45 protein-coding genes (1 of these 45 running past the window's edge) are annotated in these 57,671 nt (G+C 35.9%); 27 read left to right on the top strand and 18 right to left on the bottom strand.

The window, feature by feature from the left end; all coding sequences use genetic code 11:
* Both ACFE0M_RS09525 and ACFE0M_RS09520 read right to left on the bottom strand, forming a co-directional pair.
* On the bottom strand, nt 1-1,335 hold the 5' portion of the coding sequence (locus tag ACFE0M_RS09525; RefSeq protein WP_434545525.1) for a TonB family protein. 36 nt of this gene lie to the left of the window's left edge; 1,335 of the gene's 1,371 nt are visible here — the first part of the coding sequence; it begins with the start codon at nt 1,333-1,335; its stop codon lies off the left edge, out of view.
* Nucleotides 1,322-1,897 carry an RNA polymerase sigma factor gene (locus ACFE0M_RS09520; protein ID WP_434545524.1) on the bottom strand — a complete coding sequence of 192 codons (576 nt, stop codon included), beginning with the start codon at nt 1,895-1,897 and terminating at the stop codon, nt 1,322-1,324. The genes ACFE0M_RS09525 and ACFE0M_RS09520 overlap by 14 nt, the downstream gene beginning before the upstream one ends.
* Before the next feature lie 262 nt (nt 1,898-2,159).
* Here ACFE0M_RS09520 and ACFE0M_RS09515 point away from each other — a divergent pair, with 262 nt between their 5' ends.
* Entirely contained in the window at nt 2,160-4,016 is a 1,857-nt protein-coding gene (locus ACFE0M_RS09515; RefSeq protein ID WP_434545523.1) for a YfbK domain-containing protein, read from the top strand.
* A 94-nt stretch (nt 4,017-4,110) separates the two neighbouring features.
* Here the strand turns inward: ACFE0M_RS09515 and ACFE0M_RS09510 are convergent, their stop codons facing one another.
* Nucleotides 4,111-5,295 (bottom strand): thiolase C-terminal domain-containing protein, encoded by a 1,185-nt coding sequence (locus tag ACFE0M_RS09510; protein WP_434545522.1) that lies wholly within the window; start codon nt 5,293-5,295, stop codon nt 4,111-4,113.
* Between the two features lie 192 nt (nt 5,296-5,487).
* Between ACFE0M_RS09510 and ACFE0M_RS09505 the strand changes: the two genes are divergently transcribed.
* From ACFE0M_RS09505 to ACFE0M_RS09480, 6 genes are all read left to right on the top strand, one after another.
* A complete protein-coding gene (locus ACFE0M_RS09505; RefSeq protein ID WP_434545521.1) occupies nt 5,488-5,733 on the top strand; it encodes a DUF6364 family protein in 246 nt (81 codons plus the stop codon).
* Nucleotides 5,730-6,149 (top strand): type II toxin-antitoxin system VapC family toxin, encoded by a 420-nt coding sequence (locus ACFE0M_RS09500; RefSeq protein WP_434545520.1) that lies wholly within the window; start codon nt 5,730-5,732, stop codon nt 6,147-6,149. Before ACFE0M_RS09505 ends, ACFE0M_RS09500 begins: the two co-directional genes overlap by 4 nt.
* Nucleotides 6,150-6,171: 22 nt before the next feature.
* The gene (locus tag ACFE0M_RS09495; RefSeq protein WP_434545519.1) at nt 6,172-6,780 is read left to right on the top strand and encodes a hypothetical protein; all 609 of its coding nucleotides are present in this window, start codon (nt 6,172-6,174) and stop codon (nt 6,778-6,780) included.
* Between the two features lie 169 nt (nt 6,781-6,949).
* The gene (locus ACFE0M_RS09490; RefSeq protein WP_434545518.1) at nt 6,950-11,890 is read left to right on the top strand and encodes a translocation/assembly module TamB domain-containing protein; all 4,941 of its coding nucleotides are present in this window, start codon (nt 6,950-6,952) and stop codon (nt 11,888-11,890) included.
* Nucleotides 11,860-14,196 carry a BamA/TamA family outer membrane protein gene (locus ACFE0M_RS09485; protein ID WP_434545517.1) on the top strand — a complete coding sequence of 779 codons (2,337 nt, stop codon included), beginning with the start codon at nt 11,860-11,862 and terminating at the stop codon, nt 14,194-14,196. Before ACFE0M_RS09490 ends, ACFE0M_RS09485 begins: the two co-directional genes overlap by 31 nt.
* Nucleotides 14,197-14,504: 308 nt before the next feature.
* Complete coding sequence (locus ACFE0M_RS09480; protein WP_434545516.1) at nt 14,505-15,482, top strand: NAD(P)H-quinone oxidoreductase; 978 nt, start codon at nt 14,505-14,507, stop codon at nt 15,480-15,482.
* Here ACFE0M_RS09480 and ACFE0M_RS09475 read toward each other — a convergent pair.
* Complete coding sequence (locus tag ACFE0M_RS09475; protein WP_434545515.1) at nt 15,479-18,250, bottom strand: alpha-amylase family glycosyl hydrolase; 2,772 nt, start codon at nt 18,248-18,250, stop codon at nt 15,479-15,481. The two genes, ACFE0M_RS09480 and ACFE0M_RS09475, sit on opposite strands and share 4 nt — an antisense overlap.
* A gap of 45 nt (nt 18,251-18,295) precedes the next feature.
* Nucleotides 18,296-19,354, bottom strand: coding sequence for a PA0069 family radical SAM protein (locus tag ACFE0M_RS09470; protein ID WP_434545514.1), 1,059 nt, complete (start codon nt 19,352-19,354; stop codon nt 18,296-18,298).
* A gap of 183 nt (nt 19,355-19,537) precedes the next feature.
* On the opposite strand from ACFE0M_RS09470, the gene ACFE0M_RS09465 reads away from it, so the two are divergent.
* The 3 genes from ACFE0M_RS09465 (at nt 19,538) to ACFE0M_RS09455 (ending at nt 28,447) form a co-directional block, all read left to right on the top strand.
* Entirely contained in the window at nt 19,538-25,486 is a 5,949-nt protein-coding gene (locus ACFE0M_RS09465; protein ID WP_434545513.1) for a carboxypeptidase-like regulatory domain-containing protein, read from the top strand.
* 83 nt (nt 25,487-25,569) lie between these two features.
* A complete protein-coding gene (locus ACFE0M_RS09460; RefSeq protein WP_434545512.1) occupies nt 25,570-26,349 on the top strand; it encodes a TPM domain-containing protein in 780 nt (259 codons plus the stop codon).
* A gap of 70 nt (nt 26,350-26,419) precedes the next feature.
* Entirely contained in the window at nt 26,420-28,447 is a 2,028-nt protein-coding gene (locus ACFE0M_RS09455) for a TonB-dependent receptor (protein ID WP_434545511.1), read from the top strand.
* Nucleotides 28,448-28,455: 8 nt separating this feature from the next.
* Here the strand turns inward: ACFE0M_RS09455 and ACFE0M_RS09450 are convergent, their stop codons facing one another.
* Nucleotides 28,456-28,998, bottom strand: a complete 543-nt coding sequence (locus ACFE0M_RS09450) for a DUF1697 domain-containing protein (protein WP_434545510.1) — start codon at nt 28,996-28,998, stop codon at nt 28,456-28,458.
* Nucleotides 28,999-29,218: 220 nt separating this feature from the next.
* On the opposite strand from ACFE0M_RS09450, the gene truA reads away from it, so the two are divergent.
* Together truA and ACFE0M_RS09440 are read left to right on the top strand one after the other, a co-directional pair.
* Nucleotides 29,219-29,962, top strand: coding sequence for a tRNA pseudouridine(38-40) synthase TruA (truA, locus tag ACFE0M_RS09445; RefSeq protein WP_434545509.1), 744 nt, complete (start codon nt 29,219-29,221; stop codon nt 29,960-29,962).
* A gap of 9 nt (nt 29,963-29,971) precedes the next feature.
* Complete coding sequence (locus ACFE0M_RS09440) at nt 29,972-31,747, top strand: ABC transporter ATP-binding protein (protein ID WP_434545508.1); 1,776 nt, start codon at nt 29,972-29,974, stop codon at nt 31,745-31,747.
* 4 nt (nt 31,748-31,751) lie between these two features.
* Here the strand turns inward: ACFE0M_RS09440 and ACFE0M_RS09435 are convergent, their stop codons facing one another.
* Nucleotides 31,752-32,201 (bottom strand): hypothetical protein, encoded by a 450-nt coding sequence (locus tag ACFE0M_RS09435; protein ID WP_434545507.1) that lies wholly within the window; start codon nt 32,199-32,201, stop codon nt 31,752-31,754.
* A gap of 215 nt (nt 32,202-32,416) precedes the next feature.
* Here ACFE0M_RS09435 and ACFE0M_RS09430 point away from each other — a divergent pair, with 215 nt between their 5' ends.
* From ACFE0M_RS09430 to ACFE0M_RS09420, 3 genes are all read left to right on the top strand, one after another.
* Nucleotides 32,417-32,584, top strand: coding sequence for a hypothetical protein (locus tag ACFE0M_RS09430; protein ID WP_434545506.1), 168 nt, complete (start codon nt 32,417-32,419; stop codon nt 32,582-32,584).
* A gap of 72 nt (nt 32,585-32,656) precedes the next feature.
* On the top strand, nt 32,657-33,163 hold the full coding sequence (locus ACFE0M_RS09425) for an FKBP-type peptidyl-prolyl cis-trans isomerase (RefSeq protein WP_434545505.1): 507 nt from the start codon (nt 32,657-32,659) through the stop codon (nt 33,161-33,163).
* 66 nt (nt 33,164-33,229) lie between these two features.
* A complete protein-coding gene (locus ACFE0M_RS09420; protein WP_434545504.1) occupies nt 33,230-33,667 on the top strand; it encodes a TPM domain-containing protein in 438 nt (145 codons plus the stop codon).
* Between the two features lie 332 nt (nt 33,668-33,999).
* Here the strand turns inward: ACFE0M_RS09420 and ACFE0M_RS09415 are convergent, their stop codons facing one another.
* From ACFE0M_RS09415 to ACFE0M_RS09405, 3 genes are read right to left on the bottom strand one after another with little or no spacing between them, the layout of a single operon-like run.
* Nucleotides 34,000-34,350: a DUF4260 domain-containing protein gene (locus ACFE0M_RS09415; RefSeq protein ID WP_434545503.1), complete on the bottom strand. Its 351-nt coding sequence runs from the start codon at nt 34,348-34,350 to the stop codon at nt 34,000-34,002.
* Between the two features lie 18 nt (nt 34,351-34,368).
* The gene (locus ACFE0M_RS09410; RefSeq protein WP_434545502.1) at nt 34,369-34,854 is read right to left on the bottom strand and encodes a hypothetical protein; all 486 of its coding nucleotides are present in this window, start codon (nt 34,852-34,854) and stop codon (nt 34,369-34,371) included.
* On the bottom strand, nt 34,854-35,234 hold the full coding sequence (locus ACFE0M_RS09405; RefSeq protein ID WP_434545501.1) for a RidA family protein: 381 nt from the start codon (nt 35,232-35,234) through the stop codon (nt 34,854-34,856). Before ACFE0M_RS09405 ends, ACFE0M_RS09410 begins: the two co-directional genes overlap by 1 nt.
* A 49-nt stretch (nt 35,235-35,283) precedes the next feature.
* Between ACFE0M_RS09405 and ACFE0M_RS09400 the strand changes: the two genes are divergently transcribed.
* Together ACFE0M_RS09400 and ACFE0M_RS09395 are read left to right on the top strand one after the other, a co-directional pair.
* The gene (locus ACFE0M_RS09400; RefSeq protein ID WP_434545500.1) at nt 35,284-35,952 is read left to right on the top strand and encodes a 3-hydroxyacyl-CoA dehydrogenase family protein; all 669 of its coding nucleotides are present in this window, start codon (nt 35,284-35,286) and stop codon (nt 35,950-35,952) included.
* 34 nt (nt 35,953-35,986) lie between these two features.
* Nucleotides 35,987-37,405, top strand: a complete 1,419-nt coding sequence (locus ACFE0M_RS09395; protein WP_434545499.1) for a Glu/Leu/Phe/Val family dehydrogenase — start codon at nt 35,987-35,989, stop codon at nt 37,403-37,405.
* 181 nt (nt 37,406-37,586) lie between these two features.
* On the opposite strand, the gene ACFE0M_RS09390 is transcribed toward ACFE0M_RS09395, so the two are convergent.
* Nucleotides 37,587-38,870, bottom strand: a complete 1,284-nt coding sequence (locus ACFE0M_RS09390) for an acetyl-CoA hydrolase/transferase family protein (protein ID WP_434545498.1) — start codon at nt 38,868-38,870, stop codon at nt 37,587-37,589.
* Nucleotides 38,871-39,372: 502 nt separating this feature from the next.
* Between ACFE0M_RS09390 and ACFE0M_RS09385 the strand changes: the two genes are divergently transcribed.
* On the top strand, nt 39,373-39,843 hold the full coding sequence (locus ACFE0M_RS09385; protein ID WP_434545497.1) for a hypothetical protein: 471 nt from the start codon (nt 39,373-39,375) through the stop codon (nt 39,841-39,843).
* Nucleotides 39,844-39,989: 146 nt separating this feature from the next.
* Here the strand turns inward: ACFE0M_RS09385 and ACFE0M_RS09380 are convergent, their stop codons facing one another.
* The 5 genes from ACFE0M_RS09380 to ACFE0M_RS09360 all read right to left on the bottom strand — a co-directional run bounded on the left by ACFE0M_RS09380 (nt 39,990) and on the right by ACFE0M_RS09360 (nt 50,176).
* A complete protein-coding gene (locus tag ACFE0M_RS09380) occupies nt 39,990-40,391 on the bottom strand; it encodes an STAS/SEC14 domain-containing protein (RefSeq protein WP_434545496.1) in 402 nt (133 codons plus the stop codon).
* A 222-nt stretch (nt 40,392-40,613) separates the two neighbouring features.
* Nucleotides 40,614-42,077 carry a glutamate synthase subunit beta gene (locus tag ACFE0M_RS09375; protein ID WP_434545495.1) on the bottom strand — a complete coding sequence of 488 codons (1,464 nt, stop codon included), beginning with the start codon at nt 42,075-42,077 and terminating at the stop codon, nt 40,614-40,616.
* Nucleotides 42,078-46,601 carry a glutamate synthase large subunit gene (gene gltB / locus ACFE0M_RS09370; protein WP_434545494.1) on the bottom strand — a complete coding sequence of 1,508 codons (4,524 nt, stop codon included), beginning with the start codon at nt 46,599-46,601 and terminating at the stop codon, nt 42,078-42,080.
* 221 nt (nt 46,602-46,822) lie between these two features.
* Nucleotides 46,823-47,932 carry a PQQ-dependent sugar dehydrogenase gene (locus ACFE0M_RS09365; RefSeq protein WP_434545493.1) on the bottom strand — a complete coding sequence of 370 codons (1,110 nt, stop codon included), beginning with the start codon at nt 47,930-47,932 and terminating at the stop codon, nt 46,823-46,825.
* Nucleotides 47,933-48,415: 483 nt separating this feature from the next.
* On the bottom strand, nt 48,416-50,176 hold the full coding sequence (locus ACFE0M_RS09360) for an AMP-dependent synthetase/ligase (RefSeq protein ID WP_434545492.1): 1,761 nt from the start codon (nt 50,174-50,176) through the stop codon (nt 48,416-48,418).
* 186 nt (nt 50,177-50,362) lie between these two features.
* Here ACFE0M_RS09360 and ACFE0M_RS09355 point away from each other — a divergent pair, with 186 nt between their 5' ends.
* Nucleotides 50,363-50,680 carry a hypothetical protein gene (locus tag ACFE0M_RS09355; RefSeq protein ID WP_434545491.1) on the top strand — a complete coding sequence of 106 codons (318 nt, stop codon included), beginning with the start codon at nt 50,363-50,365 and terminating at the stop codon, nt 50,678-50,680.
* Between the two features lie 65 nt (nt 50,681-50,745).
* Here the strand turns inward: ACFE0M_RS09355 and ACFE0M_RS09350 are convergent, their stop codons facing one another.
* Complete coding sequence (locus tag ACFE0M_RS09350) at nt 50,746-51,165, bottom strand: nucleoside-diphosphate kinase (RefSeq protein WP_434545490.1); 420 nt, start codon at nt 51,163-51,165, stop codon at nt 50,746-50,748.
* Nucleotides 51,166-51,359: 194 nt separating this feature from the next.
* On the opposite strand from ACFE0M_RS09350, the gene ACFE0M_RS09345 reads away from it, so the two are divergent.
* The 8 genes from ACFE0M_RS09345 to ACFE0M_RS09310 all read left to right on the top strand — a co-directional run bounded on the left by ACFE0M_RS09345 (nt 51,360) and on the right by ACFE0M_RS09310 (nt 56,722).
* The gene (locus tag ACFE0M_RS09345; RefSeq protein ID WP_434545489.1) at nt 51,360-52,403 is read left to right on the top strand and encodes a DHH family phosphoesterase; all 1,044 of its coding nucleotides are present in this window, start codon (nt 51,360-51,362) and stop codon (nt 52,401-52,403) included.
* Nucleotides 52,390-53,322, top strand: coding sequence for an FKBP-type peptidyl-prolyl cis-trans isomerase (locus ACFE0M_RS09340; RefSeq protein ID WP_434545488.1), 933 nt, complete (start codon nt 52,390-52,392; stop codon nt 53,320-53,322). Before ACFE0M_RS09345 ends, ACFE0M_RS09340 begins: the two co-directional genes overlap by 14 nt.
* Before the next feature lies 1 nt (nt 53,323).
* Nucleotides 53,324-53,863, top strand: coding sequence for an FKBP-type peptidyl-prolyl cis-trans isomerase (locus ACFE0M_RS09335; RefSeq protein ID WP_434545487.1), 540 nt, complete (start codon nt 53,324-53,326; stop codon nt 53,861-53,863).
* A gap of 13 nt (nt 53,864-53,876) precedes the next feature.
* Nucleotides 53,877-54,383 carry an FKBP-type peptidyl-prolyl cis-trans isomerase gene (locus ACFE0M_RS09330; RefSeq protein ID WP_434545486.1) on the top strand — a complete coding sequence of 169 codons (507 nt, stop codon included), beginning with the start codon at nt 53,877-53,879 and terminating at the stop codon, nt 54,381-54,383.
* Between the two features lie 20 nt (nt 54,384-54,403).
* Nucleotides 54,404-54,982 (top strand): non-canonical purine NTP diphosphatase, encoded by a 579-nt coding sequence (locus tag ACFE0M_RS09325; protein ID WP_434545485.1) that lies wholly within the window; start codon nt 54,404-54,406, stop codon nt 54,980-54,982.
* A gap of 281 nt (nt 54,983-55,263) precedes the next feature.
* Complete coding sequence (locus tag ACFE0M_RS09320) at nt 55,264-55,386, top strand: non-canonical purine NTP pyrophosphatase (protein WP_434545575.1); 123 nt, start codon at nt 55,264-55,266, stop codon at nt 55,384-55,386.
* 29 nt (nt 55,387-55,415) lie between these two features.
* Nucleotides 55,416-56,033, top strand: coding sequence for a uridine kinase (gene udk, locus ACFE0M_RS09315; RefSeq protein WP_434545484.1), 618 nt, complete (start codon nt 55,416-55,418; stop codon nt 56,031-56,033).
* Nucleotides 56,030-56,722, top strand: coding sequence for a potassium channel family protein (locus ACFE0M_RS09310; RefSeq protein ID WP_434545483.1), 693 nt, complete (start codon nt 56,030-56,032; stop codon nt 56,720-56,722). The genes udk and ACFE0M_RS09310 overlap by 4 nt, the downstream gene beginning before the upstream one ends.
* Before the next feature lie 451 nt (nt 56,723-57,173).
* Here ACFE0M_RS09310 and ACFE0M_RS09305 read toward each other — a convergent pair whose 3' ends face one another.
* Nucleotides 57,174-57,590: a helix-turn-helix domain-containing protein gene (locus ACFE0M_RS09305; protein ID WP_434545482.1), complete on the bottom strand. Its 417-nt coding sequence runs from the start codon at nt 57,588-57,590 to the stop codon at nt 57,174-57,176.
* Between the last annotated feature and the right edge of the window lie 81 nt (nt 57,591-57,671).

Raw genomic sequence — 57,671 nt, 5'->3', positions numbered from 1 at the left:
TGAAGCCACGGGTGTATCTCCCTTTTTAGCAGGTTCCCATCTTGGTCCTTCCTTGATTAAGCGTATAGCTTCTTCATCACAGCCATCTCCTAGTCCTTTTAGTACCTCTATCTCCGTAATATTACCAGAGGCATTGATACTTAATTTTAATCTTACCCTTCCTTCTGTTCCAGCCTCCAAAGCTTTAGGAGGATATCTTAAATTATCTTTGAGATAATCACGATAATCTGAAAATCCGATGCTAGGTCTTGCTCCACTATAGGTATTGTCTTCTTCTTTCTCTTGGCCGACACTTGTAACAACGACTTCGCTTAATTGAGCAACATCAGCATTTAGAAATATTTTATTATCCGTCTCTTCACTCACTACAAACTCTTGCTGCTCCATGCCTATAAAATTCACGATGAGGACATCGTTTAATTTTGCTTCAATTTCAAAATTGCCATTTAAATCAGTGCTTGTGGCTATGGAAGTACCTTTGACTATTACATTAGCTCCTGGAATAGCCTCTCCCGTTTCAGCATCTAGCACTTCTCCTGAAATCCTTTTGGAGACGGCAACTTTTCTCTTATCTGCTTGATCCGTTTGCTCATTAGTGGGAGCAATAGAAGATGCCAATTCATTTGCCTTTTTACTTCTTGCTACGGAAGACTTGTTTTGATCGGCCTCAATTCCTGCCACTTTTTTCGCCATGGAGTCGGCATTCAAATCTTGAAAGCTGTCTTCATAAGGGAAAGCCGTTTCCGATACAATTAAATCCTCCTCAATACTAATCGTTTCATTTTGAGAAATGCGTTCAGCATCTTCGACTATTTTGATAGGCACTTCTATTTCTTGTTTACTTTCAGATTCATTACTTTCAACTGTTGCCTTTGGTAGATTCTCTGCTTCCTTTTCTATTTTCTCAGCTTGTAAAGTGCTGGGCGGGTTTGTAGGGCTTTTATTCTTTTCAAATTTTATGGCCTCTTCCGATTTAATAGCCAAAGGAGTAAATGATTCATCTTGCTGAAAAAAAATGATAATGAGTACGCTAGAAATAATAAGCAATAAAAAGACGGCAGCATAAGGCAATGCTTTTCTCCATAAAGGTATTGTTCGTTGTTCTTGCTCTGGAGTAGTTCTAGTCTGCAACTTGGCCTTAAGGCTTGGCAAATCATGTAGCGCATCTGGATTTTCCAAATACCCTTCCATGGCCTCTGCCTCAAAAGGATGATTCAGCAAATATTTTTCAACCTGATGCTGCTCTTCAGGGCTTAAAGTGCCTTTCACATAAGCTTGCATTTTTTCTATGCTAAATTCCCAATTAGGGTCAATATGGTTTTTATCTTTCTTCACCTTGTTCCATGCACTGTTTTAAATTTCGTTTCGCATTTTGTATATAGCTTTTCACTTTCTTTAATTCGTATGAAGTGCTATCTGTAATTTCCTGATAACTCTTTTTGTCCAAGTAGAACAACTCCACGCATTGCCTTTGTTCTTTCTTTAATTGCGCAATACATGCAGTTAATTTTTCAAGATTGTCTTCTTGAATAGTATAGTCTTCTTCATGATGCTTCCATTGTCCATTTTCCATAAGCTCAAGGTCTGAAAAATCAAAACTATCCGTTTTTTGACGTTTTTGCTTTCTCAATTCCATTAAACAATGGTTTTTGGATAGGACGTAAAGCCAACTTTTAAAGTTCTCTACTTCATGCTTGGGAAGTTTTATCACTAATTCTTCAAAAATAGCCATTACAGCATCCTGGGCTAAATCCTTGTCTTTCAAATATTTAAGGCATACTCCATAGACCAGATGCATATAAGGTTGATATAACTTGCCCAACAGCTCAAGATCCTGAGATTCTCGGAATTGTTCAAGCAATTGTTTTTCTTCTTGTATGTCGTTTTTATCAGTCACTCAATGCTGCTGTGGAAGTTGCTAAGTTAATTTTTTATATGTCAATAAAATACAGAAAACTGAAATTCTGAGTTTAATTCAATAGCAAATTGCAAAGTTTAATTGATTGATATCCGATTGATCTATAGTGTTTTATATGACTATTTGCTTGATTATTACCTTTAGTTTCTTTTCAATAAATAAAAAACTGAAAATAATTTTATGGAATTTATGGGGAGGCTGCATCCTGTCAATAAAAATGTTTCACATAAAATTATCGATTATGAAGAAGTTAATGGATGCAATAAGAATAAGTAGTCTGATTTTGATCAGCTCTGCTATGTTAGCCGCACAATCAATCACTATCAGCGGGAAAGTCACCGATTTCGATAGTGGCGAGGATTTACCAGGTGTGAATGTAATACTGAAAGGTACTTCCACAGGGGTGACTACTGATTTATATGGAGAATATTTAATCGAAGTGCCTTCTCTAAAGGGGGTTTTAGTTTTTACCTACATTGGAATGGAGAAAAAAGAAGTGGCAATAAAAGGGCGAAGTGTTATTGATGTGCAATTGAAAGCTGATGTTGCCCAATTATCAGAAGTGGTAGTCACTGGTAGTCCTGTTCGGAATTTTTTCTCACAAAGAAAAGCGGCAAGCTATGAGGGTGATCAAGTTTATTTCATGGAAGATACTGAATCATCCTATCATCAGCCTAACACCGAGGATTACGAAGGTCTTGACGAAAATACTTTTCAGGAAGCTACCCAAAATCCACTGTCCACTTTTTCCATAGATGTCGATGCTGCTTCTTACTCCAATATGAGAAGATTTATCAACAGTGGTCAAAATCCACCTAAAGATGCAGTGAGGATAGAGGAAATGATTAACTACTTCAATTATGACTACAAGCAACCAACTGGTCAAGATTCTTTTTCGATCAACACCGAAGTAGCGCCAGCCCCTTGGAATGAAAAACATCAACTTGTTCACATTGGCTTACAGGGCAAGGTAATTCCAACAGAAAATTTGCCTGCTTCCAATCTAGTTTTTCTCTTAGATGTGTCAGGTTCTATGTTTGCACAAAATAAACTGCCCTTACTGAAATCAGGCCTGAAAATGTTGGTTGAACAGCTTCGAGAAGAGGATAAGGTGTCTATTGTAGTGTATGCTGGTGCCGCAGGATGTGTGCTTCCCCCTACTTCAGGCAAAGAAAAAGACAAAATCAATGAAGCGCTACAAAATTTACAGGCAGGTGGTTCTACTGCCGGTGGAGCAGGCATTGAATTAGCCTATAAAATCGCCAAAGAAAATTTCATGAAAGAAGGCAACAACCGCATCATTTTAGCCACTGATGGTGACTTTAATGTGGGAGCAAGTTCAAATGAAGCCATGGAAGATTTGATTGAGAAGAAAAGAAAAGAAGGGGTCTTTCTTACTGTTTTAGGCTTTGGGATGGGTAACTACAAGGATTCAAAAATGGAAATATTGGCTGATAAAGGAAACGGTAACTATGCCTATATAGACAATATTTTAGAAGCGAAAAAAGTGTTGGTAAACGAATTTGGAGGGACACTTTTTACCATAGCGAAAGATGTTAAAATTCAGGTAGAGTTCAATCCTGCAAACGTTACAGCCTATCGATTAATTGGCTATGAGAATAGAAAGCTCAATAATGAGGATTTTAATAATGATAAAAAAGATGCAGGAGAGCTAGGCTCCGGTCATACGGTTACCGCTTTATATGAAATTATCCCTAAAGGTGTGGATAGTTATTTCAAACCTATTGATGATCTAAAGTATCAGAAAAATGAGCCAAAGACAGAAAAAGTGACGTATGGTGATGAGCTACTTACCATAAAATTCAGATACAAAGCGCCAGATGAGGAGGTGAGTCAGTTAATTGTAAAAACGGTAGAAAACACTATTACAGCACTTGATAAAACTTCTGATAACTTTCGATGGTCGGCCGCTGTGGCCACTTACGGGATGCTTTTGAAGGATTCTGATTACATTGAAAATGGGGATTATAAGCTAGTGACAGATTTAGCCAAAGGTGCAAAAGGAAAAGATGAAAATGGTTATAGAATAGAATTCATCAAGCTGGTAGAATCGAGCAGTATGATGGCTAAGAATTAGTTCTTAATTGTGAAAATTTTAAAATTTGTATTGGTTGTTATATTTTGGGGGTAGAGAGACGTCATGCATTGTGGATACGCCATGCATGGCGTATTTACCGACCTAATACCGAAACCGCATTGCTGGTTCCCGAACCGCCAATATTGACCACCAAACCCGTTTCTGCATTTTTGGCTTGGTGCCCCCATGCATTCTGCATTAATTGTTTATAGATATAGGCGTGCATGGAAACTCCGGTAGCACCAATAGGATGGCCTTTAGCCTTTAATCCTCCGGATAGATTGATGGGTAATTTTCCATCAGGAAATACTGAGCCGTTTTCCAAGGCTTCAAATTCTTTTCCGGCTGGTGTAATCCCCATGGCGCTATACAATAATAATTCGGTGATTGTAAAGCAGTCATGTACTTCTGCTATGTTAATATGATTTATGTTAAGTCCTGCATCTTTTAAGGCTTTTTTGACTGCAAATGAAGCCCCTTCCAAAAAGTGGCCCGATTTATTTTTTCCGAAACTATCCAAATAATCACTGGCACTGTAGAAACTTTTGATGGCTATTCCTTTTCCATTACCTAAACTAGCATTTTCCAAGACCAAAGCGGAAGAACCATCGGAAACTAGGGAACAATCATGCAATCTTAGTGGGGCATGAATAATAGGGTTCTTCTCATCAGGAAGTGCCAAAATATCTTCCGCTGATTTAGGCTTTTGTAATTGGGCTAATGGATTTTGGGCGCCATTTGTATAGGCTTTTGAAGAAATTTGGGCTAGCCATGGTCTTAATTGTGCTTCTGAATAATTGTATTTTTTCATCCAACCTTTTGCCAAATCTGCAAACATACAAGGGGCCGTTACCGATTTGCTTCCTTCTTCGGGCCAGTAAGTGGCTAAGGCTAAAGCTTCAGTAACTCCAGTAATATCTAAATCCGTCATTTTCTCTAATCCGACTACTAAAACGCGCTTCATCATGCCTGATTTTATGGCCATAATAGCCATGTGAATGGCAGAAGAACCAGATGAACAAGCTGTTTCGGTTCTGTACATTGGCTTGTGACGCAATTCAGGAATAGCATTTACGCCATAGGAAGCTATATTTTCCTGCCGATTGAAAGCTCCTCCACTGTAATTTCCCACGAAAACACCATCAATGCCTTTTGCTTCTATTTCCGCATCTTGTAAAGCCCCTTTAGCTGCTTTTTCATAAAGCGTATATAAAGTCTCGCTTTCTAATTTGCCAAAGGAAGAATGATAAGCCCCGATTATATTTACCCCTAAATCCATTTTCTTTTGTTTTACGTCAAGTTAGTAAAAGTGTGGAAGAAATATTGACTGATTGAGTCAATATTAAATGGATTAATATTGCAATCAGTCAGCAGGTTCTTGCAAAATCAATCAGTGAAAAATGATCATTTAAAACCAATTCGCTTAAGTTCACGTAAATTAATATTATATTTGTACGTAAAGATTTATGTTATGGACAAAAAACTCACCTTAAGTTTGAATGATAAAATTATTGAGACCGCAAAAATATATGCGAAGTCAAATAATACCAGTTTATCCAAATTAATAGAATCTTATTTAAGTACTTTGACAAAATCCACAGCAAATGAAAAGGAGATTACGCCTTTGGTAAAAAGCCTAAGTGGGGTTATTTCTTTAGAGGATGATTTTGACGTTAAGGATTCTTATGCTCATTATTTAATAGAGAAGTATAAATGAAAAGCTTACTGATTGATACGAATATTGTAATTGATTTATTGGCTAAAAGAAAAGAGTTTTACAATGATGCAGCAGAACTATTTTCTTTGTCAGATAGGAAAGAATTGAACCTAGCGATATCATCTTTAACATTCGCCAATACGAATTATATCCTCAGTAAATTAAAATCAGCAAAGGAGGCAAGAGCGATTCTTAGGAAGTTTAAGGTTTTGGTAGAGGTTGTTAGTTTAGATGATAAAATAACCGAGCTTGCTTTAAGTGATGAAAGCTTCCCTGATTTTGAAGATGGATTGCAGTATTATTCCGCAATTGAAAATCAAGTAGATATAATTATAAGTAGAAATAAAAAAGATTTTAAGAATTCAAAATTGCCAGTTTTAACAGCACAGGAATTTTTGGCAAGAGTTGATTATTAAAACATTCTCAATTAGAATATAAATGAAAAAGATAATTTCATTAAATATGAAAATAATTATAGTCATTATATTTTTAAGCTGTCCAACTATTGGCTGGACTTGTGAATGTATGTCTTTAACCAAAAAAGATGTTGAAGAAATTTCCAAAACTGCTGAATACATTTTGATTGGTACTGCTATTGAGAACATTCACTATCAAGACAGTATTCAAAAAAATTTAAATGAAGAAGAAGCTGGTATTGAAGTCAAATTTAAAGTTGAAGAAATAATAAAAGGAAACTTAAACTCTAAATTTGTTTACTTAAATCAATTTGAAACAGGTAATTGTATTCAAGTTTTTAAGTTTGGTGTAAAATATCTAATAGTAGGGACAAAAATTAATCAATTTGAAAATATGAGACCTTTTTCCAAAGACTCTCTCACAAAAGGTGAAATATTTGAGACTCAACAACCTCCGCCAAATCCTCCTCTTGGTGGGAAAACAATAAATAAAAGAAAGTGCTTCAATATAGAAAAAGAGCTTGTAAAGTACTGGAATAAAATTGCTGAACAAGAAACTGTTCTTTACACTAATAAATGCTCTTCATTTTATGTAAAGAGCAATTATGTAGAATATTTTTTTAATAAATAAAATGTACATATAAATATAACCGGTATTAACTGCAAAGAATTTTTGGCTAGAGCAGATTATTAATAATTACTTAAATTCATCATTAAAATCCCCCAATAAAATCCAATCCCACACTCTTTCGTTAGGATATAGCTGAGGTTGTCACTAAAATTGTGCTTTAGAATTTAATTTGAAGAAAACAGGAAAAATCATATTATATATTTTAGGGAGCATTTTATTGCTCTTGGTCATCTTTATACTTTCCTTAAGATTGCCTGTAGTTCAACAAAAAATTACCAATTATGCTACCAATTTTGTAAGCGAAAAAACACAGACAAAATTTGAAATCGACCGACTTTACATCACTTTCCTTGGAGCAGCACAGATTGAAGGACTTTATGCTGAAGATAGCAATCAGGATACCTTAGTTTACGCTAATTCCATTTTAGTAGATGTTGCATGGAGACCACTTTTAGATGGAAATGTGGATGTGAAAAACCTAGAGCTAAAAGGAATTAAAGGAGCAGTCCATAATAATTCCGCTGATAGCAGTTACAATTTTCAGTTTTTAATTGATGCTTTTGCAAATGCTGATTCTACCAGCACGGAAAAAGAAACCGATACGACTTCCTCCACTACTATCAATGTCCGTCATATCCTGTTGGAAAATATTGATATAAGTTTTCAGGATATTAGTGTGGAAATGAAAACCAGGCTGAAGCTTGGTGAACTTGGACTTTCATTCGGTGCTTTTGATCTGGATAGCCTGCACTTTGATATTGAAAATTTTGTACTCCAAAATGTAAAAGCAAATTATTCGCAAGGTTTAGCTTTCCCTCCTTCTCATGAAGACACTTCTGAAAGTACTTTACCCAAAATTCAAGTCCAAAAGCTAAACTTAAATGACATTGAATTAAAATACGAAACGCTTTTTGACAGTCTGCAAATGTCTTCGATCATCAATCTATTGGATATCCGAAATGCAAAAGTGGATTTAGCTAAAAATAAAATTGAACTAGGAAAATTCTATAATAAAATCAGCCATTTTAGAATGCGATTACCAATATCTTCGGATTCCGCACAAGAACAAAATGATGATGCTCCTACTCCCTTTGAATTTCCTGATTACAAAATAAAGCTCAACACTTTCAATTTTGATTTAACAGATTTGGATATAAAGTCTGCAGGAAAAATTAAAGAAGCGGAAGGGGTTAACCCTGAAAATTTGCAGTTTCAGGACATCAAACTGAATTTGAAGAATGCTAAATATATAACTGAAGATTTGGGCATTGAAAATTTAAGTTTCTCTGCTAGAGACAGTAAGAATTTTGAATTAAAAGAACTAAGTGGAGCTATAAGTTTTAATTCAACTTTCGCTGGTTTACAAAACCTAAAAGTAGAAACCGCTAACTCTATATTGCAAACTGATGCTCAGATTGATTTTGCTTCTATCGATTCATTATTTGCCGGAAGCTTTTATAAATCACAATTCAAGTTAGATTTGAAATTGCCGACTACACTTGACATTAAAGACGCCTTTTATTTTTCTCCTGAGCTTCAAGCAGATAGCAGTATATTGGCATTATCAAAACATCCTGCCAAGCTTTACGGAAAAATCAATGGAAATGATAAAGATATTGACTTGCAAGGATTCCGCATTTTGTATGGAAATAAAACATCAGTAGCCTTAAATGCCAAACTTAAAAATTGGCAGGAAGGAGAAAATCTAATGGCTTCTTTTGAAAACTTAGAGCTAAAAAGTAATGTGTCAGATTTTCCATATTTCATGCCGAAAGATTATCCAGATTATTATCCACAAAAAGTGAATTTAAGCGGAAATGGCAATTATAATAAAGGAAAAATAATTGCAAATATATCTGCCAAACTGGATGATATTAGTCGAGTAAAAGTCAAAGGATATTTCGATTCCAATCAGCCCGAAAGCTATCAAGCGGATATAAGATTAACGGATTTGGAAATAGCTAGGTGGTTGCAAGACAGCCTAAATTTCAAGACCGCTAATGTTGACATTGCCATTAAGGGAAAAGGCCTAAAACCATCAGAAATGGATACCAAAGCAGAAATCAGCTTCCGAAATTTCAGCTATATGGCGAATGAGTTTGACACACTAAATATGTCGGCATCTTTGGTGAAAAGCCAGCTGGAATTCAGCAGTAGTTATTCAGATTCCATTGCAGATTTTGATTTATCCGCTACGGGAAGTATTGATTCTATTCAACAAAAAATCAATCTCAAAGCCAATATCAAGCAATTGGATTTGTTAGCGCTCAATATTACTGATACCGCACTTTGGGCATCTACAAAAGCAGACATAAATGTTGAATTAGATAGTTTACACCAATCTATAAATGCGTATCTGGCTGAAACAGTACTAACCAGTCCGTTGCAAACCATCAATTTTACGCCATTGGATTTAAAAGCATATAATTCGGCTGACAGTGCTGATGTTAAATTAAGATGGGAAAATATTGCGCTTGACTTGAATATGAACCATAGTTTTGACCAATTAGCCATTGCTGATTTGGATGCCTCTAAGCTTCAAAATGCCAAGATTTTTAAGGTAGATACTACAGAAAAGCCTATGAAAATGGCCTTTTCATTGCAAGCCGAAGAAAGCCAAAATTTGATGTATTTTCTGCCCTTGGATATCAGTTTTAAGCCCATTATGGCAAAAGGAAATTACAATAGTGCAGAGGAAATAATCGATTTTCAATTGAATATCCCCAACTTTCATTATCAAGACATTGATTTAGACAGCTTTGTTATAAGCATCAATAATACAGAAGAAGAGTTTCATGTGAACACCAATTTTCAGCGGATCACCTCAGGTGATTTAAATATCTATCCTACCATTTTAAGAGCAGATATAACACCTCAAAAAGCTTTATTCAATTTATTTGTGGAAAATGAAGTGGCCGATAGTCTATTCCATGTAGATGCTGTTGCAGAACGTAAAATGGATTCACTATTCTGGACATTGAAGCCTGAAAACCTAATCCTAAATGCTGAACACTGGAATATGCACCCGGAAAACAGAATTTATTTTGACACAGCAAATTTGCAAATTAAGAACTTGATTTTTGAGCGTAACCAACAATTATTTGAACTCAAAACGAAACTAAAGGAAGAAGTTACCGCACTTCAATTAAATTTCGAAAACTTCAGAATTGAAAATTTCTTTGCCATCATCAATGCCGAAGAAAGTCCTGTTAAAGGTGTTTTAAAAGGTGGGATAGTGCTTGAGGATTTAAAAAACCTAATGGCTTTTTCCGCTTCTCTACAATTAGACAGCCTGAACATCTTGAATGAGGAAGTGGGCAATATCTCTTTAAATGCCCAACAGGAATCGGATAATCGCTATCAATTTAATTTGACTTCGAAAGGTGAGATAATTTTAAGAAGCAAAGGTTGGTTTGACAATAACCGAGAAATCCCCGAGTTTGATTTTGAACTGGATATGGACAGCGTTTCTTTACCATTTCTAAGCAGTTTTTCTGAAGGATTAATTAAGGAAGCCAGCGGAAATTTAATTGGACATTTTAATTTTAGTGGAAATACGGAAGACTTTATTTATGAGGGCAAATTGAATTTTCAAGATGCTTCATTATTCTTTCCATATTTGAATATGGCTTACCAACTCCCTAATGAAGAAATCAATTTAAGAAATGAGAAAATCAAATTGAACAATTTCACTATGCTTGATGAGCAAGAAAGTAAAATGCAATTGAATGGTGAAGTTACTACTCATGATTTATTGAATCCTAAATTTAATTTACAACTTACTGCAGAGAATTTTCAATTGTTGAATACCACTAAAGCCGATAGCGAACTCTTTTTCGGCAAAGCTTATTTTAATGCCAATATAGATTTGACAGGAACCTCAAATCAACCTAAAATACAGGCTAAAGTAGGATTAAATGATAAAACGGACTTGGTCTATATCATTCCTGAAAGTGAAGTGGATGTAGTGGAGCAAGAAGGAATCGTAACATTCAAAAAGAAGTATGAACCATCGGATACCATCAGTACTGCGGAATCAGAATTACAGAGAAGTGCCAACATCGATGGAATGGACTTAAACGCCATCATCAATACGGATAAAAACGCCAAATTTAAAGTTATTGTGGATGAAAGAAGAGGAGATTATTTAACCGTTTCCGGTGATACGGATTTGAATTTTACCCTGAGAAAAAATGGTGCTATTAGCTTAAATGGAAATGTAGAAGTTAATCAGGGTTATTATCAATTAAGTTTATATGATTTAGTAAAACGTAAATTTGAAATTCAATCTGGCTCAAGAATAAGCTGGTCGGGCGATCCTTATGAAGCCACTTTGAATATTACGGCTTTGTATAAAACAGAGACTCCTGTGAACACTTTAATGGAGGATCAAATTTCTGCCGCTTCTTCTTCTGTGAAAACCCAATATCGACAAAAACTGCCATTTTTAGTTCAGCTTTTTGTTGGCGGTAATTTAAGCAAACCTGAAATCTCCTTCGGATTGGATATGCCAGAACAAAGTCGTGGTGCTTTGGGTGGTAATATTTACCAACAAGTTCAATCCATTAATTCTAATGAAACCCGGTTGAATAAACAAGTTTTTTCTCTGTTGGTATTAAACCAATTTTTTCCAAGCGGCAGTAGCAATGGTGGTCCAAATTCCGAAGCGATTGCCAGAAATAGTGCGAGTCAGATTTTAAGTAATCAACTCAATAAATTAAGTAACCAATATGTAAAAGGCGTGGATCTAAACTTGGATCTAAATTCTTATGAGGATTACCAAAGTGGAACACCCCAGGACAGAACACAATTAGAGATGAGCTTAAGTAAAAATTTATTTAATGACCGCTTTAGAGTTGAAGTTGGTAGCCAGGTTGACTTAGAAGGGCAGCAAAGAAGTCAGCAACAAGCTACTGACATTATAGGAAATATTATGGTTGAATATCTATTGACAGAAGATGGTCGCTACAAACTAAAGGGCTACCGAAAAAATGAATATGAAGGCTTGATTGATGGACAAGTGGTTGTTACAGGCATTTCCATTCAATTCAGTAAAGAGTTCGAAAAATTCAATGAGCTTTGGCAAAAACCAGAAGAGGACGAAGAGTGAGAAAGGTTTTAATACATATCGCTTTGATTAGCTTTTTAGGAGGGGCATTTTACTCCTGCAATACAACCAAAAATTTGCAGCAAGGGGAAAGATTATATGAGGGCGGAAAGCTCAAGCTAAAAGAGACGGAAAGTTCTAAATATAAAAAAGAATTAGAACGTGATTTGGAAAAAGTTAATAAGCCCAAGCCAAATGAAAAGTTTGCCGGCATGCGCTTGGGATTGTGGGCAAATCAAAAAGTCAAGAAAGAAAAAGCGGGGTTTTATGCAAAATGGGTAAATAAAAGGATAGGAGAAGAAGCAGTTTTGCTTAATCAAGTCAATATCAATACTGTACAAAAGCTAATGAAAAACCGTATGGAAAATTTAGGTTATTTCAATAGTAAGATTAATCATGAGGTTTTTCAAAAGAAAAAGACAGGATATATAAAGTATGAAATTAGTCCTGGAAATAGAATTCATATTGATTCTATTTACTACAAAAAAGTAGGTGAACAAAAAGTGGATAGCCTGATTCTACACTATTTGGAGGAAGAAAACCCAATAAAAGAAAATGAGCCTTTTTCCTTACAAAAACTCAAAGATACCAGAACAAATATTTCTGATTTCTTTAAAAAGCAAGGATATTATTATTTCACATCAAACAATTTGATTTTTGAGGCTGATACATTGAGCACCGATGAGCAGAATGAGGCTATAATGGGACTTCGAATAAAAGATGATGCCTCCGAGCTCGCATTGGTTCCTTTTACAATTGAGGAAATCCATGTGTTTCCAAAATACTCATTGGACACTTCTAAAGGAGCTAAGAGCGCAGATACTACAGTTTTGAATGATGTGGAATTTATTCAATCAGACATATTTTTCCGTCCCGACCGGCTTTACCCTTACTTATTTATGCAGGAAGGAGAGCTATACAGTCCTGAAAATGAAAGTAATACGAACAAAAGGCTGAATTCCTTGAAAACTTATCGCTTCGTAAACATAAGATACCAAGAAGATAGTCTGCTTGAAAACGGCATAGGACAATTAACAGCTAATATTTACCTATCTCCATTGAGCAAACGTTCTTTCCGCTCTGAATTACAAGCGGTAAGTAAATCCAATAACTTTGTAGGTCCGACCCTGAACTTTGAATACTTGAACAGAAACTTATTCAAAGGAGGTGAGGCACTTAGGTTATCCACCAAAGTTGGTTATGAAGCACAATTGAATGGTAGAGAGATTAATGCAGGTCTGAATAGTATTGAAACAGGGGTGACGGCAGAATTAATAATTCCTAGAATGGTAACTCCTATTCCGATAGAGGAAAAATTCCGTTACTCTATTCCTAAAACAAAATTCAAATTATCTTATGATTTGCTAAACCGTTCTCAGTGGTTCAATCTCAATTCTTTTTTAGCGGTTTATGGTTTCGAATGGAATCCGAATATTTTTGTGACACATAATTTAAACCCTGTTTCCATTAACTATATAAGTGTAGGAAATGAAAGCGAAGCTTTTAAAACGCTAAAAAAAGATAATCCTTTTTTAGCTCGAAGTTTTGAACAGCAATTTATTCCTGGCATGTCTTACAGTTTTCAATGGAGTCAGCTAGTAAGAAATATTAAAAGGAACCGCTTTTTTTTCTCCTTTAATGCTGATTTTGCAGGAAATGCCTTGGCTGTAGCGCAAAATATTGGAGGCGTAAAAGGCGATGATAAAAAATTCTGGGGACAAAGTTATGCACAGTTTTCCCGTTTCGATTTTGATATCAGAAACTATCAGAATATTGGCAAAGAAAGTCGATTGGTAAGCCGTGCGTTTGTGGGCGTAGGCTTGCCTTATGGCAATTCCGTTAGCCTTCCTTACTCCAAACAATATTTTTCTGGCGGGCCGAATTCAGTTCGTGCGTTCCGAATCAGAAGTTTAGGGCCAGGTAATTATCAACCACAGAATCGATCAGATGGCACTAACTTTTTCGACCAAGCTGGAGACATCAAGATAGAAGCGAATGTGGAATATCGTTTTCCGTTAGTTTCTTTCCTAAAAGGAGCCATTTTTACCGATGCGGGCAACGTTTGGCTCAAAAACGAAGATGGAAGAAATGGTCAATTCACTTCTAATTGGATAAATGAAATGGCCATAGGATCTGGAATTGGTTTAAGATTGGATATTGAATTTTTCGTAATCAGATTGGATGTGGCCACGCCAATCCGAAAACCTAGCCCTGATGGTTTCCAATGGCAAGACCGTTTTGAGTTAGGAAATAAAGCTTGGAGACAAGAAAATATTAATTGGAATTTTGGGATAGGGTATCCATTCTAAGTGAGGAGGTGTTGAGGTTTTAAAGTGATGAAGTGTAGAGATCAATACCGTAGGTCAGACTGGAAGCTAGATAGAAATAATTAGAAATAAGATTGATATAATAGGAAATAAAGTTGAAATAGTGAGTTGGAAGTTAGGAGTTTGAAGTGGGAAGAATGGATGATGGATGTAGGGTGAATAGGTCAGTACCGCAAGTCCGGATGTTATATAGAAGCTAAATAGAAATATTTAGAAGTATAATGTGAGCTATCTTTGTACTCTATACTCATTACATTTACTTAAAACCTAAAACTTAAAACTGAAAAAACATGCAAGCCATTATAATCAAAAAACCAGGAGGGCCAGAAGTACTTCAATTAGAGGAAAGTGATAGCCCAAGGCCTCAGCCCAATGAAGTTTTGATAGAAGTAAAAGCCTCAGGTGTAAACCGACCTGATGTTTTCCAAAGAATGGGTGGATATCCTGCTCCAGAAGATGCTCCCGATGATATTCCCGGATTGGAAGTGGCAGGAATTATAAAGGAAGTTGGAAATGATGTGATGCAATGGAAAGTTGGCGATAAGGTTTGTGCCTTGGTGGCAGGCGGAGGCTATGCATCAGAAGTTACCGCCCCTGCAGTACAGTGTTTACCAATTCCAAAAGGATTGAATTTTGTAGAAGGAGCATCTCTACCTGAAACTTTTTTCACGGTTTGGTCAAATGTATTTGATAGAGGAAATTTTCAAAAAGGAGAAAACTTTTTAGTGCATGGTGGCACATCAGGTATAGGTGTAACCGCTATTCAAATGGTGAAAAGCATGGGCGGAAAGGTTTTCACCACAGCAGGCACAGATGAAAAATGTGATTATGCGGTAAAATTAGGTGCTGATTTGACTATCAATTACAAAAGGCAAGATTTTGAAGAATATCTAAAAGATAAAAAACAAAGTGTTAATGTAATTTTGGATATGGTGGGAGGAGATTATACTGCCAAAAATATTAACATCTTAAATCCTGAGGGCAGGTTGGTGATTATTAATGCCATGAAAAATGCGGAATCAACTATTAATATGAAGAAAGTGATGGTGAAAAGATTGACCATAACAGGATCGACTTTAAGAGCTCGCTCTCCTGAATTTAAAGGAACCATTGCTCAGAATCTTAAAAAATACATTTGGCCAAAAATAGAATCTGGAGAAATTAAACCTGTTATTTTCAAAACCTTTCCACTGGCAGAAGCTTCCAAAGCCCATGAGCTGATGGAAAGCAGTGAACATATTGGAAAAATAGTTTTGAAAATAGATTAATTAATCACTAAAATTTTATGAATCATCCTCTTTTTATCACCGATAATTTGTAAAAAATAGAGTCCTTCCTTGAGATTATGGATGTCGATTTGCTTATGACCATTTGTTAGTTTCCCCTCTAATTTGATGCTTCCTTTTCCATCCATAATGTGATATTTTGAAGCTGAAAATCCAGGGTTTTCAATTTCGACATTGATATTCCTCTGAGCTGGATTTGGATATATTTTAAGAGATTGAGCTGGTTTTATTTCCTCCTCATTGGAAGTAACAGTGCTTCCTAGTTGATTATATTGATTCAATACTTGGTTTGTTCCTTCCTTTAATCTGAAAAATCTATATTGATCACTGTCGTGAAATTCTTCCCTTCCATTTTCAGGATTATTTATACCAAATTTGAATTCAATAGCCGAACCAATAGTGATATCTGATAATTTAACAGCATAAATTCCAGATTCGCCAGTTTCGTTTAACTCTATACTTTCAGATCCGAAACCATTTTCACTTGAAATTAAAATAACAGATTCAGTGTCAGGGTCAAATGCTTCTTCAGTAATTAATTCATTCATATCCACCATAAATTCCACATCAGTAGTTGAGGTTTCGGAAGTTAAAAATTTATAAATATGGGTAGTTCGAGGATTCATGCCCTCCAAATTGAAATCAATTCCACCATTTCCGCTGACCGTAACTGCTTTTTGGTTTCCACTCAACAAATCAACCAATTGGTAATTTCCAGCTAATAAATTAGAGCTGTTTAATTGAAGATTGACATTGTTTATTTCGTTATTGGTCAAATTTGAAACCACCAAAATCTGCTCCTCATCTTTTTGCCTGATAAAACTGAATACATCCGAAGAATTAGTTTGGACTGTCCGGTAATTTCCTGTTTGCAAAGCAATTTGTGAATTTCTTGTGGCTATTAGCTCCTGATATTTTCTCCAAAGGGATTCAGAATTCGTTTGTTGATCTTGAATATTTTTATCAGGATAATCAGAGTCCGGAGCCCTCCAAGGACTTCCTGTTGTGAAACCCGCATTAGAAGCCTTGCTCCATTGCATCGGCAAACGAATATCTTCATCAGGCTTTTGACCCAACATCCCGATTTCTTCTCCATAATAGAGATAAGGAATACCTGGCAAAGTCAACAATAATTCAGCTCCTAATTTGGCTTTTGAAAGCTCCTGATTGAGCACATTCATCACTCTGTCCATATCATGATTGGTCAAAAATGTTCCAAATTGTAAATAGGGATAGCTACCCATTACTTCTTCCGTTTTAGAAATGAGCCCGGTTGAATTGCCGTTATTGACAGCATTCAGAATGCTTCCTGCTAAGTCAAATTCAAAAACATAATCGAGACCATTATTGCCGACATAATCTCTTGCTTTATTAGTAGAGGTCCATGCTTCACCTACTGAAAATGCGTCCGGGTTTACGGATTTATAATGCGTTCTGAAATCTTTCCAAAACTGAAAAGTTTCTTCCACATCTTCTAAGCCTTCCTCTGTCTCATAAATGTATTTTACGGCATCCAATCGGAATCCATCCACTTTCATTTCTTCCAACCAAAAAGTGGATATATCAAACATTTCCTCCTTTACAGCAGGTGTCTCATAATTTAAGTCTGGCATTCCGTCCCAAAAAAGCCCGTAATAATAATCGCCATTGCTTTGGTGCCAAACATTTTGCCCCCAAGGCCCACTTCCACCAGGATTGCTATCTTCCCAAACAAACCAATCTCTTTTTTCATTTGATGGATTTTTAGAGTCTCTAAACCATGGATGTTCACTGGAACTATGGTTCATAACATAATCAATGATCACTTTTATGCCTCTTTTATGTGCTTCAGCTATAAATTCCTTGAAATCCTCATTGGTGCCGTAGTCACTTTCAATTTCTCGGTAATCCGTCACATCATATCCGTGATAACTAGGAGATTGTTGAATAGGCATTAACCAAATTCCATTAATACCTAAATCATTGTGTGTAGCTGGATTTCCGTCATTTAAATAGTCCAATTTTTCAATCAGTCCTGGAAAATCGCCTATTCCGTCACCATCAGCATCATAAAAACTGCGAACGAATATTTCATAAAAAACCATCTCATTCCACCAATGCGTATCCGTATTGCCAATCGTGATGAAATTCTCAAAAGTTTTAGTGACTGTTTCCCCCTCTGCATTTTTGATGGTTAGGCTTACATCATAACTTCCTTCATTGGCATAGCTAATGACAGGATTCTGCTCTGTACTTGAGCTCGGGTTTCCACCTGCAAAACTCCATTCCCAATCAACCGGGTTCCCGTTGGATAGGTCAGTAAATTGAATCACCTCACCGGGAACGGCAAAGTTAGAAGAAGCACTAATATTTACTTGAAGGACATTATCTGAAACTTCATCATTATACCAAAATTCAATCACATCATCCTGTGAAATGGTAAAAGAGCGATTGGGGCCACCGCCAGGAAATTCCTCATTTCCATCCCATGCACCATTTATCCTGGCTTTTAATTCTATTTCTTGACCGATATTTAAAGTTTCTACACCAGTGTAAATTCCATCGCTGTTATCATCATTTAAAACCAAACCAGGATTCCCCCAATTATTAAAGGAGCCGGCTATATCCACAAAGTCGGACGATGGATCAAAATTTCCTTGGGTGATTTGCTCATTCATATTCACTTGGAATTCCACATTTGTGCTTTGGGCGAGTAGAAATTCAGGTAGTAATAAGAATAAAATTAAAAGAGAGGTTTTGAATACTGTCATAAATCAAAATTACAAAAAGTTGATTGAATAATGACCAAAAGCTCTTTAAAATAAGGTATAAGCCCCACCTCTTCGAAAAGCATTATTATTCAAACTCAACTTTCTTCCTCCATTCATATATTTTTTCTTAGCCAATTGAAATAACTGATTGATCACATCGGCTTCTGCACCTCTCCCTTTCATTCTTTGCCCCCAATCGGAGTCGTTCACTTTTCCCTGATGAAGATTTTCAATTTGATGCCAGACTTTTTCAGATCTATCAGGAAAATAATTCTCCAGCCATTTCTTAAAAATTTCAGCTATTCTTCCATTTAATCGAACAACCGTATAGCCTGCATCGTTGGCACCATTTTCAGATGCCCTTTTTATGATTTCCGGAATCTCACTATGGTTTAGGCCGGGAATGATTGGGGCATTCATGATGGAAACAGGAATTCCTTTTTCACTCAAGATTTTAATGGCTTGAAGTTTTTTTATTGAAGAGGCTGTTCTGGGCTCCAAAACAGATCTTAGTTTTTCATCCAGGCTCGTGATGGATAAAATGACTCGCACTAAATTATCTTTTGCCAAATCTTCCAGAATATCCATATCCTCCAAAAAGCCCACATTTTTGGTGATGATTCCCACTGGATGGTGGTATTTGGCCATAACTTTCAAAAGGCTTCTGGTAATCCTGAGCTTTCTTTCCAAAGGTTGATAACAATCCGTATTGCCTGAAAGCGCAATAGTTTTCACCTTCCATTTAGGGTTTAAAAGCTCTTTTTCAAGTAATTCTGCAGCATTCTTTTTAACTATAATTTTGGATTCAAAATCCAAGGCTGAATCAAAACCCCAGTATTCATGGGAATTGCGGGCGTAGCAATAAACGCATCCATGCTCACATCCCTGATAAGGATTGATGGAATACTCCATACCTACATCCGGGCTACTGACTTTATTGATAATTTTTTTCGGATGTTCGTAAAATACTTGGGTGGTGGGTTTATCAAAATGCGTATATTCATCCACTCCTTCATCCCACTCTGTGGTAAATTCTTGCTTGGAAAATGAGTTGGAAAGATGGTGTTGCGCCCCTCTGCCTTTTATGTTTTGGGATGAATTCATAAAACAAAAATACTAATTAAATTAGTTGTTTGCTAATTTATTTTGCTTTTAGCTCCAGCGAGGCAAAGGGTGTAATTAAAAAATATAATTACATCATTTTTTGGATTGAGACTTCCAAAATGAGTAATTTAAAAATTAAGCTTATACTTTAGGGAAGTACTTTTAGAATTATAATTAAACAAAGTGAATAGAGCTGCTTTTTTACACTACTCTTTAAGAGGGATATTATTTATTTTTTTGTTTGTTTCTTACCATAAGCTTTCCAGCCAAAGTTTATTAAAAAGCAGGAAATCAAGCTTCTATACCTACATCTATAAAATCAATAGTTTTCAGGCAAAACAAATCTATCAGAACAATGTAAAGGAATTGGACTCCACTTTTTTTAATCATAAAATTGATTCTTTTCCTACCGATAAAAAATATGATAAACCATTAGCTGAAGGACACTATTTAAAAAGCTATAGCGAGAAAAACCAACAAAAAACCTCTATAACAAGTATCCAAAACTTTGAAGCATTTATCTTAAATAACAATACAGATTTAAAAGTCCAGGTTTATGATTTACAGGGTCATCTCATAAATGGTGCAGAATTAAAAATTAAGAATAAAAAACTAAAGTTTGATAAAGATGAAAAGGCCTACATCATAAAAAAAGCCAATAAAGAAGGCTTACTTGAAATCACAGTAGATGGATTTAAATCATTTTATCAATTAGATAAAAGGCTTGATAACTCAAGATTCAAAAGAGCATATCGAAAAATAGTCTTTGGAACCCCGATAAAATACGTTTGGAGGCCAATTAATTTCGCGCTACATGTTCCTATTGATGGGGTTAAATCTTTGATTCGGTGGTGGCCACAAGGTACAATTTATAGCACAAAAGAATTTTTCATTAAACTTTACCGTAAAACAGCATGCCTATTCGATGATTATTATTGTGGTTATTATGATTACCTAGATGAGGAGAAATACACTGGCTATTTTGCTTTTAATAAACCAAAATATAAACCTGGTGATACGGTAAAACTCAAGGCCTTTATTGTAAAAAATAATGGACGACCTATAAACAAAACCCTCAACGCAAAAATATATAGTAGAGGTAAAAAGACCCTTTTAGGAGAAATTAAGCCCTATCGAAAAGGAGCTTATGAACATGAATTTGTACTTCATGATTCTTTGGAATTGCAACTAGACAGAATGTACAATCTGTATTTGGAATCAAAAAATGACAAAGAGATATTAAGAAGTTACTTTAATTATGAAGATTATGAACTTGCAGGCATTAAACTTGATTTAATTGCGGAAGAAAATAATCATTATTTAAAAGATACTTTAAAAATAAATGCGAAAGGAACGGATGAAAATAATCTCAAGATATTGGATGGGCGACTGGAAGTAATAGTCACGCCTATAAATATCCACAACTTCTTTTCCTCAAAACTATTTATTCCTGATACATTAGAATTTATTCAAAAAAGGCTTTTGCCCGATGAAAATACAGAAATATTTATAACGGGAGAGAAGTTTCCCCCAGTGAATTTTGACTATAATGTCAATGTAAAGCTTATAACCTCAGATAATGAGATTGTATCAAAAAACAAAGAGTTTAGCTATTTTCACAGTAAAAAAGAGTTCAGTTTTAAATTAAATGCTGATTCGATAATAATTGATTATTCAGAAAATGGGAAAGCTCTCAAAAACGAAATTGAAGTTTACGGAATAGATAATTTTGGGAACAAAACATCTGTTTTTGACGGCAATACCAAGACCCAAATCCCAATAAACCACTATTTTTCAGATTACCTGATTCAAACAGACAGCATTCAACAAACATTTAATTTATCCAAAAGACCATCCTTAATTCAATGTTACAGTGATAGAACTACGGATTCACTAATAGTTAAAATTGAAAACCCACGGAAAATCCCTTTTAATTACAACATTTATAAAAAAAACAGGGAAATAGAAGCAGGCTATACTGACAATCTGAATTATAGAATCAATACAAAATCGAAAAAGAATTATTTCGTAACAATTCAATATTTATGGGGTGGAAAAGTAATCGATGAAAACTATGAAATCCCTTTAAAGGACAAGAAACTGAATGTAGCTGTTTCGCAACCTAGAATCGTATATCCTGGCCAAACATCAAAAATTGAGCTCACCGTAACAGACATAAATGGAAATCCTGCCGAAAATGTCGATTTGACAGCTTACTCATTTACAAAGAAATTCAAGGAAAATGCTCCATCTGTTCCCTATCTAGGAAAAGAAAGAAAACACAAGGAGTTAATAAACACTTTCGAATTTGAAAGGAATAAAGGCACAACAAATTATAAGCAGAATTTAAATTATTTGAGCTGGAAGAAAAAAGCTGGCTTGGATTCAATAGAATATTATCAATTTATATATCCTGAAAATACAATTAGAAAGTTTACCTATGACAGCCCTGATTCAATTACACAGTTTTCACCATTTGTTTTTGATAAAGGGGAGCTGAAAGACATACATGTTATTTACATAGACAGTAGGCCTGTGTATTTTAGCTGGTCAACCAATAAAAATCCTTACTCATTTAATATTGACACTGGTTATCATCAATTAAAATTAAGAACAGCAAATAAGGTTCTAACAATTGATAGCTTGTATTTTAATGAGGGTCAAAAGCATATATTAAGCATTGATGAGGATATTTATCATAAAAATATAAGCTCATTGAAAGCTGGCCCTTATCTAACTTCCTCTGAAAAAGCTTATCTGTATAAATATATATTCCCTTATCGGAATAATTTCGGACAAAGAATGGCATATCTTAAGCAAGACCATCAGGTACAACTGCTTAATTTTCATCAAAGTGTTGGAAGTCAACAAAATTTTGCCGGGCCAATTGCCGGAAAGATCATCTTTCATTCGATAGATAGTTATTCAACAAAATTTCAACATGAACCCTTTTTCGAATATGATTTTGCTCCAGACTTACTAAAAATGAGAAGTACAAGTCTAAAAAGCTATCCTGAATATTTAGATAAATACTCAAGCCTAAGCTTTTTAAGTGATTATGTACTAACAGAGGAAAAATTAAAATCACAATGGAAAAACTATTTAGACTCTAAAAGAGCACTCACTGCTAGATATAACTACCCGACAAAAACCCGGGAAGGCGCAGGTAGGCTACTATTAAAAAACAGTATAGATAAGGAAAAGCAATTAGATCGGCCGCTAAATATATTGGTATTTCGATATGATAATCATGAATTTTTGCGGGTATATCCAGGAAATACAGCTTTGTTACATCAATTAAAAAAAGGATATTATCGATTACTTTTCTTCTATGAAGATTCAAAATATCATATTGAGGATTCCGTCAATATTAAAGAAAATGGTCTAAACTATTTTGAATATACTAAACCAACAAAGTTAAAAAAGGATAGTTTCAGCATTGAAATTAATAAAATTATTGAGGAGAATTTGTTTAAAGACAAACCATACAACCTTCAGGAGGAAAAAGAAAAAAGCGTCATATTTAATAGATACAGAGAACAATTTAGTTACTCAGGTGTAGGAGAAATGGTAGATGGATATGTTTATGAAAAAGGCACTGAAGATCCGCTTCCAGGAGTAAATGTACTCATTAAAGGCACTACTTTTGGAACCACAACTGATTTAGACGGCTATTATTCCTTAAAAGTCCCGCTAGGTTACAACACCCTGATTTTTACATTTATTGGGATGGTAAAAGAAGAAGTAACTCTAAATAGAAATTATACAAATGTTTATCTGGAACCAGATGTTCAACAATTGTCAGAAGTGGTAGTAACCGGCTATGGCTCCGTAGGCAAATCTAATTTAACAGCATCTGTTTCAAACGTTCAATCCAATTCCTTAATGAGGAAGATAGCCGGGGTTTCGATTAATTCCAGTGTCCCAGGCAGTGCTGTAGAAATAAATATTAGAGGAGTCTCAAGCCAATCATTTGATAAAACCCCATTATATATCATAAACGGGTTAGTATTTACTGGTCAAATAGAAGACTTAGATCCTAAACTATTTGCAAGTTTAGAAATTCTAAAAGGAGAAAAAGCAACTGCAATTTATGGGTCACAAGGCAGTAATGGTGTTGTCATAATTGATACAAACCAAGAATCCTTCAAAAATACTAAAACCCTTTTCTCAAAAGGAGCGGATTATGATGAAGAATTTTTTGAATCGGCTGCTCAGTCTAGTTCAATCAGAGATAACTTTTCAGATTATGCGTTTTGGGAGCCCAAATTAAAAACCGACAAAGAAGGAAAAGTAAGCTTTGAAGTTGAATTTCCTGATGATGTAACCGGATGGGAAACATTTTATTTAGCCATGAACGGTAAAAAGCAATCTGGACAAACCAAAAGCTCAATAAAATCATATAAACCATTAATGGCCAAATTAGCCACGCCAAGGTTCTTAATTGAAGGTGATTCAACATTAGCAATTGGAAAAATATTAAATTATACATCAGATACTATTAGCTTAAAAAGGCAATTTGAAATTAATGGCAATATTCAGTTTTCTAATAATCAATTATGTGTGAATTCAATAATAGATAGTCTGCAAATTGTCGCTCCTTCAGATTCAATTCAAATGAAATATTTCCTAGAAAAGGAAGATGGTTATTTGGATGGAGAACAAAAACATATCCCAATATTTCCTAGAGGATTAAACCGTACCATTGGGCAATTTTTCATACTTGATAAAGACACAACCTTTAATTTGGAATTTGACAAAAATTTGGGTGATGTAAATTTGTATGCTCGTGCAGACCTGCTGGAGATAGTTGAAGACGAAATCAGTCATGTATTATCCTATGAATACTGGTGCAATGAACAAATTGCATCGAAACTAAAAGCCCTGATTTTAGAGGAAAAAATTGCTGAATATAGAGGGGTGAAGTTTAGAAATGAACGAGAGGTAAATAAATTAATTCGCCTAATACATAATAACCAAAAAAGTGATGGTTTATGGGGCTGGTGGAAAAACTCTAGTTTTAATGGCTGGATTAGTTTACATATTTTAGAAGCATTATTAATTGCTGAAAAAGCAGGATATGAATCTAAAATCAATAAAGATCAGATTGCTGAAAAAATGATTTGGGAATTGGATTATCAAACTGACTTTCAAAAAAGTATTAGAATCTTGAAAATTTTAAACCTATTAAACGCTCAAATTAATTACTCCTACTACATCAACAAATTTGAACAAAAAGAAAATAATAACTCTCTAAATGCTCTTTTAGCTTTAAGCCATCTTAAACAATTATCTCAACTTGAGTATGATTTGGATACAATTCTAAGTTTTCAAGAAACTACATTAATGGGCAATATTTACTTTCCAAACGAAGAGCAGGAAAATAGCTTGACACAGAACGATATACAAAACTCCCTCCTAGCTTATAAAATACTTGAAGAAGATTCCTCTGAACATAAAGAGGCTTTACAAAAATTGAGGGGCTATTTTTTAGAAATTAGAAATAAGGGATACTGGCGAAACACTTATGAATCTGCCAAAATTCTTGAAACTATTTTGCCTAATCTACTGAATGAAACCTCAGACTTAAGCCATCCTTCAATAAAATTATCAGGAGATGTTAATAAATCTATTGATGAATTCCCTTTTGAAATGACAGTTTCCCCCGATCAAAATATCAAATTATCTAAGTCGGGTGATTTTCCAGTTTACTTTACAAGTTATCAAAGCTTCTGGGAAACCAAGCCTCGACTTAAAAAGGATGACTTTGAAATCGATACCCATTTCGAAGAAAACAATAATGTTTTAGTAGCAGGCGAAGAAACTAAATTAATTGTAAATGTTACAGTTAAAAAAGATGCCGAATATGTTATGATAAACATACCTATACCTGGAGGTTGCTCTTATGCCAGTAAAACGAATAATTTCAGAAGTGAATCTCACCGGGAATACTTTAAAAATAAGACCACTATATTTTTGGAAGACCTTCCAAAAGGAGAACACACTTATGAAATAAAATTAACACCACGTTATTCGGGCACTTACACCTTAAACCCTGCAAAGATTGAATTAATGTATTTCCCGACATTTGATGCCAACAATGAAATCAAAAAAGTTATGATTAATAATTGAGGAAGAAGATTCAGTTGCTTATATTTTTATTAAATGAGTAATCCATTGTAACTTCAACCATCAAATTACAGTAAACTTACATCATGAAAAACATATACTTTTCCATCATAGCATTATTCTTAGCAGCTTCTGTTTTTGCACAGGATGAAATCCCTTCAAGACCTAATCCTCCGAAATTGGTGAATGATTTAACAAATACCTTGAGCAAAGGGGAACAACAACAGTTGGAACGTAAACTTGTAGCTTACAATGATAGCACTTCAACTCAAGTTGCTATTTTAATAGTGCCTACTTATGGGCAGTATTCTCCCAATCAATTTGGTGTAGCAGTATTTGAAGAATGGAAAATAGGGGACGCAGACAAAGACAATGGCTTATTAATTTCAGTAGCTATTCAGGATCGAAAAATGGATATTAGTACTGGTTATGGTATGGAAGATGTAGTTCCCGATGGAGCAGCAAGTACGATCATTAATCAGTATATGAAACCCGCCTTCAGAAATAAAAATTACTATCAAGGTCTGGATGAAGCCACTTCTATTATTTTTGATTTAGCCGCTGGAAAATATACAGCAGATAAAGTAGCAGATAATGATGCGGGCAAAGGAATCGGTTTAGGAGCATTTTTAATATTCTTCTTTATTGTTATCACCATTATTTCAAGAATAAGAAGAGTTAGAAAGCATCACATGGGAGGCGGAAGTTTAGATATGATCACCTTAATGATGTTGCTAGGTAGTAGCGGTAGAGGACATAGAGGTACATTTGGCGACTTCAATTCCGGAGGCGGCAGCTTCGGTGGAGGTTTTGGCGGCTTTGGTGGTGGTATGACCGGAGGCGGTGGTGCTAGTGGAAGTTGGTAAAAAAATTATTCAAAAACCCTTTTCTATTGGTGCTGTTATAAAAGTATCACAGCCTATACTTTAATTTTTTATGTACAGATTCTTAATTTTTATCATCTGTTTTTGTAGCCTAATGAGCGCAGTGCGTGCACAAGAAATCAAAAATGATTCCATTCTCAAAGTAGTTACGGTAACAGGTTTTAGCAAAGGAGAGCAAATCAATAAGCAATCTGCCCCTATTGCTTACTTAAGTCCAAAGGAATTGGATAATTTCTCACCTCACAACCCAGTGATGGCCTGGAATACCTTGCCTGGGGTTAATTTAGAGCAAAGAGCAGTCTCCAGTTACCGGGTGAGTATAAGAGGAAGTTCTATTCGTTCACCCTTTGGTGTTCGTGATGTAAAAGTTTATTGGAATGGACTGCCCTTCACCGAAGCCAATGGCTCTACAGCTTTGAATTTGTTAAGCAACACCCAAATGCAGGAATTGGAAGTGGTGAAAGGACCAGCAGGGAGCTTATTTGGTGCAGGCTTAGGAGGCGTAATGCAGATCAACAATTTCCCTTCCCAGCAGGACAGCCCATTGCAGATTCAAGTATCAGGAGGAAGTTTCAACCAACTGAATGCTGGCATTAAAGGGCAAATTGAGTCAGGAAAATGGAAAACTTTTTATGCAGTTGACCACCAGCAAAATGATGGTTATAGAGATCATAATGCATTAGACCGACAGAATTATCAACTTTCTTCCCGTTATCAGATTAACGATAATCACCAATTGGATTTCCATCTTTTGTATAATGATTTGTTCTATGAAATCCCTGGAGGATTAACAGCTGAGCAATTTGCAGAAGATCCAACTCAGGCTCGGGCAGGCAGTGCACCTCAAAATGCTTCAATTGACCAGGAAACTGTTTTTTATGGAGTAGGCTATACCAGTTTTTTTGGTAAAAACTTAAGTCAATCTACTCATATCGCGGGAACTTACACATGGTTTCAAAACCCATTTATTTTGGATTATAAAGAAGACCAAAACAGAGAAGTTGCTTTGCGCCATCAGTGGACTTATGATATGAATTTGCAGAATGTAGATTGGCAATGGGATGCGGGCCTAGAGTGGCAATATGCCGATAATTCGGCCAATAATTACGGAAATGTAAACGGTCAAAAAGATACGATTCGCTTTGCAGATGATTTGAATATCGACAGAAAATTATTTTTCCTGCAAACTCAGATTGGCTATGAAAAATGGGAACTGACTTTAGGCTTGAGCAGTAATTTATTGGAATATAAAGTTGATAGAAAGGTGAATGCATTTGCAGAACCTTTCGAATTCAATAGAAATTTTGATAATGAAGTCATTCCAAGGGTCGCTTTAAAATATCAATGGTCTCCAGTAAACATGACTTTTGCTTCTTTAAGCGAGGGCTTTTCCAGCCCTACTTTGGATGAAATAAGGACTAACGAAGGAAGCATCAACAGAAATTTGCAGGCAGAAAGGGGGAGGACTTATGAGATAGGTCACAAATATTATGGGAACAGAGTACAGCTGGATGCCACCTTTTTCTATTCCGCCTTGAGAGAAACCATCACCACCTATACCAATCAAGACGGAGTGGTGCTTTTTCAAAATGCAGGAGCCACCAATCAATTAGGAACGGAATGGGGCTTAAATGTGAATTGGTTTGATAATCAAGTAGGTGTCCTCAATAAAATCAATGGCAAAACGAGCTATAATTTTTACGAATTTACATTTGATGATTACCAAAAAAGGGAAGAAGACTTTTCAGGTAATTTATTGACGGGAGTTCCCCAACACACTTTCAATCAGACTTTAGAAGTTGCCTTGTTGAAAAGCGTAAATCTAAATCTGCACTATCGATATGTAAGCGAAACTCCCCTCACGGATGATAATGAAGTATGGGCTGATTCCTATCATTTGCTAAATGCTAATATTGATTATCAACTGCCTATTGAGCAAAAAATCAATTTCTTTGCTGGGATGGAAAATATTTTCGATACCACCTACAGTTTAGGAAATGACCTGAATGCTTTTGGGGGAAGATTCTATCAGCCAGCTCCCGATAGAAATTTTTATTTGGGGGTGAAATGGAAGTTGTGAACCAGAATTTAATTTCTACTCAACTCCCAAAGTTTCAAAACCGTCTTCCAATTTCTTGTTGTAGCTTTTACTTTTAGTTTCTTTTCAAAGAAATCATTGGTCAATTTAGATTTGTGATAACTGCCTTCACAATAAAGGAAGACATTTTTCCCCATTATTTTAAATTGGTCAGACTTATAATTTACAGTTTCTAGTTGCTCCTGTTTGTCTTGTTCGGGTATTTTATTTAAAAAAGTAAGGTGCAATTTATTTATATCAGCTTCTGCGGTATAAAATGGATTGTTGGCTATAGCACTTTCAATTTCATTTTTCGACAGCACTATTACAGGCACTTCAAAATTAAATTGTTTTAAAATAGCAGACTCAATATTTTCAGCTAATTGCTCATTTTGTTGCTTTTCACCTGCTTCGAAAATTAAATTTCCACTTTGGATATAAGTTTGGATATTTTCATAGCCCAATTCCTGCATCAATATTTTCAAATCTGCCATGAGGATTTTTCTTTTTCCACCAACATTTATCCCTCTCAGAATGGCAATTTTAGTATGCATATAATTCAATGTTTAATACCAAGTAAATATAAGTTCTTTATAAAATGGTCAAATATCCTGTTGACGATTTGTCGTTTGTTAGCATTTACAAAATCGAAATTAATGATTCATATTGTAATTTATGGGTATTCTTGACATATAAAATTTCCGTGTTGGTCCATATAAATTCAAAATGCTATTTCTCTCATACAAATTCCATTAAATTTGCTCTTTCAAGTCAATGAGATATTTTTTTATCATAGCATATAAGGGCACAAACTACCACGGATGGCAAAAGCAACCCAATGCTCTCGGGGTTCAGCAATCAGTAGAAGAAGTTTTTTCCACAATTTTAAATCAGCCTATCAATATTTTGGGAAGCGGGAGAACAGATAGAGGAGTTCACGCTACAGCACAGGTATTTCATGTTGATTTTAATGGAGATCTTGCGGCCGAACAAATTTTATTTAAGGCCAACAAAATGTTGCCTCATGACGTAGCTTTAAAGCATGTTAGAAGCGTTAAAGAGGAAGCTCATGCTCGTTTTGATGCCATAAACAGGGCTTATCAATATCATATAACAACTGAAAAAAATCCTTTTGCAATTGATCAAGCCTATATTTTTACGCAAAAATTAGATGTGGATAAAATGAATTTGGCTGCTGAAAAGTTATTGAACTATCAAGACTTTGAAAGCTTTAGTAGGGTTAAAACAGATGTTTATACATTTAACTGTGATATTTTGGAGGCATTTTGGAAACAAGGGCAAGACTCTTTGGTTTTTCACATCAAAGCCAATCGTTTTTTACGTGGGATGGTAAGGGCAATTGTAGGCACATTATTGGAGGTGGGTCAAAACAGGATCAGTGTGGAGGAATTTGAAAACATTATTAAAGCGAAAGATCGAAAATCAGCGGGAAGAGCCGTTCCGCCAGAAGGACTTTTTCTAACCGAGGTAAATTATCCTCAAGATATTTATATTTAAAAGCAGGAAGTGAAGAAAGACAATATAAAAAGCGGGAATATCATTGATACCAACGTGCTTAAACGTTTGTATAAATTTGTAAAACCTTATCAAGGCAGGTTCTATTTCTTGGTTTTTTTAACCTTAGCTTTAGCCGTATTAGCTCCAGCTCGACCATTCGTCATCCAGAAAGCCATCGACAATCAAATTGCACAAGGTGATTTTCAAGGCCTCATAAACATGACCCTCATATTAGTTGGATTATTATTAATGCAGGCTATTGTACAATACGGTCATACTTATTTGTCTGGGTGGTTAGGTCAATACATTATCCGTGATATCAGATTAAAGCTTTATCGTCATTTGCTAAGTTTGCGCTTAAAGTTTTTTGATAAAACACCAATTGGTCGATTGGTAACAAGAAATGTTTCCGATGTAGAAACACTATCCGATGTATTCAGCCAAGGCTTGGCCGCTATGATAGGTGATATACTGCAAATTTTATTTATACTGGGGATGATGTTCGCCATGAGCTGGAAGTTAACGCTTGTCTCATTAGCTACTTTGCCTTTGCTTTTCTTAAGCACCTATATTTTCAAAGAAAAAGTTAAAGTTGCCTTTAATGAAGTAAGAAATGCCGTTTCTAATTTAAATTCCTTTGTTCAGGAGCATGTTACAGGAATGTCGATTGTACAAATATTCACAGCCGAAAAAAGAGAATATGATGCATTCAAAAAAATAAATACGGAACACAAAAAAGCCAATATTCGGTCGGTATTATACTACTCAATTTATTTTCCGGTTGCAGAGGTTATTCAAGCAACTGGTATTGGATTATTGGTATGGTATGGAGCCAAAGGGGTGATAAATGAAGCAGAATCAGGCATAACATTGGGGATGCTAATTGCATTTATTCTATATATACAGATGTTTTTCCGCCCCATTCGGTTGATTGCAGATCGATTTAATACTTTACAAATGGGGATCGTGAGTTCCTCCAGAATTTTGAATTTACTGGACAATAAGGAACATATACCTAACAATGGGGAATATAAGCCCAAAACCGTAAAAGGAAATATCTCTTTTAAAAATGTTGACTTTGCCTATAATGAAGATGAAACCGTATTAAAAAATATTTCATTTAATGTGAAAGAAGGGCAATCAGTAGCTTTGGTGGGAGCAACTGGTGCAGGAAAATCTTCAGTCATAAATCTTTTAAGTAGATTTTATGATATCCAAAAAGGAGAAATCATGCTGGATGATAAAGATTTAAAAGAGTATGATTTATATGCTTTAAGGCGAAATATTGGGGTAGTTTTACAAGATGTCTTTCTCTTTTCCGATACTATTCTTTATAACATTACTTTAGGAAACCCTAATATAACACTGCAACAAGTTAAAGATGCGGCAGAATTGGTAGGTGCCAGAAAATTCATTGAAAGATTGCCAGGAGGATATGATTATAATGTGATGGAAAGAGGGGCTACCTTATCCGTAGGTCAGCGTCAGTTGATCTCCTTCGTAAGGGCCATGGTCTATAATCCTAAAATCATTGTATTGGATGAAGCCACGTCTTCAGTTGACTCCGAAACAGAAGAAATGATTCAGAATGCCATTGAAAAAATGATGAAGGGAAGGACCAGTATTGTTATTGCCCACAGATTATCCACCATTCAAGAAGCTGATAAAATTATTGTGCTTGATAAGGGTGAGATAAAGGAAACAGGCACACATCAAGAGTTATTGGACAAAGGTGGCTATTATCATCAATTACATAATATGCAATATAAAGAAATGGCTTCCTAGGCTCTTATTTCTTTTTGTCCAAATCCTCAAAATAGTCCCTTTCTCTATAAGGATGTTTGATGCCGAAAGATGTAATTAAGATTGTTTCAAAAGCCGGGCCTAACCATATTAACAATATACCAGTTCCACCCAAAATTAATGACTCATTATAAAGTGCATCCATATTTTGAATCCAAAATAAGGCATGTAAAACACTGGTTATAATTCTAAGGATAAAGGTCCATTTTTTACGCCAAGTAATGATGATTAGGGTGTTTTGAAGAATAATTAGCAAGGCAAAAACCAAGACATAATCATTAAAAAACCAATCTAAAAATAGATTTTCAAAAACAGTACGCTTTGTCTCTTCATCAAAAAGAGGTTCAAATAAAAAAAGTAATTGATAAACCCCGTAAAACAATAAAATTTGGGCTAAACTAATGGAAAGACCTACAACGATTCTTTTTTTGAGCATTTTGAAATTATATAAATTCGAAATTTTTAATTTACCATAATGGAAATATAAATACTTGATTTATAAGTATTTGTGTTGCAATATGATAGAATAATGAAATATACCCCACTAAAAATAATGCAAAAGATACGAAAAGGCAGGAATAAGACAAAGAAAAACTTAAGAGGTGATCACACTCCTAAAACATAGGGAATATTTATTGCGTTAATTCTAGTATGAAGTCAGATAAAAAACAGCATTCTAATAAAAAGGAGAAATTAGATTCTTCAAACCAAGAAGAGGCTAGTTCAAGTAAAGAACAGGAAGACAAGCATGAAAAGGATAAGAACGGTATCATTCCTGAAGGCATGGATTTCAAGAAATTCATGGGCTGTGGTGGGTGATTACAAATTCTAATTTTAAACTTTCATTTTTGAATTTTACAAACATCAGTCAAATTGAGGAGTTATTCCCTTATGGAAATTCAAGAAAACACAGTCGTAACTTTATCATATCATGTGAGAAAAAAAGATGAGGAGGGAGAGTTGGTAGATTTCTCCGGTCAATCCTATCCATTAAGATTCCTTTTTGGTACAGGTAAGATGCTCCCATATTTTGAAGAACAGTTAAAAGGAAAATCTCATAACGAACAGTTTGCCTTTCACTTGCCTGCTGATTTTGCTTATGGAAAAAAAGATGAGAGCCTGATTAAATCAATCCCAATAGAGGAGTTTACTGAAAAAGAGGGTTATACTAAAGAAACATTGGAACTAGGTGCTTTTATTCGCTACGAAAATGCTGAGGAATCGCAAAGTGGAAAAATCATTGATAAAAACAGAAAAGAGGTGAAAGTAGATTTCAATCATCCTTTGGCTGGTCAGGATTTATTTTTTAAGGGGAATATTATTTCCGTGAGAAAAGCCTCTTTTGAAGAAATTGAAAGACAGCATCATATTGAACCTGATGGTATTCGCTTTCAATAGGCAATATCTTCCATAACTATTGCAGTTCTTAGCCGTATTCCTCTCAATATTTATTATTTTTACATTATGGCAAAAGACGCATTTACCGAAGAAGAAAAGAAAACTATAGTAAACGCTATCAAAGCTGCGGAACTAGAAACATCAGGTGAAATCCAGGTGCATTTGGAAAATCATTGCAAAGAAGATGTATTAGATCATGCCGCTCATATTTTTAAAACCCTGAAAATGCACAAAACTGAATTGCGTAATGGAGTTTTGTTTTATATGGCTATCAAAGACCACAAATTTGCCATATTAGGAGATGTCGGGATTAATCAAAAAGTACCCGAGAACTTTTGGGATGATATCAAAGAACATATGATGGCTCACTTCAAAAAAGGAAATTTAACTGCCGGATTGAGCGAAGGCATCAAAATGGCTAGAGATCAACTAGCAGCACATTTTCCATTTAAAAAAGATGATGCGAATGAATTGCCAGATGAGATTTCTTTTGGGAAGAGTTGATTTTTTTGCCAATATGATGAGATTTAATCCAAAAGGAAACAATAATTTCGCCCTTTTAGGACGTTGTTAAATTTTTTAAGCGTAGGGTTTCAACCCACACTTAAGTATGTCATCCCTTTCGGACTAACTTTATCCAATCTAAATTTGAGTATTTCTTTATATCAAATTAATGCAATTTGTAAAATTTCACCAATTGATTATTTCACTTTGTAGTCCTGAAAGGACGTCATATTCTAACACAGGGTAAAGTCCTGTGTGATAAAACTACCAATACCAAGCCCTGAGAGAGCGTAATAATAATTGGAAATATTGCTTAAGTAATCCAACCCCATTCATTTCCCAATCTCCCCTAAATGCGTAAACTTAAAGCCTTTATCATATTTTAAGCCATAGCCAAATATTCTGTCCATGCTGGCATGACCGAATAGGATGATTCCAGACAATAATAAGTAATCATTGCTTAACCACCAGCCTAAAGCATAAATCAAAATGGCAATTCCTTTATGATGGAAAAGGTTATAGGAATAAGCACCAATTTTATCTCCAAAAGCATAGCCTATCATTCCAAAATCTGGAGCTAGAATTAAAGCAAGAAACCACCACCAAGCAAAAGGCAATTCATTAAAAAGCAAAATGGAAAAGGCAAACATCGCCAGTTCTTCCAAACGTATTAAGTTCTTCATTGCATAAAAATAGCATAATTATCCAATCAACCGCATTAATTCTCTTCTACTTTTAAAATATGCATCCTTAAATCTTGAAATGATTAAGGCATAGCTGGCCACCAGAATTATAAGGGGAAAAATGATGGTCAAAACATCATCATCTTGAGCAATGGAAATTGCAGAAAATAAGAGCATCAATACAATCCAGAAAACAAGGAAATATTTTATACTGGGGAATAAACTAAATTCCAGATGAACCAAACTACCGGAATCACCCCCTTCTATTTTTCCTTTTATGAGCGGGAGAAAATTATTAGGCCGGCTCACAATTTGTGAAATAGCAAAACCGCTTTCACCTACTTTCCCATTAAAAAGAAAAGCCTCTTGTTCATTATCGCCCAATGACCTGTTTTTGAAAGACTGGTATTTAACAGGTTTAACGGCCAGCTTCATCCTCCTTATAATTTCATCTTGCCCATGTGGGCTTAAAAACATTTCCGATTTGGCCGGCCACAACTGCATTATTTTATAGCAATACAGCTAATTTCCACATTTACATCTTTTGGTAGTCGAGCCACTTCCACTGTTTCCCTTGCCGGAGGATTTTCTTTAAAATACAATCCATAGGCTTCGTTTATAGTGGCAAAATTACCCATATCTTTTACAAAAATACTGCACTTCACCACATCTGAGAATCCTAAGCCGGCTTCTGAAAGAATAGCTTCCAAGTTTTTCATTACTTGATGGGTTTCCTCCGTAATATTTTCATTAATCAATTCCTCAGTTTGTGCGTCCAAAGCTATTTGACCAGAAACATACAAGGTATTGCCCGCTAAAATGGCCTGATTATAAGGCCCGATTGGTGCAGGCGCTTCTTTTGTTTGAATGATTTGTTTACTCATCTCGCTTTTTATGATTAGTTCCTTAACTTTGGTTCAAAACTAACAAATTATGAAGATACTTGTTGTAGGAGACCCCAAAATCCAAGAGGAAATCACAGCAAAATTTGGAGCGCAACATCAAATCATTTCTTTTGACGATTTAACGGAGATTACAAAAGAAGCTTTTTTTGAAGCAGATGTGGTTTTTGATTTTTTTATCGCGGAAGAACCCGAAGCACTTGAATTTTATGAGCAACGTCCTGATTTAACTATTTTTACCAATATGGCTAAAAGTTGCTTTGGTAATTTAGAAATCTATCAGCAACAAACTCAAAACACAGTTTTCGGATTTAATGGCCTGCCCACTTTTATCAACAGAAGTGTATTAGAATGTACACTTCAAGATGAAAAGGAAAAGGAGAAATTAAATTTAATCTGTGGTAAATTAGGGACTGATTATGAAATAGTAGAAGACAGAGTGGGCATGGTAACGCCCAGAATTATTTGTATGATTATCAATGAAGCCTATTATACCGTTCAAGAAGGGACGGCTACAAGAGAAGACATTGATTTAGGCATGAAACTGGGTACCAATTATCCGTTTGGGCCGTTTGAATGGTGTGAAAAAATAGGCCTTGAAAATGTTTACGAACTTTTGGAATTCGTTTACGATGATACTAAGGAAGAAAGATATAAAATCTGCCCTAGCTTAAAGAAAGAATATTTAGTATTAGTGTAAAACCGACTAATTAAAAATTATAACTGATAAATATATGTCACAAAATCAAGAATATAGCTTATTCGAGGACGTCTGTAGTTTCGTTGATGATGCCGCACAGCACATGAAGCTCCACCCCGGATTATTAGAACAAATCAAACAATGTAACAGTATTTATAAATTTCATTTTCCAATCCGAATGGAAGATGGTTCTTATGAAGTCGTGAAAGGCTATAGAGTGCAACACTCTCACCATAAACTTCCCACTAAAGGAGGGATAAGGTTTAGTGAAATGGTTAATGAGCAAGAAGTAATGGGATTATCTGCCTTGATGACCTATAAATGTGCCATGGTGAATATTCCATTCGGAGGTGCTAAGGGGGGTGTGAACATTGACCCATTAAAATACAATACGCACCAATTAGAAAAAGTGACCAGAAGATATACTTCCGAACTCATCAAAAAGAAATTTATTGGTCCTGCCATCGATGTACCAGCTCCTGATTATGGAACTGGCGCTAGAGAAATGGCCTGGATAGTGGATACTTATGAAGCCTTCAATCCGGAAGCTATTAATGCTAAAGCTTGTGTGACCGGGAAGCCACTTTCCCAACATGGAATTGAAGGTAGAACGGAAGCTACCGGTATGGGGGTTTATATCGGAATACGTGAAGCGGTAAGTGTTGAGGAGGATATGAAAGAACTAGGTTTAACCACAGGTCTGAAAGGGAAGAAGGTAATCATTCAAGGTTTAGGAAATGTAGGTTTTTATTCAGCCAAATATTTAACGGAAGCAGGTGCTAAAGTAATCGGGATTGCAGAATGGAATGGTGGAATATGGGATGAAGATGGGATCGATATAGAAGCCTTAAAAAACCATCAAATAGAAAACAAATCTTTCGAGGGTTACGGAAAAGGCAAGTTTGTAGAAAATTCCATCGAAATTATGGAGTATGATTGTGATATATTGGTTCCTGCAGCCTTGGAAAATCAAATAACAAGTGAGAATGCCCCAAGAATCAAAGCTAAAATTATAGGTGAGGCAGCGAATGGTCCTATTACCAAAGAAGCAGAAAAAATACTATTGGATAATGACATCTTGGTAGTTCCTGATATGTATTTAAATGCAGGGGGTGTTACCGTTTCCTATTTTGAGTGGTTGAAAAATTTATCGAGAGTTTCATTCGGAAAGCTTGAGAAGCGTTATGACATGGAAAAATATAAGTTTTTGGTTGACAGTATAGAGAATGCTACTGGAGATGCTTTTAATCAAGAACAAAGAGACGCAATTGTAAAAGGAGCCAGTGAAAGAGACTTGGTGATTTCAGGATTGGAAGAAACTATGGTGACAGCTTATCATGATATGAACAAAATGCGTAAGGATAAGAAAATTAAAAGTTTGAGAACGGCTGCTTTTATTTTAGCCATTGAACGTATTGCAGTTAGCTATACCGATATGGGAATTTTTCCTTGATGAATTATTCTGTTGGTTTAATTAACTACACTTTCATGCAGGTGTTGTCACCTACAATTTGTAGGTGGAAATTTATAAGCCTTATAAACAAAATTTAATATTAGCGAACCTGTCTTTTGATAGGCAGGTTCGCGATTTTAAGAGAAAAATTAAAAAAGCTATAGGCTTTAAATTATTAGGTTTAATGGGCTCTAAATCGCTCAAAAGCCGCCTTTTCCAATTCCTCTCTAGCGTCAGGATGCGCAATTGAAATTAAAGCTTTTGCCCTTTGATTGAGGTTTTTTCCATATAAATCCACCACACCATATTCTGTTACCACATAGTGAACGTGTGCTCTCGTAGTGGTAACACCAGCCCCTTCCTGCAAGAATGGCACAATTTTACTTACTCCTTTTTTAGTAGCGGCCGGCATGGCAATAATGGCTTTTCCCCCTTCAGACAAAGAAGCTCCTCTTATAAAATCCATTTGACCACCAACTCCTGAAAACTGCATTTTACCAATAGTGTCGGCACAAACCTGTCCGGTCAAATCAATTTCTATGGCTGAATTAATGGCGGTAACTTTAGGGTTTCTTCTGATGATGGCCGTGTCATTGGTATAAGCTGCTTCTTTCATGTGCACCAAAGGATTGTCATCCATAAAGTCATATAATTTTTGAGAACCTACCGCAAAGCAAGTAACTAGTTTCCCTGTTTTCACTTCTTTATTACTTCCGTTGATTACCCCACTTTCCACAAGAGGTAATATTCCATCAGAGAACATTTCGGTATGAATACCGAGATTCTTGTGATTCCCCAGATTTTGTAATGCTGCATTGGGTATGGCACCAATACCCATTTGTAATGTTGCGCCATCCTCTACAAGGCCTGCAACGTGAGCACCAATTTGCTGTTCAATTTCAGAAGCCACCACTATATCATGACCATGAATAGGTTCATTTACTTCAACGGCATAATCTATTTGACTAACATGAATAATACCATCACCATGCGTTCTTGGTACATTTGGGTTGACTTGAGCAATGACTAATTTGGCAGTTTGTATGGCTGGAATTGTTACATCCACAGATACGCCCAAGGAGCAATATCCATGACTATCAGGAGTGGAAATTTGAATGAAGGCCACATCCAACGGCAAAATATTTCTTCTGAACAACCAATGTACTTCGCTTAAGAAGATGGGTATATAGTCTCCTCTTCCTGCTTGGATTGCCTTTCTAACATTCCCGCCCACAAAAGCACTATTGATTTTAAAAGATTTATAATAGGGCTCCTCAGTATATGCTGCCCTCCCTTCCGTGTGGAGGTGCATTACTTCTACATTTTCCAATGATTGATATCTATTAGCTAGAGCATCTATCAAAGTTACGGGGGTCATAGCGGCTCCCTGAATAAATACTCTATCGCCTGATTTTACGTGTGAAACTGCTTCTTCGGCTGTTACTATTTTTAATGAATTATCCATATTTCTTGTTGTTTTGCGATTGCAAATTTACTACCCATAAGATAAGTATTATTGAGCAAAACCAATGAAAAGAATGATTTATATCAGGGTTTTTAAATTCAAGAATTTGGCTATTTCTTTGTTGGACTTTCAATAATTATAGAAAAAAGTAATTCCTTCTTGTTGATAAATTTTAGCTTACAAAAAGCTTGAGGTATTGCGCCTATTCAGGTTACGGAGCTCGTTGTGTTGCTTATCACAAGTTCACCCCGTGATATGGTATGACGTCTTTCAGGCTTTAAAAGTAATTTTTACATCGATAATTGGTAAAATTTTACAATTGCTCTTTATTTGAGTTTAAGAAACATTTAGTATTTACTTAGATAAACCAAGTCCTGAAAGGGCGTAATCTCCCTATTTGTTAAATAGTTATATCAACATGTAGGACATTCAAAAAGGTGAGATAGAGAATCAACATTTAAAAATATTCTCTATCTTGAAAAGAATTAGATATTTTATACAAATGCATAAATCCTATATAAACATTAAAAACGGGCTACTATTTCCATTCCAATTTCAAATACTGGGATATGTTTTTTTATTTGCAGGGATAGCATTGACTGTTATTAACATTTGGGCTAGTATTATTTTCATTTTGCTTGGCGGATTCATTGTTACGGCTATTGCTGGTGTAGAATTTAAAAACCAATCAATCAGGGAATACAATTCATTCTTTTTTATCAGATTTGGGAAGTGGGAAAAGCTTGGGGAAGTTGAAAAGATTTTCATAAAGAAGATAAAAAGGAGTCAAAAATTTTATGGTAGGGCCAACCAAAGCTCTACAATTAGAAATGTGATTTATAAAGCTTTTTTGAAATTTGAGAATGGGAACACAGTGCTTTTAAGTGAAAATAAAGACAAAATTAATCTAGAGGAAAAAGTTCAAAAGCTGAACCAATATTTTAATACTGAAATTGTAGATTATACATCTTAAAGCTTAAGTTCTGAATTATTCATCTTTTTAAAATAGGGGATGTTTATTATGGTTAAATCAAAATATAAAATGTTACTCCCATTAGAGTGAGATTTCATCTTTACCCATAATATTTTAAATAAATCTTTGAAAGCTAATTATTTCCTTTAAATAGGCTTTTCAGCCATTTCCAAATGTTCAATCCAAACCTCTGCTTCTTCAATGTTTGAGAATATTTTATAGGGAACGGGTTGGTTCTGAAAAGAAAATATCATTTTTAAAACAGCCCTAACAGCCACATTTGGAATGATATAAGCAGTCCCAATACAATAAGTTTGAATCATTTTCCAATGTTGACTGATCCAAAAAGCCTGTTTTTTCTGGTGAGATGTTTTTGGAATGACGGCCTTACTGGCATCAAAAATTATGGAGATTTTTTGTCTATCATCATAACATTTTTCCAAATCCGCCAAATATTGATTAAAATTTTCATCCGTACTTTTTTCACCGGTAAAATTAACGGTAATAATGGGCTTCCGAGCAGAGTCAACAATTGCGTAAGGCTTCATTTTAGTTATTTTACTAATAATGTTTCTAACTACGAAATGGGCTAAAGGTTTGGATTGGAGATTACCCAATGAAAATAACGGTTGTACAATGAAATTAGTCCTGAAAGGGCGCAATATTATGCTCTTTCAGGGCTAATGTATTTCCACTTTTATTCGTGGGCTTCAACCCTAGGTTTTGGTATGTCAGCCCTTCGGGCTTTAAAAAGTTCTTCCAAAAGGGGCTTAGCCTAACTCCGCCACATTAAAGAAAGAATCATCTTTAGCAGGCAGTTCCGTTCTGCCCATTAGATATTGATCTACTTCTCTGGCGGCTTCCCTTCCTTCAGAAATAGCCCAAACTACTAAAGATTGACCTCTTCTGGCATCTCCGGCTGTGAATATGTTTTCCACATTCGTTTTGTAGCTGTTGGCTTCTACTGTCCCAGCTTGGGTTTTATTCACTCCTAAACTATCTAATAAATGATTTTCAGGATGTGTGAAACCAATAGCTAGTAGTGCAAGCTCACAAGGTACATCCCTTTCCGTTCCTTGGATTTCCACCATATTTTGTCTCCCACCTTGGTTCACCCATTCAATATCTACTAGTGTGATATGGGTCAATTCGCCTTTATCATTACCTTTAAATTCCTTGGTCAATACACCCCATTTTCTTTCACCACCTTCTTCATGTGAAGAGGAAGTACGCAAAGTCATGGGCCAAAGTGGCCACGGATCAGATTCACCTCTATTTTGAGGGGGCTTCGGCATCAATTCTAACTGTAATACAGAGGCTGCATGTTGTCTGTGTGAGGTACCTATACAATCAGAACCTGTATCACCACCGCCAATCACTACTACATTTTTGCCTTGAGCTGAGATTTTATTTTCGATAGAATCCCCTGCTACTTCCTTATTTTGCATGGTCAAGAAATCCATGGCAAAATGAATTCCTTTTAATTCCCTTCCTGGAATTGGTAAATCTCTGGGAACGGTGGAACCTGTGCAAATCACAATGGAATCAAAATCCTCTTTTAGCATATCAGGATTAATATTTTTGCCGACTTCAGCATTCACTTTAAAGCGAACGCCTTCTTCATCCATAATATTGATTCTGCGCTCTACATATTGCTTTTCCAGTTTGAAATCAGGAATTCCATATCGCAACAAGCCTCCAATTCTGCTTTCTCTTTCAAAAACCGTCACCCAATGTCCTGCTTTATTCAGTTGGTCGGCAGCCGCTAATCCAGCAGGACCAGATCCGATAACGGCTACTTTTTTGCCAGTCCTCTCTTTGGGTGGATTGGGTTTTATATACCCTAATTCATAAGCCTTTTCAGCTATGGTTTTTTCAATATGCTCAATGGCAACAGCTGGTTTGTTGATTCCCAACACACAACTTGCCTCACATGGAGCAGGGCAGATTCTTCCAGTAAACTCAGGAAAGTTATTGGTAGAATAGAGTATTTCAGCTGCTTCTTCCCAGTTTTCTCGATAAACTGCATCATTAAATTCAGGAATGATATTGCCCAAAGGACAGCCTGAATGGCAAAATGGGATACCACAATCCATACATCTAGCTGCCTGCTTTTTGGTTTTCACCTCAGGAAAGGGCTGATATATTTCCTTAAAATCCTCTACTCTCTTTTTTGGGGATCTGCTATCGGGCAGTTCTCTGTCAAATTTTAAAAATCCGTCTTGTTGTCCCATTTATGCTACAATTTTTTCGTTCTCTTTTTCTGCTTCAGCCTTTTTGGCTTCTAATATGCGTTTAAAATCATGTGGAATTACTTTGATGAATTGCGGTAAATAATCCTCAAAATTTTCTAAAATTCTTTTCGCTTTTTTACTACCTGTTGCTTGAGCGTGATAACTAATTAAAGTTTTCAACTCTTCTACATCATCTTCCCCCAGACTTTCCAAACCGACCATGGCTTTATTGCAGTTGTCTTCAAAAGCTTGCTTTTCATCCAATATGTAGGCAATACCACCGCTCATTCCAGCCGCAAAGTTCTTACCAGTTTCTCCTAATACAACCACTCTTCCGCCTGTCATGTATTCACAAGCATGATCGCCAACTCCTTCTACTACAGCACTGACCCCGGAATTTCTCACGCAAAAACGCTCTCCTGCCATACCGTTGATATAGGAATAACCAGAAGTAGCTCCATAAAAAGCCACATTTCCTATAATGATATTCTCAGAAGCATCGAAATCTGAATTTTTGGGTGGATAGATAATCAGTTTTCCGCCAGATAGTCCTTTTCCGTAATAGTCGTTAGATTCTCCCTCTATTTCAAAAGTGACGCCTTGTGCTAGAAAGGCACCAAAACTTTGTCCTGCTGAACCTTCAAATTTATATCGGATAGTATCCTCAGGAAGTCCATCTCCTTTATATTTTTTACTAATTTCATTGGAAAGAATAGCGCCAACTGCCCTATTGATATTTCGAATTGGAAAAGTGGCTCTCACGGGTTTTTTACTTTCCATTGCCTCTTGGGCTGTTTCCAGTAATTTCCAGTCTAATACTTCTTCCAATTCATGTTCTTGTTCAATTTGCTTGAAGACTCCTACTTGCTCAGGAATATTTTCCTGATAGAGAATAGGACTTAAATCCAAATCTTTCAATTTCCAGAAAGGCACATCATTTCTGACTTTTAGCACTTCTGAATGGCCTACCATTTCATCTACCGTTCTAAAGCCTAATTGTGCCATGATTTCTCTTAAATCTTCCGTCAAGAATTTGAAGAAATTCACCACATGCTCAGGGTCCCCCGTAAATAATTTCCTTAATTCTGGGTTCTGGGTAGCAACACCTACTGGACAAGTATTGGTATGACATTTTCTCATCATAATACAGCCTTCCACAACCAATGCCGCAGTAGAAATTCCCCATTCTTCAGCTCCCAAAAGAGTAGCTATGGCCAAATCTCTACCAGTTCTCATCTGACCATCAGTTTGTACCGTAATTCGACTCCTCAAATTATTTTTCACTAACGTCTGATGTGCTTCAGCCAGTCCTAATTCCCAAGGCAAGCCTGCATGACGAATCGAACTCAAAGGGGAGGCACCTGTTCCGCCATCTGCTCCAGAAATTAAAACTACATCTGCATTCGCTTTGGAAACCCCTGCAGCCACTGTCCCAACTCCAGCTTGAGAAACTAATTTCACATTAATCCTTGCAGCTCGATTGGCATTTTTTAGATCGTAAATCAATTGCGCCAAATCTTCAATGGAATAGATATCGTGATGCGGAGGAGGTGAAATTAACCCAACTCCCGGAGTGGAATGTCTCACTCTTCCAATCCATTCATCTACTTTATGGCCTGGTAACTGACCGCCTTCTCCTGGTTTGGCACCTTGAGCCATTTTAATTTGTAATTCATCGGCATTGGTCAAATAATAGCTGGTTACTCCAAATCTCCCCGAAGCTACCTGCTTAATGGCTGAGCGTTCCCAATCTCCATTAGGCTTCACTTCAAATCTTACTTCATCTTCTCCGCCTTCTCCACTATTACTTTTAGCGCCAATTCTATTCATGGCAATAGCTAAAGTAGAATGCGCTTCATGTGAAATGGAACCGAATGACATTGCCCCTGTGGCAAATCTTTTCATGATATTTTCAGCTGGCTCTACCTCAGATAATGAAATAGGAACTCGCTTTTTGAAATCGAAAAGACCTCTTAAGGTTAAAGTATCTTTTACTTGATCATTGATTTTGGAGGCATATTTTTTATATAAGGAGAAATTTGCGGTTTTAGTAGAATGCTGTAATAGGTGGATAGTCTCTGGATTGAAAAGGTGTTTTTCACCTCTTAATTTCCATTGATAAACTCCGCCAACCTCCAAACCTTTTCTAACTTGATCATTTTGTGGGAAAGCTTGCAGATGTCTCACCAATACTTCTTTAGCCAAACCGTCAAAATCAATTCCTTCAATTCTGGAAATAGTACCCGTAAAGCATTTTTCAATGACGGTTGAATGTAATCCTAAAGCTTCAAAAATTTGCGCACTTTGGTAAGACTGCAAAGTACTAATGCCCATTTTAGATAATATTTTTAGTAAACCATAACCAATGGCTGTTTGATAATTGGCCACGGCTTCTTGTTTGGTAATATCTTCACCCAAAAGCTTTTTATCATGTAAATCTTCAATGGACTTGATTGCCAAATATGGATTGATGGCACTTGCTCCATACCCAATAATAGTGGCAAAATGATGGGTTTCCCTAACATCACCGGCTTCAATGATCAGACCGGTTTTAGTTCTTAAATTCTTCTTTACTAAATGCTGATGTACAGCACCAGTTGATAATAAAGAAGGAATAGGGGCGTGGCTTTCATCAATGTTTTTATCAGAAAGAATTAAAACCACTTTTCCGTTATTAGCCGCTTCTTCTGCTTTGGCACAAATAGTATTTAATCCATCCTCTAATCTTCCCGGAGCTCCATCAGCTCTGAAAACGCAATCAATAATTTCATAATCAAAGCCAATATCTTTTAGATACATGAACTTGGCTATGTCTGAATCTAATAAAACAGGCTGAGAAATATGGACTTGTTTAGCATGAGCAGGTGTCTCCTCTAAAATATTTAAGCTTTCACCCACTCTGGTGAAAAGTGACATCACCATTCGTTCTCGAATCGGATCAATTGGCGGATTACTCACCTGTGCAAAAAGCTGTTTGAAATAATTGGCTATATGCTGACTTTGTTTACTCAAAATAGCCAAGGGAGTATCGGCACCCATTGAACCAATCGGTTCGGTCGCACGAACTGCCATATCTGCTAAAATTACTTTTAGCTCTTCTGAAGTATATCCATAGGCCTTCTGTTTTCTGAGTAGAATATCCCCAGAAATTTTTTCCGTTTTGATTTCAGGTACTGGAAGATTTCTCAATTTCACTCTATGGGCAATAATCCAATCCTGATAAGATTTATTGGCTGTTATGCCTTGCTTGATTTCTTCATCAAATAGCACTTTTCCTTTTTCAATATCCGCCATCAACATTTTTCCAGGCTGTAATCTTCCTTTTTGAACAACATCATCGGAAGCAACTGGTAAAGCCCCAGCTTCAGAAGATACAATTAATCGGCCACTTTTGGTAATGCAGAATCTTGATGGACGCAAGCCGTTTCTATCTAAGGTAGCTCCAACTTTTTTGCCATCTGTGAATATTAAAGCGGCCGGACCATCCCAAGGCTCCATAATGGATGCATGATATTTGTAAAATGCCTTGCGATCTTTGTCCATCATGCTGTTGTCTTGCCATGCTTCAGGCACCAACATCATCATCACATGCTCCAAAGGCCTGCCGTCCAACACCAACATTTCCACTATCCCATCCAAATTGGCGGAATCCGAATGCTCTGGATTGGTTACCGGTAATAATTTTTCTAAATCTTGATCAGAGAATACTTTGGAATCGAAATTAGCCTCCTTCGATTTCATTTTGGTCACATTTCCACGGATGGTGTTGATTTCTCCATTATGGGCAATGAACCTAAAAGGCTGTGCTAGTTTCCAATTTGGGAAAGTATTGGTTGAGAACCTTGAATGAATAATGGCAAAAGCGGATTTAAATCGTTCATCCCTCAAATCATCAAAGTACTCTCTTAATTGATTGGTTCTTAACTGACCTTTATAAATAACTGTATTGGTGGAAAGACTACAAACATAAAAGGCTTTATTGTTTCCTTGTACATTATGACCTATATAATGCGTGCTATAATTCCTTAATACAAAAAGTTTTCTTTCTAATTCATCTGTAGTTATATCATTTTCTGATTGAATAAAGACTTGTTCAATCAAGGGCTCCACAGGTTTTGCACCGGATCCCGGCACTTTTTCATTGACTGGAATGGCTCTATAGCCTAATATTTTTAAACCTAATTCTTGGGCATGTTGATTAATGACAGATTTACATTCATCAGCAACTTTGGTCATTTTAGGGAAAAAGAAAATTCCCGTTCCTACTGCTTTATTTTTCTCCAATGGAATTCCAGCATCTTCAGAAGTCCATTTGATGAAATGCTCATCAATTTGCAACATGATGCCGGCCCCATCACCGGTTTGTTTATCGGCACCGGTTCCGCCACGGTGCTCCATGTTTTCCAACATATCCAAGGCATCTTGAATGAGTTGGAATTCCTTTTTCCCATTAATATTTACTATGGTGCCTATTCCGCAGGCATCATGCTCAAAAGCCGGATTGTATAAAGAATTATTGCGCATAAATTTGATAGTCAGTCAATTGTGAAGTATAATTTACTGATAAAAACTAATCCAAAAAAGTTAAAATTGTTCGAATTTAGTGTAGATAGTTAGTGTCTAAATTACACTAACTAACTTTCATATGCAAATTTAAGTTCGTAATAAATTTTCAAAATGGGGCATAAAAAAACAGCCCTATGGGATTTGAGAGAGATAGGGCTGTTTTAAAGGGATAAAAAAATTTAATTATTTGGCATCAGTTTCACAATTTTTCCTGGGCCTTCCACTGCAACATATAAATATCCATCAGGACTTTCCGCTACATGTCTTACTCTTCCAATCCCTTCTAATAATTTTTCTTCTTCCAAATAATTACCTTCTTCATCCAAAACCACTCTATTCAAATATTGGAATTTTAGTAAGCCCATCAGTATATTATTTTTCCATTCTGGATAACGGTCACTTGTCACGAAGGTCATTCCGCAAGGAGCAATTGAAGGATCCCAATAATGAACTGGTTGCATCATGCCTTCCTTTTCAGTTTCATCTGTAATAATACTACCATCATAGTCAATTCCGTAACTGATTTCAGGCCATCCATAATTCTTGGCTTTTTTCACAATATTCAATTCATCTCCGCCTTTAGGGCCATGTTCATGCGCCCAAAGTTCCCCGGTTTCAGGATGAAATTGCATGCCTTGTGGGTTTCTGTGGCCATAGCTCCAAATGCTTTTTTCGGCATCGGGTATTTTTACAAAAGGATTGTCTTCTGGCACATCACCGTTTTCATGCAATCGGTGTACTTTTCCGAAAGGATTACCTACTGATTGAGCATTATCCATTTCGCCTCTTTCACCTATGGTAAAGAAGATGTAACCATCTTTAAAATCAATTCTTGATCCGAAATGAACCCCAGAGCGCGTTTTAGGAAATGATTCGTAAATAAGTTCTTTATCGACCAAATTCTCGCCCTCTAATTTTGCTCTCATAATAGCTGTGCTTCCACCGCCATCACCTGGTTTAGAAAAGCTGAAATAGATCCAGCCATTGCTGTCATAATCTGGGTGTAATTGAATATCTAATAATCCTCCTTGGTTGTTGTGATAAACTTCTGGAACGCCATTAAGCTTTTTGCCAGTGTATTGATCATTTTCAATAACTAATATTTCACCACTCAATTCTGTTACCAGCATTCTACCACCTGGCAACCAAGTCATTCCCCAAGGGTTATCCAATCCATCGACAATGGTAACGGCTTCAAAGTCTGTTGGGGCTTTTTCTTTTTCAGCCTGACAAGAAAGGGTAATTATCAGGCTTAAAAATAAAGTAGGTATATAAATCGATTTTTTCATAGTTTATGATTTTTGATCTATTTTATTATACCGTTTTGAGAGATTATTGTTGGATGAAGGGCGAAATAAATCGAGTTGGTGCTAAACGCGTTTAGCTACACAACAAACGTTAATGACTTTTCAAACAAGTTTCAAAAGGTTGGTGGCATATCGAACGAAAACCATGATGAATAATAAGTATAGCTAAAACAAATAAAATCTTATTCTTTGTGAGGTCTCAGCGTTTTCTCAAGTCTAAAGTGATACATTGAGATTTTTGTGCTTGGTCCAAGCGAGACGCTTGAACCAGTGTAGGGGAATTAATAAAACCTATCCTCACCGCAGTATTTTATTTTAGGCCTGAAAGGCCGTCATATTCCAACACAGGGTGAAGCCCTGTGTTAAAAAAACTAGTCCCAAAGACCTGAAAGGGCGAAATACCTTTTCAGAACTAAGCAATTTATCTACTTCAGTTACTAGATTACTCCCTCAGATTGATAGTAATTAATCCTTATAGATACTCTCAATCTCCTTCTGATAATTATTTTCAATTATCTTCCTTTTTAAGCTCAATTTTGCGGTTAGCTCATGATTTTCCACCGTCCAGGCTTTTGGTAATAAAACTGTTTTTTTGATTTTTTCCCATTGAGCAAAATGGTCATTGATTTTGTCAATCTCTTTTTGAAATTTATCAATAATGTTTTGTTGTTTTACCATTTCTGCATCAGAAGAATAAGCGATGCCTTTGTGTTGACACCATTCTTTTAAAGCCTCAAAATTTGGAACTATTAGAGCTCCTGGGAATTTCTGCCCGTCACCTACAACCATTGCCATTTCAATTAATGTAGATTCTTTCAATTTGTTTTCTATAAATTGCGGTGCAATATATTTACCACCTGATGTTTTAAACATCTCCTTTTTTCGATCGGTGATTTTGAGGAATTTTCCATTTACCATCTCTCCGATATCCCCAGTATGGAACCAACCGTCTTTATCTATAACCTCATCTGTTTTTTCGGGTTGGTTATAATAACCTTTCATGATGTTTGGCCCTTTAGCCAGTACTTCGCCATCTTCTGCTATTTTAATTTCAACTCCCGGTAAAGCTGGTCCAACAGTACCTATCAACATATCTTCTTTATTATATCTATTGAAAGAAATTCCCGGAGAAGTTTCGGTTAAGCCATAGGCTTCCAAAACCGGTATTTGGGCAGACCAGAAAATAGTGGCCAAGCGGGGTTGTAATGCAGCACCTCCAGAAGCAATTAATTTAATATTTCCACCTACGGCCTCCCTCCACTTACTGAAAATCAATTTATTGGCCAATTTTAATTGAAAATTATACCATGCCCCTTGATTTTTATTACGGTCAAATTTGTGGCCTAAATTCAAAGCCCAGAAAAACAATGATTTTTTAATCCCTGATAGGTCCATTCCTTTGGCCACAATTTTGTCGTAAATTTTTTCCAGTAATCTCGGAACAGTGGTGAACATGTCGGGCTGAACCTCTTTTAAATTATCACCAATTTTCTCAAGGTTTTCAGCATAATAAACTGCTACGCCTCTATATAGATAGAAATAAACACTTGTTCTTTCGAATATGTGGCAAAGAGGTAAAAAGCTAAGGGATTTTCTCAAACCATCCACATCCAAATTTTCATTTACAGCTTTTGCATTGCTTAAAACATTACGGTGAGTAAGCATTACACCTTTCGGGTTCCCTGTGGTTCCAGAAGTATATATTAAGGTAACCAAATCTTCTGGCTCAACGGCATCTCGGTATGGCTGTAAATCGGTATCATCATTTTCACCACTTTCTTTAAGCTCAGTCCAATGAGGCACTCCCTCAAGTTTTTCATAAGAATAAATGTTTTTGATGAAAGCAAGCCCTTCCGATGCTTTCTTAACTTTATCATACAACTCTTGATCTTCAGCAAAAACATACTTTAATCCTGAATCTTCAAATATAAATTTATAATCCTTTGGGGTAATGGTGGGATACATGGGCACACTTACTGCTCCAATTTGCTGTAATGCTAAATCTATAAAATTCCATTCGGGCCTGTTGGACGAAACTATACCTACTTTATCGTTTTTAGCTAAGCCTAATTTTAGAAATCCCCTTGAAATGGAATCCACTATTTTGATTACTTCATCGGTGCTGTAGTTTTTCCATTCACCATCATATTTATAAGAAAATGTATCCTTAAGGGGGTTATTGGCTTTTTGGTAGCTTAATAAATCAAATAGTCGAGTAGGTTCCATAGTAATGTGCTTTAATTTTTCATTAATATAAATGAAAATCGGTCTATTGCCATTCAAACAAAAGGAAATTTTCCTTTTTCATGCAAAATTAATTTAAACCTTACAGCTATAAGTAAGTTATCAATATCTTATAAGTATAAATCCATAATTATTCAATATATTTGACAACAGCAAAATGTAATAGCAATGTCGATTTATAAAAAAGCCGGTATTATCATTTTATTGCTTGCTTCCTTTTTTGCATTTGATGTTTCAGCCAAAGAAAAAGAAGATAAAAAAGAAAAGGTTGAGGCAGAACCGGAAAAGAAGAAGTGTGAAAAAACCGATTCTTTGAATGCCTTACAAGAAAAGGCAATTGTAAAAGACAGTTTGAATGAAAGCAAGAATAACGCTCCAAGTTCTATGTCTTCTATGGCCTATAATATCCTTTTTCAAGTGATCTACAGATACAGCTTTAAGGAAATCTTTGATTCTCCCGCTGCATCAGAGATTGTGACGAATTAAAATAAAAAAACCTCCGAAATTATTTCCGAAGGCTTTTGTCTTGATTTTAGAATATAATATCTCTCTTAAAACTTTTCTATATCAGCAAAGAAGAAACTTCCTTCTATTTGTGCGTTTTCGTCAGAATCTGATCCATGCACAGCATTAGCTTCTATTGATTTAGCAAATATTTTTCTAATAGTCCCTTCAGCCGCATCAGCAGGGTTAGTAGCGCCAATCAGTTTTCTGAAATCCTCAACTGCATTATCTTTTTCCAATATCATGGCAACAATATTGCCACCTGACATATAAGCTACTAAGTCTTTATAGAAAGGACGCTCTTTGTGAACAGCATAAAACTGTCCGGCTCTTTCTTCACTTAATTTGGTCATTTTCATAGAAACGATTCGGAAACCACCTTCCTCAATCATTTTAGTAATTGCACCAATGTTATTTTCACCCACTGCATCGGGCTTGATCATCGTAAATGTTCTGTTTCCAGCCATTGTATTTAATTTATTGATTTGAATATTTTATGGTGCAAATTTAAAGGATTAATCTGATATGAAATATTATATTTCCTTAAACTCAATATGAATTCCTTTTTTTAGTATGGGCTAAGCCCTTTGGGCGTTTGTTTTTCATGATTTTCTTGTCAACTTTGCAAATCAATTTAATCCCATTAGGGTTAATCTGATTCATGCAGGATATTTTAAAATTAAAGGAGGTCTTAGAAAAACCTCAAAATATTGTAATTACTACCCATCAAAAACCCGATGCAGATGCATTGGGAAGTAGCTTGGGAATCTATAATTACTTAATTAAAACAGGTCATAAAGTTACGGTGATTACACCTACAGATTATCCTAAATTCTTAAATTGGATGAAGGGTAATGATCAAGTCATGGTCTTTAATGAGAATGGAAATGAAGCAAAGGCAAAAAAGCTAGTTGCGGAGGCAGACCTTATTTTTTGCTTGGATTTTTCCAACCTTAAGAGAATAAATGAATTGGGCGATGCTGTTAGAGCATCCAAAGCAGATAAAGTACTGATTGATCATCATAGAGATCCAGAAGATTTTGCGGAATATGTTTATCATGATGTAGATTCGGCCTCAACGGCTCAATTGATTTTCAAATTAATCAAACTTTTTGGTGATAAGGAACAAGTGGACAGCGATACGGCCGATTGTTTATACGCAGGCATCATGACCGATACAGGTTCCTTTAAACATCCTAATACTACTCAGGAGGTTCATGAGATTGTGGCAGAATTGATCAGCTTGGGAGCCAATAATTCGGAAGTATCTCGATTGATATACGATACCAACTCTTTGGATCGTTTAAAATTTTTAGGATTTGCCCTCAGTGAAAGGCTAACGGTTTTTGAAAAAGAACATGCGGCTTATTTTGCTATTTCAATGGAAGATTTGAAAAAATTTAATTCTAAAAATGGGGATACAGAAGGATTAGTGAATTATGCTTTATCAATTGACGGCATCACCATGGCCGCATTATTTACAGAGACTGAGGACGGCACCAAACTTTCGCTGAGATCAATTGGTGATTTCGAAGTGAATACTTTGGCAGGAGAGTATTTTAAAGGCGGGGGTCATAAAAATGCGGCCGGAGGAAAAGTTGATCTGAGCCTGGAAAAAACAGTTAATCTATTCGAAAAAATTATTAAAGAATACTCAAAACAATTACAAAAAAGAGAAAAAATAGAAGTCTATGAACAATTATAAAAATCTGGCAATCGGATTATTATCACTTTTACTTTTTGTAGGATGTGATAGCCAAAAGCAAGAAACAACGGAAGATGGTGTAAATTATGTCATGATTGAATCAGGAGAAGGAGAAAGTTTTGATGAGGGTGATTTTGCTATATTTTCTATCAAAATTATTGACAGTAAGGATTCTGTAATGATTGATAGCGAAAGAGATGGTGAACTACCAGTTCAAATCAACGATTCCATACTTTCAACCAGAGGTCCTTTATTTTCCATTTTGAAGGAATTGAAGATAGGTGATAGCGTTAAAACCAAATTGACAGCAAGTCAAGTGTTGACGGAAGGGTTTAGACAACCCATTTCAGCGGATAAGGACAAAGCTGAAAGACTGACGATTTTTGCCAAAACCTTGGAAAAATTAGATACTGCTGGCTTCATGGAATGGCAACAGCAAAAAAGAGCCGAAGCCATGGAGGAAATGCAAAAGAAAGCAGAAGAACAAAAGGGAATTGATGATCAGCTGATCAAAGATTTCTTAGCAGAAAATAATATTGAAGCTAAAAGAACTGAGTCTGGTTTATTCTATATGGTTACAGAAGAAGGTACTGGAGAAAAGCCGGAACAAGGTGATTCAGCTAGTGTAAATTATGTGGGTAAATTGATGGACGGAACAGTATTTGACACTTCTTATGAAGATATAGCAAAAGAAGCTGGTGTTTACAACGAAAACCGTGACTATAAACCATATACATTTCCTATTGGTGCAAGACAAGTGATAAGTGGATGGGACGAAGGCATTATGTTATTGAATGAAGGAAGTAAGGCAACTTTATATATTCCATCTGGATTAGGTTACGGTCAAAGGGGTTCAGGAAGGAGAATTCCACCGAACAGTTCTTTGATTTTTGATGTTGAGCTTGTGGAGGTAAAATAATATGAAAAAATTAATGTTTTTGATGATGACAGGGCTAGTTACAGTCCTGTTTTCATCCTGTGAAGAAGATTGTGAAAACCTTAGAGGGGAATGCCCTGAGGAGCAATTAGCAGAAGATGTTCAACTTATTGAGCAATACTTAGAGGATAATAATCTCACTGCTGAAAGGCTTACTTCCTACGATTTGTTCTACATCATTGAAGAACAAGGAACTGGGGAACAGCCAGAAAATGGACAAAACATATCGGTAAATTATGTCGGTAAATTCTTGGACGGTAAGGTTTTCGATACATCCATTGAATCAGTTGCAAGAGATGCAGATATATATAGTGAAAATAGAACTTATGAGCCTTTTAGTTTTACCTTAGGGCAGCGCCAGGTAATTTTAGGCTGGGACGTAGGTTTGAAGTTGATTAATGAAGGCGGAAAAGCCACTTTGATTTTACCTTCTTATATGGCCTATGGACCAAGAGGAAGTGGTTCAATTCCTGCGAATACCGTTTTACTTTTTGAAGTTGAATTAGTGAGCATCAATGAATAAATCATCATTTACAATGATCAAAAATCTTTTATCTACCAGCTCTTTCAGTATTTTATTTGTTGGTATTTTTTCTTGCCAATCTGAAATCCAATGCGATCAATTACCGGAAACGTCTGCAGATCAAACTAGGCTGGAAGCACAAATCGATGAAATAGATAGCTATTTAGAATCAGAAGGGATTAACTACAGTACCCATTCATCAGGTATCAGATATTCCGTGCTTGAATCGGGCGTTGGAAACTCACCGGATTTTTGCTCAGGGGTTTCAGTTGATTATGAAGGCAGGGTCTTAGGTGAAGACGAAACTTTTATTTCAGGAATCGGGACGGATTTTTCTTTAAGATCCAATCAAGTGGTTGTTGGATTTAAAATAGCCATTAGTTTGATGAATCAAAATGCTGATTACAGACTTTTTATTCCCGGAGAGCTCCTCATCAATAGGGGTATCAGCAATACGGTTCCCAATAATATCCCTGATGGTGAAAATGTAGAGTTTCGCGTAAGGTTGAATAGTTATTAAAACAGACTGTAAACAATTATATGAAACTTTGTTTCGCTACCAACAACCCCAACAAAATCAAGGAAGTATCTCAACTCTTAGGAGAGAAATTTGAGCTCTTAGGACTGAAGGATATAGGATGTAATGAAGAATTGAGGGAAGACCAAAGTACTTTGGAAGGCAACGCACAACAAAAAGCCGAATACATTTTTGATCATTATCATATCAATTGTTTTGCAGATGATACTGGACTTGAAGTCGAAACATTGAATAATGAACCCGGTGTTTTTTCCGCCCGATATGCGGGGCCACAGCGTTCAGATGAAGATAATATGGCACTTCTCTTGGAGAGATTAAACTCTTCCGACAATAGAAAAGCAAGGTTCAGAACGGTGATTTGTGCTTTTATCCAAAATCAAAAGCATTTTTTCGAAGGTACTGTAGAGGGAGAAATCGCCAAAGCTCATAATGGAAATCAAGGCTTTGGCTACGATCCTATTTTTATTCCCAAGGGCTATTCACAAACCTTTGCCCAAATGAGCCTAGCCGAAAAAAACAAAATCTCCCACCGATCGATAGCCGTCAAAAAATTGGTCGAATTTTTAAAAACAAATTCTTAAAAACAGTATAAAAATTGTGGTTCTAGTTTTTCAAATAACCGTAAGTTGAACTAAAAATTTTTAATTTAAAATTTGCTTTATATAGATTTGAGGAAATTACATTTTAATAAAGTGATTGAAAGTTAAGTCCTTCAATTTCGCTATCAGCGAAAAAGCGGGCTGGATGGCAAAACGGTGAGCCGGCGGTGGCAAGAAGGGTGGAAACTTCGTTTTGCCTAGATTTTTTGCATACTTTTTCATCATTGGAAAAAGTATAAAGCACCAAATGTGCACCCAAATATATTACTATCATTTTTAACATACTACAAACCTTTGCCCAAATGAGCCTAGCCGAAAAAAACAAAATTTTCCATCGATCGATAGCCGTCAAAAAATTGGTCGAATTTTTAAAAACAAATTCATAAAAACAGTATAAAACTGTAGTTTTGCATTCATGAACAATCCATTCATTGTAGGCATCACAGGAGGAAGTGCATCAGGAAAAACCATGTTTCTGAAAAGTTTACTTAACCATTTCCCTAAAGATGAAATCTGCCTTGTTTCTCAAGATAATTATTATAAAGACCGACATTTACAGCCTAAAGACGAAAACGGAGTCGAAAATTTTGATACGCCACAATCCATTGAGTTTGATGACTACGCCCGCGACATCAAGATGCTGAAGGAAGGAAAACCAGTGAGCCGCAAGGAATACACTTTCAATAATCCGGATGTCGTACCCAAAATGCTGGAATTTAAACCGTCCAAAATTATAGTGGTGGAGGGTTTATTTGTATTTTACTTTCCGGAGTTGGTGAAGTTATTGGATTTAAAGGTGTTCATAGATGCTAAAGATTATGTAAAGCTCAAAAGAAGGATCATGCGTGATAATTCTGAGCGAGGCTATGATTTGGATGATGTTTTGTATCGATACGAAAAACATGTGGCACCCACCTATGAAAAATATATTGATCCATTCAAATACGATGCCGATATCATTGTGCCAAATAACAATAAATTTGATAAAGGTCTGGAAGTTTTAGTATCTTACCTCAAAAATAAAAGCAAATGACCAATCGCTTTGCAGTAATCGGATTAGGACAGTTTGGAGAATCCATCGCCCGAACCTTGAGTGACAGTGGTGCGGAAGTACTGGCCATTGACATCGACCTTGATAAAGTAGAAGCTATTAAAGATGATGTGGCCTATGCTGTAGCATTGGATTCCACGGATGTGAAAGCCTTGAAAGCACAAAATATTCAGGACATGGATGCCATAGTGGTGGCCATAGGGGAGAATTTTGAAGGGCTTTTATTAACTACGGTTTTATTGTTGGAACTGGAAGTAGAACGTATTATTGCCAGGGCTGCCAATGCACAACAGCGTATGATTTTGGAAAAAATGGGGATTGAGGAAATCCTTTCTCCTGAAGAAACCGTGGGTAAAACCGTAGCAGAAATGTTGTTGCACCCCAATATGAAATCCTTCCTTCCCTTGCCTGATGATTATGAAATTGTAGAAATTAACACTCCCGCAAGAGTGGTGGACCAAACCATTAGTGAAATAGGGTTAAGAGAAAAATATAATCTGAACTTAATTACCGTCAAAAGACTGTACGATGAAAAGGTGGACGGTCAACTACAGCAAGTAGAACATATTATTGGCGTTCCCCGAGCTGATACTTTCCTTAAAGAAACGGATATCATGATCATCTTAGGCAAATCGAAGGATGTGAATAAGTTTATTGAGGTGAATAAGTAGGTTTAGGGGCTAAACCTTTTCCAAAGTTGTAAACTTTGGAAAAGATGCTTTCTGAGTTTTTTTATTAGCCAAGATAATCCAGTTTTACATCATACACTCTTTATAAATTTCTTACTTTTTCCATTGATGAAAAATGAAGCTACCTCCCACAAATGCCAACGCTGGCCCGCCATTTTACCCTCCTGCCGGCTTTTTCGCTTAAGGCGAAATTGGGGGTGTTAGCTATTAATGCATTCATTAAATAAATTTTGTCTTAGTGTACTTTTTTGCAATATTGGAAAAGTGTTAAAACGACCACTTCCGAGGAACTCGGAAAAGCGGGAGGCAGGAAAGTTTAGCGAGCCTGCGTTGGGTCATGCGTTCGGAAGCATTAAACTTTCTTGATTTTTTGTTTCTTTTTGATTAAGCAAAAAGAAAGGGAAAAAAGATGGTAATACCTATAGCTACTAAATTAATTCATTCGATATTGTAATCTCAAGCAAAAATCTTTTTCAAAGTTTAGAACTTTGGAAAAGTTGGTTGAAAAGAATTTACCCCCCCCCCTATTTGAATACAAATGTTCTTTAATTTCTAAAAGCTGATTTTTTAATGACTTTATCTCCTTGTAAAGCTCAGGTATTTCAATTTCTTCATTTTCTACTGATTGATTTGAGTGGGTTGACTGAAGCAAATCAATGTAATTTATTCTCAAGATTTTACATATTTCTAACAAATCATTTAGCAGAATATCAGACTTACCATTTTCAATTCTATTGAATTTACTTTGGCTAATTCCAATGCTGTCGGCAATAAATTGTTGGCTAATGCCTTTTTTAAGGCGTATTTTTGGATCAATCTGAAAACCTGGGGAGAAGTATTTTTTAAGCATAGATTTTTGAGAGTCTGAAAAGGAAAAAGGATACATTTTTCACACCTCTGAATTGGGAGCGAAAAGCTTTGATCTTAGCAT

The sequence above is a fragment of the Marivirga sp. genome (assembly GCF_051117495.1).
In the GTDB taxonomy this organism is placed as follows: domain Bacteria; phylum Bacteroidota; class Bacteroidia; order Cytophagales; family Cyclobacteriaceae; genus Marivirga.
Note: the sequence above shows the minus strand (reverse complement) of the source record. Positions and strands in the feature narration are given on the sequence as shown.

Bases quoted from the DNA above. Each gene is read 5' to 3' on its own strand.
- ACFE0M_RS09480 (WP_434545516.1), top strand. From the start codon at position 14,505: ATGCAAGCCATTATAATCAAAAAACCAGGAGGGCCAGAAGTACTTCAA.
- ACFE0M_RS09395 (WP_434545499.1), top strand. From the start codon at position 35,987: ATGTCACAAAATCAAGAATATAGCTTATTCGAGGACGTCTGTAGTTTC.
- ACFE0M_RS09510 (WP_434545522.1), bottom strand. From the start codon at position 5,295: ATGGATTTAGGGGTAAATATAATCGGGGCTTATCATTCTTCCTTTGGC.
- ACFE0M_RS09400 (WP_434545500.1), top strand. From the start codon at position 35,284: ATGAAGATACTTGTTGTAGGAGACCCCAAAATCCAAGAGGAAATCACA.
- ACFE0M_RS09410 (WP_434545502.1), bottom strand. From the start codon at position 34,854: ATGCAGTTGTGGCCGGCCAAATCGGAAATGTTTTTAAGCCCACATGGG.
- truA (WP_434545509.1), top strand. From the start codon at position 29,219: ATGAGATATTTTTTTATCATAGCATATAAGGGCACAAACTACCACGGA.
- ACFE0M_RS09505 (WP_434545521.1), top strand. From the start codon at position 5,488: ATGGACAAAAAACTCACCTTAAGTTTGAATGATAAAATTATTGAGACC.
- ACFE0M_RS09420 (WP_434545504.1), top strand. From the start codon at position 33,230: ATGGCAAAAGACGCATTTACCGAAGAAGAAAAGAAAACTATAGTAAAC.
- ACFE0M_RS09330 (WP_434545486.1), top strand. From the start codon at position 53,877: ATGATCAAAAATCTTTTATCTACCAGCTCTTTCAGTATTTTATTTGTT.
- ACFE0M_RS09340 (WP_434545488.1), top strand. From the start codon at position 52,390: ATGAACAATTATAAAAATCTGGCAATCGGATTATTATCACTTTTACTT.
- ACFE0M_RS09455 (WP_434545511.1), top strand. From the start codon at position 26,420: ATGTACAGATTCTTAATTTTTATCATCTGTTTTTGTAGCCTAATGAGC.
- ACFE0M_RS09365 (WP_434545493.1), bottom strand. From the start codon at position 47,932: ATGAAAAAATCGATTTATATACCTACTTTATTTTTAAGCCTGATAATT.
- ACFE0M_RS09495 (WP_434545519.1), top strand. From the start codon at position 6,172: ATGAAAAAGATAATTTCATTAAATATGAAAATAATTATAGTCATTATA.
- ACFE0M_RS09345 (WP_434545489.1), top strand. From the start codon at position 51,360: ATGCAGGATATTTTAAAATTAAAGGAGGTCTTAGAAAAACCTCAAAAT.
- ACFE0M_RS09350 (WP_434545490.1), bottom strand. From the start codon at position 51,165: ATGGCTGGAAACAGAACATTTACGATGATCAAGCCCGATGCAGTGGGT.
- gltB (WP_434545494.1), bottom strand. From the start codon at position 46,601: ATGCGCAATAATTCTTTATACAATCCGGCTTTTGAGCATGATGCCTGC.
- ACFE0M_RS09515 (WP_434545523.1), top strand. From the start codon at position 2,160: ATGAAGAAGTTAATGGATGCAATAAGAATAAGTAGTCTGATTTTGATC.
- ACFE0M_RS09450 (WP_434545510.1), bottom strand. From the start codon at position 28,998: ATGCATACTAAAATTGCCATTCTGAGAGGGATAAATGTTGGTGGAAAA.
- ACFE0M_RS09430 (WP_434545506.1), top strand. From the start codon at position 32,417: ATGAAGTCAGATAAAAAACAGCATTCTAATAAAAAGGAGAAATTAGAT.
- ACFE0M_RS09375 (WP_434545495.1), bottom strand. From the start codon at position 42,077: ATGGGACAACAAGACGGATTTTTAAAATTTGACAGAGAACTGCCCGAT.
- ACFE0M_RS09385 (WP_434545497.1), top strand. From the start codon at position 39,373: ATGCATAAATCCTATATAAACATTAAAAACGGGCTACTATTTCCATTC.
- ACFE0M_RS09355 (WP_434545491.1), top strand. From the start codon at position 50,363: ATGTCGATTTATAAAAAAGCCGGTATTATCATTTTATTGCTTGCTTCC.
- ACFE0M_RS09380 (WP_434545496.1), bottom strand. From the start codon at position 40,391: ATGAAGCCTTACGCAATTGTTGACTCTGCTCGGAAGCCCATTATTACC.
- ACFE0M_RS09305 (WP_434545482.1), bottom strand. From the start codon at position 57,590: ATGCTTAAAAAATACTTCTCCCCAGGTTTTCAGATTGATCCAAAAATA.
- ACFE0M_RS09325 (WP_434545485.1), top strand. From the start codon at position 54,404: ATGAAACTTTGTTTCGCTACCAACAACCCCAACAAAATCAAGGAAGTA.
- ACFE0M_RS09405 (WP_434545501.1), bottom strand. From the start codon at position 35,234: ATGAGTAAACAAATCATTCAAACAAAAGAAGCGCCTGCACCAATCGGG.
- ACFE0M_RS09415 (WP_434545503.1), bottom strand. From the start codon at position 34,350: ATGAAGAACTTAATACGTTTGGAAGAACTGGCGATGTTTGCCTTTTCC.
- ACFE0M_RS09390 (WP_434545498.1), bottom strand. From the start codon at position 38,870: ATGGATAATTCATTAAAAATAGTAACAGCCGAAGAAGCAGTTTCACAC.
- ACFE0M_RS09475 (WP_434545515.1), bottom strand. From the start codon at position 18,250: ATGACAGTATTCAAAACCTCTCTTTTAATTTTATTCTTATTACTACCT.
- ACFE0M_RS09470 (WP_434545514.1), bottom strand. From the start codon at position 19,354: ATGAATTCATCCCAAAACATAAAAGGCAGAGGGGCGCAACACCATCTT.
- ACFE0M_RS09310 (WP_434545483.1), top strand. From the start codon at position 56,030: ATGACCAATCGCTTTGCAGTAATCGGATTAGGACAGTTTGGAGAATCC.
- ACFE0M_RS09500 (WP_434545520.1), top strand. From the start codon at position 5,730: ATGAAAAGCTTACTGATTGATACGAATATTGTAATTGATTTATTGGCT.
- ACFE0M_RS09360 (WP_434545492.1), bottom strand. From the start codon at position 50,176: ATGGAACCTACTCGACTATTTGATTTATTAAGCTACCAAAAAGCCAAT.
- ACFE0M_RS09425 (WP_434545505.1), top strand. From the start codon at position 32,657: ATGGAAATTCAAGAAAACACAGTCGTAACTTTATCATATCATGTGAGA.
- ACFE0M_RS09460 (WP_434545512.1), top strand. From the start codon at position 25,570: ATGAAAAACATATACTTTTCCATCATAGCATTATTCTTAGCAGCTTCT.
- udk (WP_434545484.1), top strand. From the start codon at position 55,416: ATGAACAATCCATTCATTGTAGGCATCACAGGAGGAAGTGCATCAGGA.
- ACFE0M_RS09435 (WP_434545507.1), bottom strand. From the start codon at position 32,201: ATGCTCAAAAAAAGAATCGTTGTAGGTCTTTCCATTAGTTTAGCCCAA.
- ACFE0M_RS09335 (WP_434545487.1), top strand. From the start codon at position 53,324: ATGAAAAAATTAATGTTTTTGATGATGACAGGGCTAGTTACAGTCCTG.